General features: G+C 70.2%; 45 protein-coding genes (2 of these 45 running past the window's edge). 20 read left to right on the plus strand and 25 right to left on the minus strand.

The features are described from left to right. The 4 genes from OG381_RS48935 to OG381_RS48950 all read left to right on the plus strand — a co-directional run. Positions 1–292 carry the final stretch of a hydroxymethylglutaryl-CoA reductase gene (locus OG381_RS48935; protein WP_327722890.1) on the plus strand. Its footprint begins 770 nt before the window's first position, so only the last 292 of its 1,062 coding nucleotides appear in the window; its start codon lies beyond the left edge, outside the window; its stop codon occupies positions 290–292. A 3-nt stretch (positions 293–295) separates the two neighbouring features. Then, positions 296–1,465, plus strand: coding sequence for a hydroxymethylglutaryl-CoA synthase (locus OG381_RS48940; RefSeq protein WP_327722891.1), 1,170 nt, complete (start codon positions 296–298; stop codon positions 1,463–1,465). Positions 1,466–1,561: 96 nt separating this feature from the next. Further along, positions 1,562–2,578, plus strand: a complete 1,017-nt coding sequence (locus tag OG381_RS48945; protein ID WP_443062080.1) for a 3-oxoacyl-ACP synthase III family protein — start codon at positions 1,562–1,564, stop codon at positions 2,576–2,578. 91 nt (positions 2,579–2,669) lie between these two features. Continuing rightward, entirely contained in the window at positions 2,670–3,260 is a 591-nt protein-coding gene (locus OG381_RS48950) for a malonic semialdehyde reductase (RefSeq protein ID WP_327722892.1), read from the plus strand. An 84-nt stretch (positions 3,261–3,344) separates the two neighbouring features. Here OG381_RS48950 and OG381_RS48955 read toward each other — a convergent pair whose 3' ends face one another. The 15 genes from OG381_RS48955 to OG381_RS49025 all read right to left on the minus strand — a co-directional run bounded on the left by OG381_RS48955 (position 3,345) and on the right by OG381_RS49025 (position 23,989). After that, positions 3,345–3,671 (minus strand): DUF6059 family protein, encoded by a 327-nt coding sequence (locus OG381_RS48955; RefSeq protein WP_327722893.1) that lies wholly within the window; start codon positions 3,669–3,671, stop codon positions 3,345–3,347. A 219-nt stretch (positions 3,672–3,890) separates the two neighbouring features. After that, positions 3,891–4,019, minus strand: coding sequence for a hypothetical protein (locus OG381_RS48960; RefSeq protein ID WP_327722894.1), 129 nt, complete (start codon positions 4,017–4,019; stop codon positions 3,891–3,893). A 23-nt stretch (positions 4,020–4,042) separates the two neighbouring features. Continuing rightward, complete coding sequence (ahcY, locus tag OG381_RS48965; RefSeq protein ID WP_327722895.1) at positions 4,043–5,452, minus strand: adenosylhomocysteinase; 1,410 nt, start codon at positions 5,450–5,452, stop codon at positions 4,043–4,045. Continuing rightward, positions 5,430–6,335, minus strand: coding sequence for a methylenetetrahydrofolate reductase [NAD(P)H] (gene metF, locus OG381_RS48970; protein WP_327722896.1), 906 nt, complete (start codon positions 6,333–6,335; stop codon positions 5,430–5,432). The genes ahcY and metF overlap by 23 nt, the downstream gene beginning before the upstream one ends. Then, a complete protein-coding gene (metH, locus tag OG381_RS48975; protein WP_327722897.1) occupies positions 6,332–9,835 on the minus strand; it encodes a methionine synthase in 3,504 nt (1,167 codons plus the stop codon). Before metH ends, metF begins: the two co-directional genes overlap by 4 nt. Next, a complete protein-coding gene (locus tag OG381_RS48980) occupies positions 9,832–10,815 on the minus strand; it encodes a carbohydrate kinase family protein (RefSeq protein ID WP_327722898.1) in 984 nt (327 codons plus the stop codon). Before OG381_RS48980 ends, metH begins: the two co-directional genes overlap by 4 nt. Positions 10,816–10,903: 88 nt before the next feature. Continuing rightward, the gene (gene metK / locus OG381_RS48985) at positions 10,904–12,112 is read right to left on the minus strand and encodes a methionine adenosyltransferase (RefSeq protein ID WP_327722899.1); all 1,209 of its coding nucleotides are present in this window, start codon (positions 12,110–12,112) and stop codon (positions 10,904–10,906) included. 210 nt (positions 12,113–12,322) lie between these two features. Then, entirely contained in the window at positions 12,323–15,688 is a 3,366-nt protein-coding gene (locus OG381_RS48990; RefSeq protein WP_327722900.1) for a condensation domain-containing protein, read from the minus strand. Positions 15,689–16,197: 509 nt separating this feature from the next. Then, positions 16,198–17,151: an aromatase/cyclase gene (locus OG381_RS48995; protein WP_327722901.1), complete on the minus strand. Its 954-nt coding sequence runs from the start codon at positions 17,149–17,151 to the stop codon at positions 16,198–16,200. A 193-nt stretch (positions 17,152–17,344) separates the two neighbouring features. Next, complete coding sequence (locus tag OG381_RS49000) at positions 17,345–18,094, minus strand: thioesterase II family protein (RefSeq protein ID WP_327722902.1); 750 nt, start codon at positions 18,092–18,094, stop codon at positions 17,345–17,347. Between the two features lie 412 nt (positions 18,095–18,506). Further along, the gene (locus tag OG381_RS49005; RefSeq protein ID WP_307038255.1) at positions 18,507–19,328 is read right to left on the minus strand and encodes an AfsR/SARP family transcriptional regulator; all 822 of its coding nucleotides are present in this window, start codon (positions 19,326–19,328) and stop codon (positions 18,507–18,509) included. A gap of 557 nt (positions 19,329–19,885) precedes the next feature. After that, positions 19,886–20,731 carry an AfsR/SARP family transcriptional regulator gene (locus tag OG381_RS49010; protein WP_327722903.1) on the minus strand — a complete coding sequence of 282 codons (846 nt, stop codon included), beginning with the start codon at positions 20,729–20,731 and terminating at the stop codon, positions 19,886–19,888. Positions 20,732–21,021: 290 nt separating this feature from the next. Next, the gene (locus OG381_RS49015; RefSeq protein WP_327722904.1) at positions 21,022–21,675 is read right to left on the minus strand and encodes a ScbR family autoregulator-binding transcription factor; all 654 of its coding nucleotides are present in this window, start codon (positions 21,673–21,675) and stop codon (positions 21,022–21,024) included. 73 nt (positions 21,676–21,748) lie between these two features. Continuing rightward, positions 21,749–23,338: an acyl-CoA carboxylase subunit beta gene (locus tag OG381_RS49020; protein ID WP_443062081.1), complete on the minus strand. Its 1,590-nt coding sequence runs from the start codon at positions 23,336–23,338 to the stop codon at positions 21,749–21,751. Between the two features lie 123 nt (positions 23,339–23,461). Next, positions 23,462–23,989 carry an acyl-CoA carboxylase epsilon subunit gene (locus tag OG381_RS49025; RefSeq protein ID WP_327722905.1) on the minus strand — a complete coding sequence of 176 codons (528 nt, stop codon included), beginning with the start codon at positions 23,987–23,989 and terminating at the stop codon, positions 23,462–23,464. Here OG381_RS49025 and OG381_RS49030 point away from each other — a divergent pair. The 3 genes from OG381_RS49030 (at position 23,901) to OG381_RS49040 (ending at position 27,339) form a co-directional block, all read left to right on the plus strand. Next, entirely contained in the window at positions 23,901–25,013 is a 1,113-nt protein-coding gene (locus OG381_RS49030) for a ScbA/BarX family gamma-butyrolactone biosynthesis protein (protein ID WP_327722906.1), read from the plus strand. The genes OG381_RS49025 and OG381_RS49030 overlap by 89 nt on opposite strands. 658 nt (positions 25,014–25,671) lie before the next feature. Beyond that, positions 25,672–26,382: an HAD family hydrolase gene (locus OG381_RS49035; protein ID WP_327722907.1), complete on the plus strand. Its 711-nt coding sequence runs from the start codon at positions 25,672–25,674 to the stop codon at positions 26,380–26,382. Positions 26,383–26,688: 306 nt separating this feature from the next. Continuing rightward, the gene (locus OG381_RS49040) at positions 26,689–27,339 is read left to right on the plus strand and encodes a ScbR family autoregulator-binding transcription factor (RefSeq protein WP_327722909.1); all 651 of its coding nucleotides are present in this window, start codon (positions 26,689–26,691) and stop codon (positions 27,337–27,339) included. 226 nt (positions 27,340–27,565) lie between these two features. Here the strand turns inward: OG381_RS49040 and OG381_RS49045 are convergent, their stop codons facing one another. The 3 genes from OG381_RS49045 to OG381_RS49055 are packed head-to-tail and all read right to left on the minus strand — an operon-like array spanning position 27,566 to position 30,557. After that, positions 27,566–27,967, minus strand: a complete 402-nt coding sequence (locus OG381_RS49045) for a DUF6009 family protein (protein ID WP_327722910.1) — start codon at positions 27,965–27,967, stop codon at positions 27,566–27,568. Beyond that, complete coding sequence (locus OG381_RS49050) at positions 27,964–29,463, minus strand: DNA primase family protein (RefSeq protein WP_327722911.1); 1,500 nt, start codon at positions 29,461–29,463, stop codon at positions 27,964–27,966. Before OG381_RS49050 ends, OG381_RS49045 begins: the two co-directional genes overlap by 4 nt. Continuing rightward, positions 29,460–30,557: a bifunctional DNA primase/polymerase gene (locus tag OG381_RS49055; RefSeq protein WP_327722912.1), complete on the minus strand. Its 1,098-nt coding sequence runs from the start codon at positions 30,555–30,557 to the stop codon at positions 29,460–29,462. The genes OG381_RS49050 and OG381_RS49055 overlap by 4 nt, the downstream gene beginning before the upstream one ends. Positions 30,558–31,269: 712 nt before the next feature. On the opposite strand from OG381_RS49055, the gene OG381_RS49060 reads away from it, so the two are divergent. Beyond that, positions 31,270–31,842, plus strand: coding sequence for a transcriptional regulator (locus OG381_RS49060; RefSeq protein WP_327722913.1), 573 nt, complete (start codon positions 31,270–31,272; stop codon positions 31,840–31,842). A gap of 65 nt (positions 31,843–31,907) precedes the next feature. On the opposite strand, the gene OG381_RS49065 is transcribed toward OG381_RS49060, so the two are convergent. Together OG381_RS49065 and OG381_RS49070 are read right to left on the minus strand one after the other, a co-directional pair. Further along, positions 31,908–33,008, minus strand: coding sequence for a ParB/RepB/Spo0J family partition protein (locus OG381_RS49065; RefSeq protein ID WP_327722914.1), 1,101 nt, complete (start codon positions 33,006–33,008; stop codon positions 31,908–31,910). After that, positions 33,005–34,240, minus strand: a complete 1,236-nt coding sequence (locus OG381_RS49070; RefSeq protein ID WP_327722915.1) for a ParA family protein — start codon at positions 34,238–34,240, stop codon at positions 33,005–33,007. The genes OG381_RS49065 and OG381_RS49070 overlap by 4 nt, the downstream gene beginning before the upstream one ends. Before the next feature lie 694 nt (positions 34,241–34,934). Here OG381_RS49070 and OG381_RS49075 point away from each other — a divergent pair. The 3 genes from OG381_RS49075 to OG381_RS49085 all read left to right on the plus strand — a co-directional run bounded on the left by OG381_RS49075 (position 34,935) and on the right by OG381_RS49085 (position 38,087). Continuing rightward, complete coding sequence (locus tag OG381_RS49075; protein ID WP_443062082.1) at positions 34,935–36,011, plus strand: bifunctional DNA primase/polymerase; 1,077 nt, start codon at positions 34,935–34,937, stop codon at positions 36,009–36,011. Continuing rightward, complete coding sequence (locus tag OG381_RS49080; protein WP_327722916.1) at positions 36,008–37,543, plus strand: DNA primase family protein; 1,536 nt, start codon at positions 36,008–36,010, stop codon at positions 37,541–37,543. The genes OG381_RS49075 and OG381_RS49080 overlap by 4 nt, the downstream gene beginning before the upstream one ends. Positions 37,544–37,703: 160 nt before the next feature. Further along, on the plus strand, positions 37,704–38,087 hold the full coding sequence (locus tag OG381_RS49085; protein ID WP_327722917.1) for a DUF6009 family protein: 384 nt from the start codon (positions 37,704–37,706) through the stop codon (positions 38,085–38,087). A 549-nt stretch (positions 38,088–38,636) separates the two neighbouring features. Here the strand turns inward: OG381_RS49085 and OG381_RS49090 are convergent. After that, positions 38,637–41,438, minus strand: coding sequence for an AfsR/SARP family transcriptional regulator (locus tag OG381_RS49090; protein ID WP_327722918.1), 2,802 nt, complete (start codon positions 41,436–41,438; stop codon positions 38,637–38,639). A gap of 287 nt (positions 41,439–41,725) precedes the next feature. On the opposite strand from OG381_RS49090, the gene OG381_RS49095 reads away from it, so the two are divergent. Next, positions 41,726–43,507, plus strand: a complete 1,782-nt coding sequence (locus tag OG381_RS49095; protein ID WP_327722919.1) for an acyl-CoA dehydrogenase — start codon at positions 41,726–41,728, stop codon at positions 43,505–43,507. Positions 43,508–43,561: 54 nt separating this feature from the next. Next, positions 43,562–44,488, plus strand: a complete 927-nt coding sequence (locus OG381_RS49100) for a 4'-phosphopantetheinyl transferase family protein (RefSeq protein ID WP_327722920.1) — start codon at positions 43,562–43,564, stop codon at positions 44,486–44,488. A 20-nt stretch (positions 44,489–44,508) separates the two neighbouring features. On the opposite strand, the gene OG381_RS49105 is transcribed toward OG381_RS49100, so the two are convergent. The 4 genes from OG381_RS49105 to OG381_RS49120 all read right to left on the minus strand — a co-directional run bounded on the left by OG381_RS49105 (position 44,509) and on the right by OG381_RS49120 (position 48,963). Beyond that, positions 44,509–45,507, minus strand: a complete 999-nt coding sequence (locus tag OG381_RS49105) for an AfsA-related hotdog domain-containing protein (protein WP_327722922.1) — start codon at positions 45,505–45,507, stop codon at positions 44,509–44,511. Positions 45,508–45,707: 200 nt separating this feature from the next. Continuing rightward, entirely contained in the window at positions 45,708–46,745 is a 1,038-nt protein-coding gene (locus OG381_RS49110; RefSeq protein WP_327722924.1) for a helix-turn-helix transcriptional regulator, read from the minus strand. Positions 46,746–46,826: 81 nt separating this feature from the next. Then, positions 46,827–47,855 carry an AIR synthase-related protein gene (locus OG381_RS49115; RefSeq protein ID WP_327722926.1) on the minus strand — a complete coding sequence of 343 codons (1,029 nt, stop codon included), beginning with the start codon at positions 47,853–47,855 and terminating at the stop codon, positions 46,827–46,829. Between the two features lie 151 nt (positions 47,856–48,006). Next, complete coding sequence (locus OG381_RS49120; protein WP_327722927.1) at positions 48,007–48,963, minus strand: AfsA-related hotdog domain-containing protein; 957 nt, start codon at positions 48,961–48,963, stop codon at positions 48,007–48,009. 669 nt (positions 48,964–49,632) lie between these two features. Here OG381_RS49120 and OG381_RS49125 point away from each other — a divergent pair. The 7 genes in view from OG381_RS49125 to OG381_RS49155 are tightly spaced (at most 45 nt apart) and all read left to right on the plus strand, a layout consistent with a single transcriptional unit that may run on beyond the window. Next, positions 49,633–50,832 (plus strand): DegT/DnrJ/EryC1/StrS family aminotransferase, encoded by a 1,200-nt coding sequence (locus OG381_RS49125; RefSeq protein WP_327722929.1) that lies wholly within the window; start codon positions 49,633–49,635, stop codon positions 50,830–50,832. Further along, positions 50,829–51,947 carry a DegT/DnrJ/EryC1/StrS family aminotransferase gene (locus OG381_RS49130; protein WP_327722930.1) on the plus strand — a complete coding sequence of 373 codons (1,119 nt, stop codon included), beginning with the start codon at positions 50,829–50,831 and terminating at the stop codon, positions 51,945–51,947. The genes OG381_RS49125 and OG381_RS49130 overlap by 4 nt, the downstream gene beginning before the upstream one ends. Positions 51,948–51,968: 21 nt before the next feature. Continuing rightward, positions 51,969–52,787 (plus strand): class I SAM-dependent methyltransferase, encoded by an 819-nt coding sequence (locus tag OG381_RS49135; protein WP_307038302.1) that lies wholly within the window; start codon positions 51,969–51,971, stop codon positions 52,785–52,787. A gap of 36 nt (positions 52,788–52,823) precedes the next feature. Beyond that, a complete protein-coding gene (locus OG381_RS49140; RefSeq protein ID WP_327722932.1) occupies positions 52,824–53,762 on the plus strand; it encodes a UbiA family prenyltransferase in 939 nt (312 codons plus the stop codon). A gap of 25 nt (positions 53,763–53,787) precedes the next feature. Further along, the gene (locus tag OG381_RS49145; protein ID WP_327722933.1) at positions 53,788–55,407 is read left to right on the plus strand and encodes a class I adenylate-forming enzyme family protein; all 1,620 of its coding nucleotides are present in this window, start codon (positions 53,788–53,790) and stop codon (positions 55,405–55,407) included. A 45-nt stretch (positions 55,408–55,452) separates the two neighbouring features. Beyond that, complete coding sequence (locus OG381_RS49150; protein ID WP_327722934.1) at positions 55,453–56,721, plus strand: nucleotide sugar dehydrogenase; 1,269 nt, start codon at positions 55,453–55,455, stop codon at positions 56,719–56,721. Further along, positions 56,718–57,671, plus strand: the 5' portion of a protein-coding gene (locus OG381_RS49155; RefSeq protein WP_327722936.1) for an NAD-dependent epimerase/dehydratase family protein. The gene runs 15 nt beyond the window's last position; the window shows 954 of its 969 coding nt (coding positions 1–954); it begins with the start codon at positions 56,718–56,720; its stop codon lies beyond the right edge, outside the window. The genes OG381_RS49150 and OG381_RS49155 overlap by 4 nt, the downstream gene beginning before the upstream one ends.

Consider the following 57,671-nt stretch of genomic DNA (forward strand, 5'->3'; position numbering starts at 1 on the left):
GGCCGAGGACCGCGACGGCGACCTCTACTTCGCCTGCACCCTGCCCAACCTGATCGTCGGCACGGTCGGCAACGGCAAGGGCCTCGGCTTCGTCGAGACGAACCTGACCCGGCTCGGCTGCCGGGCCGAGGGCGCGCCCGGCGAGAACGCCCGCCGGCTCGCCGTCCTCGCCGCGGCGACCGTGTTGTGCGGTGAGCTCTCGCTGCTCGCGGCGCAGACGAACCCCGGCGAACTCATGCGCGCGCACATCCAGCTGGAACGCGACAACAAGACCGCAAAGGTTGGTGTATGAGGCATGTCCATATCCATCGGAATCCATGATCTGTCGTTCGCGACGAGCGAGTTCGTCCTGCCGCACACGGCCCTCGCGGACTACAACGGCACCGAGATCGGCAAGTACCACGTGGGCATCGGCCAGGAGTCGATGAGCGTGCCCGCCGCGGACGAGGACATCGTGACCATGGCCGCGACGGCGGCCGCGCCGATCATCGCCCGGCACGGCAAGGACCGTATCCGCACGGTGGTGTTCGCCACCGAGTCCTCGATCGACCAGGCGAAGTCGGCCGGTATCTACGTCCATTCGCTGATCGGTCTGCCCTCGGCGACCCGCGTCGTCGAGCTGAAGCAGGCCTGCTACGGGGCGACGGCGGCCCTGCAGTTCGCCATCGGCCTGGTGCAGCGCGACCCCGCCCAGCAGGTCCTGGTGATCGCGAGCGACGTCTCCAAGTACGAGCTGGACAGCCCGGGTGAGGCGACCCAGGGTGCGTCGGCGGTGGCCATGCTGGTCAGCGTGGACCCCGCGCTGGTGCGGATCGAGGACCCGTCCGGTCTGTTCACCGCCGACGTCATGGACTTCTGGCGGCCGAACTACCTCTCCACCGCGCTCGTCGACGGACAGGAGTCCATCGGCGCGTACCTCCAGGCCGTGGAGGGCACCTGGAAGGACTACTCGGAGCAGGGCGGCCGCGCGCTCGAGGAGTTCGCCGCGTTCTGCTACCACCAGCCGTTCACGAAGATGGCGTACAAGGCCCACCGCCATCTGCTGAACTACTGCGGCTACGACACCGACAAGGACGTCATCGCGGGCGCCCTCGGCCAGACCACGGCGTACAACACCGTGATCGGCAACAGCTACACGGCGTCGGTGTACCTGGGCCTGGCCGCGCTCCTGGACCAGGCGGACGACCTGACCGGCCGTCCGCTCGCCTTCCTCAGCTACGGCTCCGGCTCCGTCGCCGAGTTCTTCGCCGGGACCGTGGTCGCCGGCTACCAGGACCACCTGCGCACCGAGGCGAACCTCGAGGCGATCTCGCGGCGCAAGACGGTCGACTACGCCGGCTACCGCGAACTGCACGAGTGGACGTTCCCGACCGACGGCGGCGACCACGCCACCCCGGAGCAGACCACCGGACCGTTCCGGCTGGCCGGGATCAGCGGCCACAAGCGGATCTACCAGACGCGTTAGAGCGTCTCGCGGGCATGTGGGCGGCCATCGCGCGCCGCCCGCCCGTCGGCCCCTTCGTACAGCCATTCACCGACCACTTGAGGGGAGGGCAGCCGCATGACAGAGGCAACGTTCCCGGGCCCCGGCAGCCCTATGAAGGACATCAGGATCCTCGGCACGGGTGCTTATGTGCCGGAGCGGATCGTCTCCAACGACGAGGTCGGCGCGCCGGCCGGGGTCGACGACGCCTGGATCACCCGTAAGACCGCGATCCGGGAACGGCGCTGGGCCGCCCCCGGCCAGGCCACGTCCGACCTGGCGACGGCCGCGGCGCGTGCCGCGATGAAGTCGGCGGGCGTCACCGCCGAGCAGCTGTCCATGATCGTGGTCGCCACGTCCACGCCGGACCGGCCGCAGCCGCCGACGGCGGCCTATGTGCAGCGCAACCTCGGTGCCGCCAGCACCGCGGCGTTCGACGTCAACGCGGTGTGCTCCGGCACGGTGTTCGCGCTCTCCGCGGTCGGCAGCGTGGTGCTGCGGCGCGGCGGCTACGCGCTGGTGATCGGCGCGGACACGTACTCGCGCATCCTGGACCCGGCCGACCGCAGGACGGTCGTCCTGTTCGGCGACGGCGCGGGCGCCATGGTCCTCGGTCCGACCACGCAGGGCCCGGTCGTGCGGCATGTCGCCCTGCACACCTTCGGCGCCCTCTCAGACCTGATCCAGGTGCCCGCGGGCGGCAGCAGGCAGCCCCTGGACCACGCCGGCCTGGACGCCGGGCTGCAGTACTTCGCGATGGACGGGCGGGAGGTGCGCCGGTTCGTCATGGAGCAACTGCCGCAGCTGGTGAAGGGGTTCCTCCACGAGGCCGGTGTCGAGGCCGCGGACATCAGCCACTTCATCCCGCACCAGGCCAACGGTGCCATGCTCGACGACGTCTTCGCGGACCTGGCCCTCCCCCGCGCCACCATGCACCGCACGGTCACGCACTACGGCAACACGGGCGCCGCCTCCATCCCGATCACCCTCGACGCGGCCGTCCGCGAGGGCGCCTTCCGCCCCGGCGAGCTGGTCCTGCTGGCCGGGTTCGGCGGGGGCATGGCCGCGAGTTTCGCCCTGATCGAGTGGGGGTGAGGGGTCCTCGCGGACTCCGCCCCGATCCGACGCACGGTTCCTGACCCCCGTAGAGATCCCCTGCCGAAAGCCCTGTTGAAAGGTTGCATCCATGGCGCTCGTGCTCGACGCCGCCGCCCAGGACCTCCTCTTCCGTGAGGCCCGCACGGCCAACACCTTCACCGACGAGCCGGTGACCGACGAGCAGATCGAGGCGATCTACGACCTCGTCAAGTACGGTCCGACCTCCTCCAACCAGAGCCCGCTGCGCATCACCCTGGTCCGCTCCCCCGAGGCCCGTGAGCGCCTGGTGCGGCGCATGGCCGAACCCAACCGCGCGAAGACCGCCGGCGCCCCGCTGGTCGCGATCCTCTCCACGGACAACGAGTTCCACGAGGAGCTGCACAAGCTGGTCCCGCACTTCCCCCAGGTGAAGGATCTCCTCTACGCGGAGCGTCCGACCCGGGAGGCGTCCGCCGTCCTCAACGGCGCCCTGCAGGCCGCGTACTTCATCATCGGCATCCGTGCCGCCGGCCTCGCCGCGGGCCCGATGAGCGGCTTCGACGCCGCGGGCGTCCAGAAGGAGTTCCTGGACGACGACCACACCCCGCTGATGGTCGTCAACATCGGCAGGCCGGGCCCGGACGCCTGGTTCCCGCGCGCTCCGCGTCTGGACATCGACGAGGTCATCACGACCGTCTGAGTCCGGTCACGGCGAAAGGGCCGGGCGCGGCGAGCATCTGCTCGCCGCGCCCGGCCCTTTTCGGCCGTCCGGCGCCCGTGGCGGTCAGCCGCGTTCGCGGGCGCTGTGTTCGTATGCGGGCCATACGTCGCGCACGAGTTGTAGTTCCTGCGGGGTCAGTGGTATGTCCTCACGCAGCCGCTCGGGGTGCGCCGGCGGCGGCCCGCCGACCCCTGGCGGCAGCACCAGGAACCTGCCCTGCGCGTAGCGCACCAGGCGGTTCTGGGAGCGGGTGGCGGTACGGGGCGGGTCCATGGCCTGCAACGCCTCGGGGCCCACGTAGACGGCGCCGTAGGACGCCAGGCCCCGCCACAGAGGCCGCAGGCAGCGGTTGACCATCACCCGTAGAACACCACGCAGCATCCGAATCATGACTGCACCTCCACGCCTCCACTCGTCGTTTCCTAAAGAGATTCGCAAGGTTCACTCGTGGACCGGTGGAGAGAACTTGGTGCGCGCTTGTGCGGTTTTCGGCCACGCACGCCGTACCGCGACACGGCGTACGGACATGACGAACGGACATGACGAAGAGGCGCGCTGCGGTGTGCAGCGCGCCTCGTGGGTGGGGCGGACGGGAACGTCGGAGGTGGCTCAGTCGATGCCGCGTACGACGTGGGGCTCCCAGCTGTCGTCCTCGTCGATGCCGGCGAGCCGGAGCGGCGGGGCGAGGGCCGGGACGTCGTGGGACTGTCTGCTGTCCTCCTCCAGAATGTCGTACACCTGATCCTCCTTGCCGGGTCGGCTCAGTAGCGGTAGTGGTCCGGCTTGTACGGTCCGTCGACGTCGACGCCGATGTAGGAGGCCTGCTCCGGGCGCAGCGTCGTCAGCTTCACGCCGAGCGCGTCCAGGTGGAGGCGGGCGACCTTCTCGTCCAGGTGCTTGGGCAGCGTGTAGACGCCGATCGGGTACTCGGCCTGCTTGGTGTACAGCTCGATCTGGGCCAGCGTCTGGTCCGCGAACGAGTTGGACATCACGAACGAGGGGTGGCCGGTGGCGTTGCCCAGGTTCAGCAGGCGGCCCTCGGACAGGACGATCAGGACCTTGCCGTCGGGGAACTTCCAGGTGTGGACCTGGGGCTTGACCTCGTCCTTGACGATGCCCGGCACGCTCGCGAGGCCGGCCATGTCGATCTCGTTGTCGAAGTGGCCGATGTTCCCGACGATGGCCTGGTGCTTCATCCTGGCCATGTCGGCGGCCATGATGATGTCCTTGTTGCCGGTCGTGGTGATGAAGATGTCGGCGGTCTCGACGACCTCGTCCAGCGTGGTCACCTGGTAGCCGTCCATGGCCGCCTGAAGGGCGCAGATCGGGTCGACCTCGGTGACGATGACCCGGGCGCCCTGACCGCGCAGCGACTCCGCACTGCCCTTGCCGACGTCGCCGTAGCCGAACACGACCGCGGTCTTGCCTCCGATGAGGACGTCGGTGGCCCGGTTGATGCCGTCGATGAGGGAGTGGCGGCAGCCGTACTTGTTGTCGAACTTCGACTTCGTCACGGCGTCGTTCACGTTGATCGCCGGGAACAGCAGCACCCCGTCGCGCTGCATCTCGTACAGGCGGTGCACACCGGTGGTGGTCTCCTCGGACACCCCGCGGATCTCCGAGGCGATCCGCGTCCAGTCCAGCGGGCTCTTCTCCAACAGGGCGCGCACCACGGCCAGTTCCTCGTTCTCGGCGACCGGCAGCTCACCCGTCTTGCGGTACTCGACGCCCTTGTGGACGAGAAGGGTGGCGTCACCGCCGTCGTCGAGGATCATGTTCGGGCCGGCGTGCCCGGGCCAGGTGAGGGCCTGCTCGGTGCACCACCAGTACTCCTCCAGCGTCTCGCCCTTCCAGGCGAACACCGGGATACCGGCGGCGGCGATGGCGGCGGCCGCGTGGTCCTGGGTGGAGAAGATGTTGCAGGACACCCAGCGGACCTCGGCGCCCAGGGCGACCAGCGTCTCGATGAGGACGGCGGTCTGCACCGTCATGTGGAGCGAGCCGGTGATCCGGGCACCGGCGAGCGGCTGCGTCTCGGCGTACTCCCTGCGGATCGCCATCAGGCCGGGCATCTCGTGCTCGGCGAGGGTGATCTCCTTGCGGCCGAACTCGGCGAGGGAGAGGTCGGCGACCTTGAAGTCCGTGAAGTCAGCGCTGGGCTGCGAGGGCATGCTGGGCACTCCTTGAGTTCAGTACGTCGCGGTGGATTTCGAGCGTCGCCGTCGAGCGGTTCAGCGTGATGTAGTGCAGCCCCGGGGCGCCCTCGGCGAGGAGCCGCTCGGCCATCGCGGTGGCGTACTCGACGCCGATGCGGTGGCCGTCCGCGGGGTTGTCGCGCACCGCGTCCAGGCGGTGCGCCAGGTCCTCGGGGAAGGCGGCTCCGCTGAGCTCGGCGAAGCGGGTGATCTGGCGTACGTCGGTGGCCGGCATGATCTCCGGGATGATCGGGGTGTCGCAGCCCGCGGCAGCCACCCGGTCGCGCAGCCGCAGATAGTCCTCGACGTGGAAGAACATCTGGGTGATGGCGTAGTCGGCGCCCGCCCTGCACTTGGCGACGAAGTGCCGGATCTCGCTGTCCCAGTCCGCCGAGCGCGGATGCCGTTCCGGGAAGGCGGCCACACCGACGCTGAACTCCCCCGACTCCTTGACCAGACGCACCAGTTCGTCGGCGTGGGTGAAGCCGTCGGGGTGCGGGATCCAGGGGGCGTTCGGGTCGCCGGGCGGGTCCCCGCGCAGGACGAGGACGTCCCGGACGCCGGCGTCGGCGTACTGGCCGATGATGTGCCGCAGTTCGGCCACCGAGTGGCCGACCGCGGTCAGATGGGCGACGGGGCGCAGGGTCGTGTCGGTCGCGATCCGTTTGGTCACCTCGACGGTGCGGTCCCGGGAGGATCCGCCGGCCCCGTAGGTGACCGAGACGAAGCTCGGCGCGAGCGGCTCGATCCGGCGGATCGCCTCCCACAGGGTCCGCTCCCCCTTGGCCGTCTTCGGCGGGAAGAACTCGAAGGAGAACGACGGGGTCCCTCTGTCGAGGATGTCGCGCAGGGTGCTCATTCCCGGCCTCCGGCGTTGAAGTAGCTGGCCTCGGGGTGGTGCAGGACGATCGCGTCCGTGGACTGCTCGGGGTGCAGCTGGAACTCCTCGGACAGATGGACGCCGATGCGCTCCGGCTGGAGCAGGTCGGCGATCTTCGCGCGGTCCTCCAGGTCGGGGCAGGCCGGGTAGCCGAGGGAGTAGCGGCAACCCTGGTACTCGGTGCGGAACATGCCGTCCAGCGAGCCCGGGTCGCCCGCGGCGATACCGAGCTCGTCGCGCACGCGGGCGTGCCAGTACTCGGCGAGTGCCTCGGCCAACTGGACGGACAGGCCGTGCAGTTCGAGGTAGTCGCGGTAGGCGTTGGCCTCGAACAGCTTGGCTGTCTCCTCGCCGATGCGGGAGCCGACGGTGACGATCTGGAGGCCGACGACGTCCGTCTCCCCCGACTCCTCCGGGCGGAAGAAGTCGGCGAGGCACAGTCCGCGGCCGCGGCGCTGGCGCGGGAAGGAGAAGCGGGTCAGTTCGGATCGGTTCTCGTCGAGCAGGATCAGGTCGTCGCCTTTGGAGACGGCGCGGAAGTAGCCGTGCACGACGGCCGCTTCGAGCAGGTTCTCCGTCTGGAGCCGGTCGAGCCAGCCCCGCAGCCGGGGACGTCCCTCGGTCTCGACGAGTTCCTCGTACGTGGGCCCGTCGCCCTTGCGGGTCTGCTTGAGGCCCCACTGGCCCTTGAAGAGGGCGCCCTCGTCGAGCCAGGACGCGTACTCCTTGAGCTGGATGCCCTTGACGACGCGGGTTCCCCAGAACGGGGGCGTGGGCACGGGGTTGTCGACGGCGACATCGGAGCGCCCCCGTTCGGGGCTGTCCGCCACGACGGCGGCCGCGGTCGCGGTGCTCTTGACCCGCCGCTGCTTCAGCTCGGGCAGCTTGGCTCCGGGGACACCCCGCTTGACGGCGATGAGCGCGTCCATGAGGCGCAGGCCCTCGAAGGCGTCGCGGGCGTAGCGGACCTCGCCCTCGTAGATCTCGTGCAGGTCCTGCTCGACGTAGGCACGGGTGAGCGCGGCTCCGCCGAGGATCACCGGGAAGTCGGCCGCCAGCCCGCGCTGGTTGAGCTCCTCCAGGTTCTCCTTCATGATCACCGTGGACTTCACCAGCAGCCCCGACATGCCGATCACATCGGCCTTGTGCTCCACGGCCGCCTCGAGGATCGCGGAGACCGGCTGCTTGATACCGATGTTGACCACGTTGTAGCCGTTGTTGGTCAGGATGATGTCGACGAGGTTCTTGCCGATGTCGTGCACGTCGCCGCGGACCGTGGCCAGCACGATCGTGCCCTTGCCCTCGTCGTCCGTCTTCTCCATGTGCGGTTCGAGATGGGCGACGGCGGTCTTCATCACCTCGGCGGACTGGAGCACGAACGGCAGCTGCATCTGGCCGGAGCCGAACAGCTCACCGACGACCTTCATACCCTCCAGGAGGGTGTCGTTGACGATGTCCAGAGCGGGACGTTCCTGGAGAGCCGCGTCCAGATCCTGGTCGAGGCCGTTCTTCTCGCCGTCGATGATGCGGCGCTTGAGACGCTCCTCCAGCGGCAGGGCGGCCAGTTCCTCGGCCTTGCCCGCCTTCAGCGACTTCGCGGTGGCGCCCTCGAACAGCGCCATCAGCTTCTGCAGCGGATCATAACCCTCGGCGCGCCGGTCGTAGATCAGGTCGAGGGCGGTCTGCACCTCTTCCTCGCTGAACCGGGCGATCGGCAGGATCTTGGAGGCGTGCACGATCGCCGAGTCCAACCCGGCCTTCGTGCACTCGTCCAGGAACACCGAGTTGAGCAGGATCCGGGCGGCCGGGTTGAGGCCGAAGGAGATGTTCGACAGACCCAGAGTGGTCTGCACATCCGGGTGGCGGCGCTTGAGCTCGCGGATCGCCTCGATGGTGGCGATGCCGTCCTTGCGGGACTCCTCCTGACCGGTGCAGATGGTGAAGGTCAGGGTGTCGATGAGGATGTCCGACTCGTGGATGCCCCAGTTCCCGGTCAGGTCCTCGATGAGCCGCTCGGCGATGGCGACCTTGTGCTCCGGGGTGCGGGCCTGGCCCTCCTCGTCGATGGTCAGCGCGATCAGCGCGGCACCGTGCTCCTGGGCGAGCTTGGTGACCTTCGCGAAGCGGGACTCGGGGCCGTCGCCGTCCTCGTAGTTGACGGAGTTGATGACCGCACGCCCGCCGAGCTTCTCCAGCCCGGCCCGGATGACCGGCACCTCGGTGGAGTCCAGCACGATCGGCAGGGTGGAGGCGGTGGCGAACCGGCCGGCCAGCTCCTCCATGTCGGCGACACCGTCACGGCCGACGTAGTCCACGCACAGGTCCAGCATGTGCGCGCCCTCGCGGATCTGATCCCGGGCCATCTCCACACAGTCGTCCCAGCGGCCCTCCAGCATCGCCTCACGGAACTTCTTCGACCCGTTCGCGTTCGTCCGCTCACCGATCGCCATGTACGACGTGTCCTGCCGGAACGGCACCGTCTGATAGAGCGAAGCCGCACCGGGTTCCGGACGCGGATCCCGTGCCGCCGGGGCCAGTCCGCGTACCCGCTCGACGACCTGGCGCAGATGCTCCGGCGTCGTACCGCAGCAGCCGCCGACGAGCGAAAGGCCGTACTCGCGGACGAAGTTCTCCTGCGCGTCGGCCAACTCCGGGGCGCCCAACGGGTAGTGGGCGCCGTCCTTGCCGAGCACCGGCAGACCGGCGTTCGGCATGCAGGACAGCTGGATGCGGGAGTGGCGGGCGAGATAGCGCAGGTGCTCGCTCATCTCGGCGGGCCCGGTCGCGCAGTTCAGGCCGATCATGTCGATGCCGAGCGGTTCCAGCGCGGTCAGCGCGGCGCCGATCTCCGAACCCAGCAGCATCGTGCCGGTCGTCTCCACCGTCACCGACACGATGAGCGGCAGGTCCAGGCCGAGTGCCTCAAGGCCGCGGCGGGCGCCGAGAACGGCGGCCTTGGTCTGGAGGAGGTCCTGGGTGGTCTCGACGAGCAGGGCGTCGGCGCCGCCCGCGACCAGGCCCTCGGCGTTCTGCTGGAAGGCGTCGCGCAGGGTGGTGTACGGGGCGTGGCCGAGCGTGGGCAGCTTGGTGCCGGGGCCGATCGAGCCGAGGACCCAGCGCTGGCGTCCGTCCCGCGCGGTGTACTCGTCGGCCACCTCGCGGGCCACGCGGGCGCCGGCTTCGGAGAGTTCGTGGACGCGTTCGGGGATGTCGTACTCGGCGAGGGCCGCGTGGTTGGCGCCGAAGGTGTTGGTCTCGACGCAGTCGACGCCCGCGTCGAAGTACTCGGCGTGCACCGAGCGCACGATGTCGGGCCGGGTCACGTTGAGGATCTCGTTGCAGCCCTCGAGCTGCTGGAAGTCCTCCATCGTGGGGTCCTGGGCCTGGAGCATGGTGCCCATCGCCCCGTCGGCGACCACCACACGGGTGGCGAAGGCCTCGCGGAGCGCGGCGATGCGGGTGCGGTGGTCAGCGGTCATGAGTGTTCTCCGAGGACTGGCGCGAGCGGGGCGGCCGTACCGGGGCCGTAGGCTCGCTCGACGATGCGGGACAGCTGTGCCAGGTCGACCTCGTAGGACTGCGAGCCCACCGCGCCGAGGACCACGGAGGCCAGCGCGCAGCCCAGTCGGGCCGCGGGTTCGAGCGGTACGCCGTGGCTGACGGCGGCGAGGAATCCGGCGCGGAAGGCGTCGCCGACGCCGGTCGGGTCGGCCGTGTCGGTGTCGGGGATGGCGGGGACGTCGAGCGGGGGCTGTCCGGCGCTTTCGATGCGCACCCCCTTCTCGCCCAGGGTGGTGACCCAGGTGCCGACGACCGCGAGGATCTCGCTGCGGCTCCAGCCGGTGCGCTCCTTGAGCAGTGCGGCCTCGTACTCGTTGGTGAACAGCCAGGCGGCGCCGTCCACCAGGTCGCGGACCTGGTCGCCGTCCAGGCGGGCCAGTTGCTGCGAGGGGTCGGCCGCGAAGGGCAGGCCGAGGGTGCGGCAGTCGGCGGTGTGGCGGAGCATCGCCGCCGGGTCGTTGGGTGAGACCAGGACGAGGCCGGGGCGGTCGGGGCCGGTGACGAGGGCGCGCAGGTCGATGTCGTGGGCCTCGGTCATGGCGCCCGCGTAGAACGCGGCGATCTGGTTGGCGTCGTCGTCGGTGATGCACATGAAGCGGGCGGTCTGCCGTTCGGCGGAGATGTGCACTCCCCCGGTGTCGACGCCGTGCTCCTTCAGCCACACCGCGTACTCGGCGAAGTCGGTGCCGACCGCCCCGACCAGGAGGGGAGACAGGTCGAAGCCGCCGAGCCCGTAGGCGATGTTGGCGGCGACGCCGCCGCGGCGCACCTCGAGACGGTCGACGAGGAAGGAGAGCGAGATGTGGGCCAGCTGCTCGGGGAGCAGCTGGTCCGTGAACCGTCCGGGGAAGACCATCAGATGGTCGGTGGCAATGGATCCTGTCACCGCGATGCGCACGGGAACTCCTTCGGTCGCTTCGGTCGCTGATCGCCGGTGTGGCACGGCGTCGGCCGCGACCGTCGGGCCCGGCCGTCAGGTGTCGGGCTCAGATGCCCGCGGCTGCCTTGAGCTGCTGGGCGCGGTCGGTGCGCTCCCAGGTGAAGTCGGGCAGCTCACGGCCGAAGTGGCCGTAGGCGGCGGTCTGGGCGTAGATCGGGCGCAGCAGTTCCAGGTCGCGGATGATCGCGGCCGGGCGCAGGTCGAAGACCTCGCCGATGGCCTGCTGGATCTTCTCCACCGGGAGGGTGTGGGTGCCGAAGGTCTCGACGAACAGGCCGACGGGCTCGGCCTTGCCGATCGCGTACGCGACCTGCACCTCGCAGCGCGAGGCGAGGCCCGCGGCGACGACGTTCTTGGCGACCCAGCGCATCGCGTACGCGGCCGAACGGTCCACCTTGGACGGGTCCTTGCCGGAGAAGGCACCGCCGCCGTGGCGGGCCATGCCGCCGTACGTGTCGATGATGATCTTGCGGCCGGTCAGACCCGCGTCACCCATCGGGCCGCCGATCTCGAAGCGGCCGGTCGGGTTGACGAGCAGCCGGTAGCCCTCGGTCTCCAGCTTGATGCCCTCGTCGGCGAGCTGCGCCAGGACGTGCTCGACGACCTCGACGCGGATGTCGGGGGTCAGCAGCGACTCCAGGTCGATGTCGGAGGCGTGCTGCGAGGAGACCACGACCGTGTCGAGGCGGACGGCCTTGTCGCCGTCGTACTCGATGGTGACCTGCGTCTTGCCGTCGGGGCGCAGGTAGGGGACGGTGCCGTCCTTGCGGACCTGGGTCAGCCGGCGGGAGAGCCGGTGGGCCAGCTCGATGGGCAGCGGCATCAGGTTGGGCGTCTCGTCGGTGGCGTAGCCGAACATCAGGCCCTGGTCGCCGGCGCCCTGCTTGTCGAGCTCGTCCTCGTCGCCCTCGACGCGCTTCTCGTAGGCGGTGTCGACACCCTGCGCGATGTCCGGGGACTGCGCGCCGATGGACACCGAGACACCGCAGGAGGCGCCGTCGAAGCCCTTGGCCGAGGAGTCGTAGCCGATGTCGAGGATGGCGTCGCGCACGAGTTGGGCGATCGGGGCGTAGGCCGAGGTGGTGACCTCACCGGCGATGTGCACCTGGCCGGTGGTGATCAGGGTCTCCACCGCGACGCGCGAGGTGGGGTCCTGGCTCAGCAGCGCATCGAGAATGGTGTCGCTGATCCGATCGGCGATCTTGTCGGGGTGACCCTCGGTCACGGATTCCGAGGTGAACAGACGACGGGACATGGCTCTCCTGATGGTTGCGGCCCACAGCACGAAGGGCGTCAGAGACTGGGCGAGGTCACCCGTGACACAGCCCAAGATGTACGACCTCGAACGAGGAGCACTCGAAGAGCGGCGGAACCCCAGCGGAGAGGGCCGCCGCGACGGCGGTTCGGCCGTCTCGCCCGTGGTACGTCGGTGCCGTGGCCCCGGATCCGCTGCGGGGCCACGGCTTCAGGCGTCCGCTGCGGTGGCGTCCGCGAGGGCTCGGGCGAGATCGCGGGCCCGTTCCTCCTCGTCCGCGCTCGCGCCGGCGAGCACCACGCGGGGCGGGGGGCCGCCGTCCGCGCCGATCCGCCGGGCGAGGTCGCAGGCGAGGGCACCGGCACCGGAGAAGCCGCCGAGCAGCAGCCGGCCGGTGCCGCGCGCGGCCAGGGCGGGCCGGGCGCGGTCGGCGTCGCCGGTGAGCACCAGCAGTTCCTGGGGGCCCGCATAGGTGTGGGCGAGCAGGTCGTAGCAGGCCGCGGGGGCGCCCGGCGGCGGGACCAGACAGATGGTGCCCGCCTGCTCCTGTCCCGCCGTGCGCAGGGTGAGCAGCGGCTCGTCGCCCCCCTCCCCCGAGACCTCGGCCATCTGCGGTACGGCCCGGCCCTCCAGCAGCTTCACGGCGGCCGCGACGGTGGTGGACTCGCCTGCCCACAAGGGGAGTTCGCGCAGCAGCAGGGCGCTTTGCATCAGCAGTTCGGCTGCCGCCTCGTCGTCGAGGACATCACGGTCGTGGACCCCTGTCAGGACCAGTCCGCCCGCGCTGTCGTGGTGGGCGAGCAGTCCGATGGGCAGGACCGAGCGGGCGGGTACGGTGCCCTGGAACTCGGCCCGGATGCCCTGTGCGGCGAGTTCGCCCTCCAGCCCTTCCACCGGGTGCGGCGGATCCTCGAAGACGATGACGGTGGCGGCGGGGTCGGTGTCCGCGCCGCTCTGGCCCGGGGTCCGGATCCAGTCGGCCGGCACCCATTCGTAGGCGGCCATGTCCAGGGCGTGGTCGCGCAGTTGCCGCATCAGGTTCGGCAGGGTCCCGGCCGGGTCCACCTCGACGGACATCGGCAGCGCGTTGCGCAGCGGTCCCAGCATCCGGGCGACGCCGTCGAGGGGGATGCCACGGCCCGGGGCGGTGACCGCGAAACAGACGGGGGCCGGTCCCGCGGCGCCGGAGGCACGGTGGATGAGCATCGCCCAGACGGCCTGGAGCACGCTGCTCTCGGCGATGCCCCACATGCCGGCCCAGCGCGCGAGACGGATGGTTTCTGCAGAGTCGAGGCGCAGCCGGGAGCGGCCCACCCCGGTCAGACCGGTGGCCCCGCCGGGCCGGGCCGGCCGGGAGGCCGCGTCGGCGGGCGGTACGGAACGCCCCCAGAACCCCCGTACCGGCTCCAGGTCCTGGGCGGCGATCCAGGCGGTGTAGTCCCGCAGGTCGGGCCGGCGTTCGCCGCCGGGCAGGGAGCCGCCCGCGAGATAGGCCCGGTGGAACTCGCGCAGCATGATGTGCGCGCTCCAGGTGTCGAGCAGGGCCCGGTGATAGGTGAGCACGATCCGGGTGGGTGAGCCGGCGCCCTCGAGGGGGCTGCCCTCCGACCCCAGCAGGGTCAGGCGCAGCGGTCCGGGGCAGCGCAGGTCGAAGCCGCGCAGCCGGTCGCGCTCCAGCAGGGCGGACAGCTCGGTGTCTTCGCCGCGCCGGACCCGGACGGTGATCTCCGGAGTGACCCGGCTGTGCACCATGAGCTGCGGTTCGGGGCCGCCGGTGAAGGCGGTGCGCAGCACCGTCTCGCAGTCGAAGACCGACTGCCATGCGGAGGTGAAGCGTTCGACGTCGAGCGGGCCGTGCCAGACCCACACGAGCTGCTCGACGTGCCGGCCGGTGCCGGGCTGTGCGTCACTGGCCTTGTACAGCGCCGACTGCTGAGGGGTGGCCCGGAAGACGGACGGGATGGGGGCGGTGGCCGCGCCGGCCAGTTCCCCGAGCACCTCGCGCAGCAGGTCGGCGAGGGCGGCCACGGAGGTGTCGGTGATGCCTTGGGCCGGGTCGGGCACCCAGTCGAGGCCGAGGCGCAGGCTGCCGCCGACGGTCTGGACGCGCACGTCGAGACGGTGCGTGGGCCGGCTGGGCGCGCTGCCGGGCACGGGCCGGGCGGAGCCGGGCAGCAGCTCGTCCGGGCCGTGCAGGGTCAGACAGGCCGGGGCGGGCGTCAGTTCGCGCAGAGCGTCGCGCAGCAGCGGGTCGGGACTCCACTCCCGGCAGGCCCCGAATCCGGCGCCGCCCGCGGCCTGCCCGGCGCCCGCCGCCAACGGGCCTGCCACAGCGGCCAGTTGCCCGAGAGGGTCCAGGCCGGGGTCGAGGGTGAGATGGACCGGGTGCACATCGGTGAGCCGGCCCACGTGGCGCCGTAGGCCCGGATGGCCCGCCCTGGGGTCGCTGCGCACGTCGAAGCCGACCTCGTCGACGCGCTGCCAGCGGGCCAGGGCAAGGGCGAAGGCGCCGGTCAGCACCTGCCCGGCGGTCAGCGCGAGACGTCGGGCCAGGCCCTTGGTGATCCGCTCGGTCAGGTCCTCGTCCACGGCGATGTCGATGTGCCGTTCCTGTCGCGGCCCGCTGCCCCACCCCGTCGCCGGGGCGGTGTCGGTGGTGTCGCCGGACCGGGGCACCGCGGCGGAGCTGCGCGCGCCGAGCGTGCGGGCCCGTCGGTCGGCGACGAGGGCCCAGTGGCGGACCTCGTCGGGGTCGCCGGCCAGTTCCCGCAGTTCGCCGGCCCAGTCGGTCAGCGGGTCGGGCACGCGCCGCGGGCGTACGGGGACCCGGGCCGTGGCCGTCCCGAGGGCGGCGGTCAGGTCGTCCAGCAGGATCCGCCAGGACGCGGCGTCCACGGCGAGCTGATGGACGATCACGGCGAGCCGGTCGGCGCGCGCTCCTGCCGTACGGCGGTCCCGGGCGAGCAGGGCCCGCAGCTGGACGCCGGTGTCCGCGTCGAGGGTGCGGCCGATCGAGGCGACGTCCGCGGCGAAGCCGGCCTCGTCGGTGAACTCCCCTTCCGTCAACGGGTCCTGGCCGTCCGAGGCCGCCGCCGGCCCGGTCAGCCGGCCGCCCGTCGTGTCGAGGCGGGAGCGCAGTGAGGGGTGGGCGGCCAGGACGCTGCGCAGCGCCGCCCGCACCGTGCCCGCGTCCAGCGAGGCGGCGGGCTCGATGAACACCGCCTCATAGCGGTGCCGTGCGGGACGGGTGAGGACCGCGCACTGGGCGGGCACCAGCGGTCGGTCGACCACGAGCGGCTCGGTGAGGAGATCGGCGATACGGCCCACCACGGACGCCGCGATCGCGCCGTCCCGCTGGATGAAGCGGAGCGTGTGATGGTCGGGGCCGTGCCGCAGCAGCCGGTGCTGCCACCCTGGCCGGCCCGGGTCACCGGAGGCGAGCTCGCCCAGGACGTCTTCCAGTACGGCGGGGTCCAGCGGACCGCGCAGTTCGAGGTCCCACGGGGCCGTGTGCGGAGGGGGCCCGGGGTCGACGACCACGGAGATCGCCGCGTCGGAGGAACGGGAAACAGTCATGCGTGTCCGGGGACGTGCGGTCCGCTGCGACCGGCGCGGTCCCCTCCCTCCTCTCCTCTGTAGGCGCTGGTTGAGCTGCGACGCCCGGCCCCTGCGGGGATCGTGCCGCTGGTCCGATGGGCAAGGTGCCCAGTCCGGCCCTGAAGGCGTGGTGGACGGTACGCGCCCGGTTGCGCCGTACTGGGCCGTGGCGAAGACAGGGGAGCGCCTGAGGACGGGTGGTCGACAGTGCGGACGGCCCGCGCGCGGGCCCGGTGGGGCCCAGGCCAAAAGGGTGGCTGCGGCGCAGGCGACGGGAGGCGGGGCACACGGGGACGTTGCCGCGCTGCCTCACTTCCATGACGCCTCCTGGTCAGCAGATATCCACCACACTCCGACTCTGCACGCTAACGGCAGCACCAGGTCCCCGTCCGATTTCCCAAGCGGGTGTGCAGCGGTGCCCAAGCCCGCCAGGGGCCATCCATGAGCGGCCCGTCCGCCTGCCTCGTCCGCCCCGGACGGTGCCGCCGTCACAGCATGCGGACGGCGGTCTCCGCATGCTGCTTGGCATGGGCAAGCAGTACCCGGCTGTTGCGGCCGATCGCCTCGCGCACATGCCGGCGGGCGTGTTCCAGGTTCGCGTGCTCGCCCAGTTCGGCGGCGATGTTCTCCTCGCGCAGGACGACGGTGTGCTGCGCGATGACGGTCACGCCCCGCTCCTCGGGGACGACGGACCATTCGCCGGTGTGCGCCTGAAGCAGGGCGGGGGTCGTGGTCTGCTTGTGGATGATGCGCTCGGCGTGCGGGAAGCAGATCCGCACCGAGTCGGTGGTGTGGGTGCCGTACTCGGTCAGCGTCTCCATGGTCACGCGCTGCACGCCGGGCTCGTCCTCGGTGAGGTCGACCCGGGTGACGTGCGGCACCATGTCCGGCCAGTCCCCGGCCCGGTACAGGAAGTCGTAGACCAGTTCGGCCGGGCCGTTGACGTGTACCGACTCCTCGAAGGTCAGGACCAGTTCGTCCAGGCGCTCCCAGCGCTCGGCGACCGCCTTCAGGCCGGCGAGCTGGCTGCGGCTGTGCCCGTCGGCGGCCCGCTCGGCCCAGGCCAGGTCGGCGGGCAGGTCGTCGACGACACTGAAGTCGTACAGCAGCTCGAGCTCACTGCTGTGCGGTCCTTCGGGGCGCACGTTCACGATGCCGCCCAGCGCGCTCAACGGAGACGCGGGCAGCTCCTGGCGGAACTCCACCCGGCGGTTCACCGGGTCCAGGTGCCGCCATGAGGTCCATGACTTCAGCTGGCCGTCCATGAAACACCAGGTGCGCAGCCGCTCCCGTTCGCCGTCGAACTCCAGGCGTTCCACATGAACGCTGGGGGAGAAATAGAGCGGCCAGTTCACCGCGTCGGCGAAGAGGGCGTAGACCACACCGGCGGGTGCGGACACATGGACCTTGTGCGTCGTTTTCTCCGCAAGCTCAACAGACATCTGAACACCTCTCCTACATTGCGCCGACGGCTACGCGAACAGAATTCAGACGGTCGGATGAAAACCGCTGAAGAACGAGCGGAAAGCAGATCGAATAACGCTGGTCCCGTCAGCCGTCGACTACCGCGTCGCACAAGGATTCAGGGGCGTGGGGGCACTCGCGTGCCCGCACCGGGTGAGCGAGGGTGCGGATTCATCCGACGGGCACGCTCTCCCGGGCGAGGCGGCCGGTGACGCGGCCGGCCCGGCCCAGGAGTCTGGGCAGTTCACGGCCTCGTCCGAAGAAGTGGTGGCCGGGGACGGTACGCAGCCAGGTGGGCCCTTGGGTCCACTGCCGCCAGCCGTCGGCGATCGTGGGCGGCGCCAGCGGGTTCTCCCGCGACGCGACCACGAGTACGGGGGTGGTGAGCGGCCCCGCGGCCGAGGGCTTGCGGGCCGCCTCCTCCAGGGCCTGGGCGAGTTCCAGGTCGGCGCGGAGCACCGGCAGCATGGCCCGCAGCCAGATCCCTTCGTCGCTCTGCGCCGGCACGGCGCCCTTGCCGCCCAGGACATGCAGCAGTTCGGCGTCCGTCGCCCCACGGGCGTCCGGCAGTTCGGAGGGGGTGTCGGGTGGCGGGCAGGCGCCGACGGCGAGAAGTGCGGGGCCGGGCAGACCGGCCTCGTGCAGGGCGCGCGTCACGGTGAAGGCGACCATGGCACCGAGACCGTGCCCGTAGAGGACGTACGGCTCGGGGTGCGGGTCGGCGAACAAGGGCAGCACATCGGCGAGCAGCGCCTCATGGGTGGTCACCCGCGGTTCGGAGCGCCGCCGTTCGCCGCCCGGCAGGGGGACCGGGAGCACCTCGACCCCGGGGCCGGTGCTGGCGGCCCAGTGATCGAAGACCGAGAGGCCCCCCTCGGAGTGCGCGAAACAGTGCAGTCGCACCGACGGTCCGTCCGACATGGCATCCTCCTCTCCCGCCGCCCCTGGACACACGGGGGCGGGGTTCGAGAATCGCCGGACGACCTCAAAGACCGCTTGAGAGCGGGCGGAGGATTGCTTCCACCGGCTCGGCCGTACGGCCGAAGGGTGTGATCATGGAGAAGACTTCCCGTGCGGTGAGTTCGCGGAGCGGTCCGCCAGACGCGTTGCCGCAACCGCGTACGGTCCAGCGAACTCGGGCCCGCCCGCTGCACTCCCCACACCGCGTCGAGGCCGCGTTCCACCCGGCCACGGCCGATCCGACGGCCCGCCGATCCGACGGCGGGGCCTCTTCCGGCACCACCCGGCACCGCGGGGTCAGGCGCGGTCCCGGGACGGGACAGTGGTGGAAAACGACCTCTGAGTACGACTCGAGCCCCCGCTCCGGCCGGCCTCAGGCGGCGTAGAGATCGAAGGTCGAGCTGCGCCGGATACCGGCGGACACGTCCAGTTGCGGGTCGACGGCCAGCATCGCCTGGTGCAGCCGCTGCACCTGCGGTGAAGGCTCGACGCCCAGCTCCTCGATGAGCCGGATGCGCAGCTTGCGGTAGACGGACAGGGCCGATGCCTGCCGCCCCGACCGGTACAGCGCCACCATGGCCTGCGAGTGCAGACCCTCGTGCTGCGGGTAGCGCGCCGTCAGTTCGGCGAGCTCCGCGATGAGTTCGGAGTGCCTGCCGAGCCGCAGATCGGCGTCGATACGCCGCTCGACGGTGCCGAGTCGGCTCTCCTCCAGGCGCATGACCTCGATGCCGAGAATCGGCCCGACCCGTACGTCGACCAGTGCGGGACCGCGCCACAGTTCCAGCGCCTTGCGGAAACAATTGGCCGAAGTCTCGTCGTCCCCGGACTCGAACGCCGCCCGCCCTTCGGTGACCATGCGTTCGTACTCGTGGACGTCGACGCTCTCGGGCGATATCTGCAGCAGATACCCCCCGTGCCGGGTGGCCAGCACCTCCTTGGCCGCGCCGGGGACATCGGGTCCCATCGCGGTGCCCAGGCGCCGGCGCAGCTGCAGGATGTAGGTCTGCAGGGTGGTGAGCGCGCTCTGCGGTGGTTCGGTCCCCCATATCTCTTCCATGAGCATGGGGACAGGCATCACCCGTCCGGGGTAGAGAGCGAGCAGGGAAAGAATCTGCCGCGGCTTACCGGCCGTCGGGACAATCGACCCCCCGTTGACCTCGGCACTCAACGGACCCAGAACTTGAATCTTCACTGCTTTCCTCCGTACCTCGTCGAGTTCCTCTCGTGGCTGAATTCCGTCACCGTCAGCACACTAGCCGGATTCGCGCCACACCCGACTTTCCTCAACCGGAGCTTGAGGGTGTTTCAACTGAAGGCCACGGTCCGGAAATTGATCCACTCAAGGGCATGTAAACGACGACTGGAAGTAGGCGTGCCCGCATTATCACGGAACGGTCCGCCGGGTTACCTTTTCCATTGAATTCCGTTGCCGAGAACCCGAATTGCGGAACGCACGGCACCGTTTCGACGAAGGGGCCGTTTCGGCCCGATGCCGCCCCTCCCCCGGCATGGGGCCGCAGGCGTTCGGGCGAGGAAGCCGCGTCTCAGCGGCACGGGGACGTCCGCGCGCGGACGAGAGGTGCGACGGACCCGGTGGGCGTCACGGGCGTCAGGAGAACATGCGTCGCGGCATCAGCCGGACAAGGGGGCAGGCCTGGCCCGGCGTTCGGGCCCGCACATGCCGCTTCCCAAGGCGTCGGCGAACCGGACGGACCGGCCGCGCGAAGACCCTGGGAAGAGGGATGGCACTCAACTCGTGGGAACGAGACGCTCCTTGCCGGTCTTGGGCGCCGGCACCGTGGTCTCGGGGTTGGCCGTGAGGATGGACCGCTGCAGGCGCCGCAGCCCTGCCGACGGCTCCAGGCCGAGGTCCCGGACCAGCGTGGCGCGGAGCCGCTGGTAGACCTCCAGGGCCTCTCCGCGCCGCCCGGAGCGGTACAGCGCGAGCATGAACTGGCCGTGCAGGCTCTCATGAGTGCGGTAACGATTCACCAGAACGGTCAGCTCGGCCAGCAGCTCACGGTGACGTCCCAGTCGCAGATCGGCCTCGATGCGCTGGTCCAGCGCACACAGCCGGCTCTCCTCAAGACGCTTGATCTCCATGTCCAACTGCGCCCCGGCCTGGACGTCCGCGAAGGCGGTCCCCGACCACAGCATCAGCGCTTCCCGCAACTGCCGCGCGGCACCGGGGAAGTCACCCGCGTCCATGGCCCGGTATCCCACGCCCGCAAGGCGCTCGAAGGTGCGCACGTCGCTCTCGCCGTCACCGCTGACCAGCATGTAGCCACTGGGCATCGTCACCAGCACGTCCTTGGCGGTACGCCGCCTGCTCTCCCCCTCCATGCCGTCCTGCTCGTCCTTCTCCACGGCCACGGCGATGAGTTCACGCAGCTGGAGGACGTATGTCTGCAAGGTGGTGCGGGCGCTGCGCGGCGGCGTGGTGCCCCACAGTTCCTCGATCAGTGCGGAGACGGGCACCACCCGGTCGGCGTGCAGCGCCAGCAGTGCCAGCACCTGCCGCGGCTTGGGAGCCGTCGGGGTGATGGAGATTCCGTTCTCCTGTACGGCCAATGCGCCGAGTACCTCGATGTCCACGCGATCTCCCCTGTCTTATGCCCGAGTGCTCCGGTCGGTTCGCGGCCGTCAACAGATGTCGGTCCGGCGCCATGGCAAGACTAAAAACAGCACGAGCGGTCTGTCAATACCAAACCGCATATCCTGTATTTTCTTAGCGGAGACGTAGGGGTAACAGGCCTCTGACCAGCATCTATTCGAGATCTCCAGCGGGAACCAAGGGGGCCTCAAGTCGGCCTCCAGGGAACAACCGCGAGGTGGAGGCAGAAATCGATCTTAAAACAGACCTTGCGGTCTGCTAAGGCTCGAGGTCAGCCCGAGGTGCGCTCCGCCGAGGGGACGACGGCAGTCGGCCGCGAGCCGGAGCTCACCAGCCGGTCCAGGTCCTGCCGGCCGGCGAGCCGCGGCAGGATCACCTCCCAGAAGCGGGTGACGTTCTGCCGCGACAGCCAGGAGGTGTCATCGCCGCCCAGGACCTCGAAGCCGACGGTCGCGGCGACGATGACGCGGGCGCTGTCCGACCAGGACACGCCTTCTGCCAGAGCACCGTTGCGATCGGCCCGGCGGAGGCTGTCCTCGACCCAGTGCCGCCACTGCGTGCGAAGGGAGGGCTCCCCCCGGCGGGTGGTGTCGCCCGCGAGTTCGAAGCCGCCGCGGACGACGGTGTCGTGGGTGAGACTGCGTGTCAGCTCGTGGGTGGCGTCCACCACCGCCTGGAGCGATTCCCCCTGCCAGGCCCGCGCCGCCTCGGTGATCAGGCGGACGGCCTTGGCGGCCTCCGCCTCCACCGCGTCGGCGAGCATGCCCTTGTTGGCGAAGTGGAAGTGCAGCGCGCCGTTGCTGACACCGGCGCGCTTGCTGATGGTGCTCAACGACGCGGTGACAAAGCCCTCCTCGGCGAACACCTCGGCCGCGGCCTGGATCAGTGCCTGCCGGGTGCGGGCCGCTCGCTCCTGTTTGACCATGTGCTGTCTCCTGAGAACAGGGACGTCGAAGGCCGGCACCGCACCGACATCCCAAGTCCCTCGGAACGTACTGCTACTGCGGGGGGTTGCCGTGTTTGCGCGACGGCAGGTCTGCGTGTTTCCTTCGGAGCATGGCCAGGGAGCGGATGAGGACCTCGCGGGTCCGGGCCGGATCGATCACGTCGTCCACCAGGCCGCGCTCGGCGGCGTAGTACGGGTGCATGAGCTCGGCCTTGTACTCCTTGACCATCTTCTGCCGCATGGCCTCGGGGTCCTCAGCCTCGGCGATCTGCCGGCGGAAGATGACGTTGGCGGCGCCCTCGGCGCCCATCACGGCGATCTCGTTCGTCGGCCACGCGTAGGTCAGGTCGGCGCCGATGGACTGGGAGTCCATGACGATGTACGCGCCGCCGTAGGCCTTGCGCAGGACCAGCGAGACCCGCGGCACGGTCGCGTTGCAGTAGGCGTACAGCAGCTTCGCGCCGTGCCGGATGATCCCGCCGTGCTCCTGGTCGACGCCTGGGAGGAACCCGGGGACGTCCAGGAAGGTCATGATCGGGATGTTGAACGCGTCGCACATCTGCACAAAGCGCGCGGCCTTCTCGCTGGCTTCGATGTCCAGTACGCCGGCCAGGGTCTGAGGCTGGTTCGCGACAAACCCTACGGTCTGTCCGTCGAGTCGGGCCAGTGCGCAGATGATGTTCCGCGCCCAGCCCTCGTGGACCTCGAGGTATTCGCCGTCGTCGACGACCTCCTCGATGACCTTGGCCATGTCGTAGGGACGGTTGCCGTCGGCGGGCACCAGGTCGAGGAGCGCGTCCGAGCGCCGGTCGATGTAGTCGCCGCCGCGCACCCTCGGCGGGGCTTCCCGGTTGTTCTGCGGCAGCAACGACAGGAGGTAGCGCACCTCGGCGATGCAGGTCTCCTCGTCGTCGTACGCGAAGTGACACACACCCGACGTCTCGGCGTGCACGTCCGCGCCGCCCAGCCCGTTCTGCGAAATCTCCTCGCCCGTCACGGCCTTGACCACGTCCGGGCCGGTGATGAACATCTGCGAGGTCTCACGGACCATGAAGACGAAGTCGGTCAGGGCGGGGCTGTAGGCCGCACCGCCCGCGCACGGTCCCAGCATCACGCTGATCTGCGGGATGACACCGGACGCCTTCGTGTTGCGCTGGAAGATGCCGCCGTAACCGGCGAGCGCCGACACACCCTCCTGAATACGGGCTCCGGCGCCGTCGTTCAGCGACACCAGCGGAGCTCCCGTAGCGATGGCCATGTCCATGATCTTGTGGATCTTCGTGGCGTGGGCCTCGCCCAGCGCACCGCCGAAGATCCGGAAGTCGTGCGCGTACACGAAGACGGTACGGCCCTCGACGGTGCCCCAGCCGGTGACCACACCGTCCGTGTACGGCTTTTTCACCTCCAGGCCGAAACCGCTTGCCCGATGCCGACGCAGCTGCTCGACCTCCTGGAACGAACCTGGATCCAGCAGCAGTTCGATGCGCTCCCGTGCGGTCAGCTTGCCCTTGGCGTGCTGCGCCTCGGTCGCCTGCTGACTGGGGCCGGCCAGCGCCTGTTCGCGGATGCTGTCCAGTTCCGCCACGCGCCCGCGTATATCGACGGGCCCTGGTTCCGTCGAGGCCCGGCTCGTCATAGCCATGTCAGGTGCCTTCCTGGGACAAGGCCGAGGAGGTCCTGCCCCGGGTCCGTGAAGCCATCATAACAAACCGCACAAGCGGTCTCTAATTGAGCGATGAAGAAAATATGGAGGTCTCTGCCGCCGTCAGCGCCAGCTTTCGGGTGCCGTGTAGGCCGGCGGTTCGCGCCACTGTCGGGCGCCCGCCTCGGGTGGCTCTTCGCTTGAACGCCGTGCGGATGCACGCAAGGCGAACACCACCGCGGCAAGCGCGGCCAGTTCGGCACCGCTGGGGTTGCCGCGCTCCACTCGGAGCAATGCCTGTCCACTCACCATCCGACCGTTTCCCCTCTTCTCGGGCTCTTGGACACCATCGAGCAGGCCCCTCAAGGACCGCTTTGAGGCCGCTTGAGAACCTGTGGCCCAGAGGGCATCTCCGGCGCCGCGCGACGGTGAAATCCTCACCTCGGGCGACGACTCACTCCCTCCCACCGACAGCTGCCGAGCCTGCAAAGACCCACGCCGGAGCGGATATGGAGCGGGAGTCGGATCTGCCTCAAGAGGGTTGGAACAGGATGCTCCATTTATGGCAGGCCAGGAGCCTTTCGTTCCGCTAGAAATTAAACCGGTTGGTATGTATCTTTGTCGGCCCGGGGAGAGCGAACTCCTCGTCATCAGGCCTAGCGGCTCAGGGGGAACTATGTCTGCGATCACGTTCCGCATAGACCGCACCACACCAAGCACGGCTCGCTCCGAGGACCGCCCTGCGGTATCCACCGGAACCAGCAGTGCCGACCGCTACGCGTCGCTCACCACCACGGTGCCCAAGGAACTCGTTCATCGCGCCAGCGTCGCAGAGGTCATGCTCACCGATTGGAAGCGCCTGGCCGACGACCACTTCGCGCTCACCGCGCAATGGCCGCGCCGGCACGGCTTCTTCCTCACCACGGACGACTGCCACGACCCGCTCATCGTCGCCGAAACGATTAGGCAGGCAGGAATCCTCATCGGGCACGCGGAGTACGACGTCCCCCTCGACTACTCCTTCCTCATGTGGGATCTCGCCATCGAGGTCAGGCCCCAGCAGATCTTCGTCGGCACCGCCCCGGCCTCGCTCGACATAGAAGTCACCTGCAAGGACATCAAACGACGTCGCGGCGACCTGTCCGGGTGCCGTTACGAGGTGCTGATCCTGCGCAACGGACAGGTGGCTGCCACGGGCAGTGCCCGCTTCACCTGTGTTTCCCCCACGGTGTACCGGCGACTGCGCACTCCCCGAGCGGAGTCAGGCATCCGGTGCCCGATCCCTCTCACAGCTCCACTGGCACCTCAGAACGTCGGCCGTCTGTCCCCCACGGACGTGGTCCTCTCGCCTCATGGCCTAACGGACCAGTGGCAGCTGAGGGTCGACACCCGGCATCCCGTCCTCTTCGACCACCCCGTCGACCATGCTCCTGGCATGCTGCTGCTCGAAGCCGCACGCCAGGCCACGACCGCACACCTGGGGCGCGCCTGCCTTCCCCTCAGTGTCACCGGGGAGTTCATTCGGTACAGCGAGCTGGACGCAGCCTGCACAATCAGCGCCCGCTCGGTGCCCGATCCCGACCGCCCGCACGAAGAACGCGTCCTCATCACCGGCGAGCAGGAAGACGAGCTCATCTTCCGGGCCATCGTGACGGTGGCATCATCCACCGTCTGATCCGGCCCCGGGCGCTGCGCACCGCTTCGGAGCCGAAGCGGTGCGATGCCGCCGGCTACAGGAACGAACCGCCGGACGCATCAACGCACTGTCCCGTGCCCCAGCGGTAGTCGTCCGCGGCAAGGAATGCCACGACATCGGCGATGTCGCCGCGGTCGCCCATCCGACCGAACACCGAGAACGCCGCGTGACCCAAGTTCCTTGGCGAGCGCCTGGGGCAAGGCCTCAAGTGCGGCCGGCCATCAGCTGGTCGAAATCCTGCGGTCGCACCTCGGCGACCCGTCCCGGAACGTTGAAGCCCGCGCAGTTCACCAGAAGGTTCAGCCTCAGGGGCTAGCCCTGTTCCTTCAGACCGCAGTCCAGCCGGTCATAGCAGGTCTCGACGCCACAGGGCTCCCCCAGCTGGGCACTCACCGCGAAGGCGCGGCCGCCGTCCGGGGCGAGACTCCGCGCGATGCCCGACCGATCCCTCGCCCACGGACGCATACGCGCGTTCGACAAATACCAGGCCGCAGTCTCGCCCGCCCCTTGGCGAAGGCAAACCACTAAGTAGCTATAAAAAACCGCTCCTCCGGTTTATTATGGATCCAGTGCCTGCTCCAATCTTTCAGCAGCATGGCCGCGACCGTTCGGTGCGGCCCGATCCGGAGGCAGTCTCATGGCTCCTGTAGCCCTACGGCATCTGCGTCTCATTGCGGTCAACATCGACGGAGTGCTACTGAACGACACATTCAGCCCCGTGATCCACCGCTTCGTCGTCAAGAACGGCGGCGTCTACACAGCCGAACTGGAGCGTGCCGTGTTCTCGCAGCCCCGACTCAGAGCCGCCGCCGCCATCGGCGTCGCGGGCTCCCCCCAGGAGGTGGCAGAGGCGTACTTCCGCGAGCGGGAGCTGTATCTGCAGGAACATCCGATACACCCACTCGACGGTGCCAAGCGGCTACTGGGGCGGCTCCACCGTCTTGGAGTGCCGCTGATCTGTTACGGAGGATTGGAACGACCGCATTTCGACCGCCATCTGGCCAGGTACGCCCACTACTTCGATCAGCCTCAGTACGTGTGCACCAACGATTTTCGTCCCGGGGTCCGCGAGATCGCCACGGACATGTTCGGTCTCCGCTGCGACCAGGTGCTGTTCATCGACGACGTGGCACGCGTCGCTGAGACGGCACAGACTCTGGGGGCGGCTTTCATCGGGCACCCGAGCTCTTACGAGCACAGCTTCCAGGAGCAGTTGATGCGTAAGGCCGGCGTACGACACCTGGTTCGGTCACTCGACGAGATAGACGAGTCCCTGCTGTCCACCCTTGATTCCGAAGCTGCCGACGGCCTCGTGTGGCGGGACAGTCGAGTGAGGGTGCCTGCCTGAGGGCTCCTACGGGGAGAAAATCCGACTCCAATGGCTGTTTTCAGCCGTCTGCGCACAACCGTTGCGAGTACTGGATTCGGCTACGCTAAGTGAAATGTTGGCGCTTCAAGCACCCGCACAAGGCCCTGACCAGCAACATCTCCGCCTTGGGCCTCCCATATGACCAGTTTTGACGCGTGGAGGGAATGCGAAAGTTCGCCTTGCTCAGTACTGGGCGAGGCGAACTGGCCGTAAGCTACCTACTAAGCGGTTTCTTTCGAAGCTCGCTGCGGGGGTAAGAGGACGGCTAGCTGAAGGAGAGGTCTAGTGGTACAGCAAGAACGTGCGATCCAGACTCGTCGTGTGATCCTGGAAGCAGCTGCGCAGGTGTTCGCAGACCATGGGTATGTCGCTGCGACGATCGCCGACATCCTCAAGACCGCGGGGGTAACCAAGGGCGCACTGTACTTCCACTTCGACTCGAAGGAACTCCTGGCCAAGGGGGTTCTGGAACTCCAGACGGAACTACCTCTTCCGCCCCAGGAGATCAAGCTGCAGGAAGTGGCGGACATCGCCATGACTGTCGCCCACCGCCTGCCCATGGACGCTGTCCTGCGGGCGGGGGCTCGGCTCTCCTCGGATCCCACCGGGCGACAACACTACGGCACCGCCTGGACATCGTGGATCGAAGTGCTGACCGACCTCTTGGCCAAGGCCCAGCAGTGCGGCGAGGTTCTGCCCCATGTGGAACCGCGCGAAATCGCAGAGCTGATCGTCAGCACATTCCACGGGGTGCAGCTCTACTCACAGCTGGAAAACAACCTGACGGACGTGGAGTACCGGGTCTCGGTCCTGCTGAACCACCTCATGCCCTCCATCGCAGCCCCTGCAGTGCTGCTGCGCCTGGACGTGACCCCGGACCGCGGAGCCCGGGTGTTCAACGAGGCAAACCACATGCAAGCCACAGAGGTGGCCTAGCCACTCGTCCTCCCGACACCCCCGTCGTACAGGCACAGCCCACGGCCGTGGCGCCAAGAGCGCCACGGCAACCTTGCTTGCGGCGGTGCTGTGGGGCCCTGTCGGCAGTTGTCACGCAGGGCCTTCGACTGCTCCAGGAAACACCCCACAGCGTGAAGCGGCAGGCCGCAGAGGCCAACTGCCAACTCGTGGTCCGCAATTAGGCCCCTGAAACCCTTCGGACGCCCTACAGCGGCAGCGTGATCCCCAGCTCCCGCATCGCCGAAGACGGCGGCCCGCCCTCTGACCGCTCGGTCTTGCACCCCTTGCTGCCGGGCGCCAGCGTGCGCGGGTCCACCGCCTCGGCAGGCGCGCCGGTCGCGTAGAGACCTTCGGGGTCGGTGTCCCGGTCGTGCGGAAGCAGCCAGAACACCCGGCGCCGGAAAGTACCCGAGGAACGGGACGGCTTGGCCCCGGGACCCAGCAGTGCGTAGCCGACCATGCGGCCGTCGCGGTGGTAGGGGGGCTTGCCACGGCGCGTCGTCAGCCGGTCCAGGCTCTGACGCACGTAGTCGAGCGTGTCGATGTCCTCGAGCCAGACGAAGTCGTCCTCATGAACGAGCTCGTCCTCAGCAATGAGGGCGCTCATGCTGTCTCCTCGTCGGCGACCACTCCGATGCCCGGGTAGTACTTGCGCTGGTTGGACAGGATCATCTCCTTGGGCGACGCCAGTCCCACCACTTCTCGCACTCGTGCCGCGAAGGCCCGGGACGAGATCGCTGGGGCACCCTCATTCTGACACCAGGTCTTATAAACCGCGTAGAGCTGTGCCTGTTCCGCCCTCAGCGCCGGTGCGACCCGGCAGGACTCGGAGAGGAATCGCCCGGTATGGTCCTCGGTCTCCGCGTACGCCGTGGTGGCGATCCGCACCCGTTCGGGCCCGGTGAGGTTCTTCTCGCCGCTCAGGTAGCGACGGGCCCCCAGGATCAGCCAGTTGAGGATTCCGGGACCCTCCTCGGTGACGAGGATGTCGGCCAGGTTGTCGATCTTCCGGTCGTCGGGCACGACCCGCTCGAACGGGATCAGCCGCATCCGCCGCCAGAACGCGAAGCCACCGGTGCCCACTTCGGGCCGGTGATTGCCCAGCAGCCAGAGTTTGTGGGTGGGTTCGAAGCTGAAGAAGTCCTGCCTCATGCGGCGCGCCTTGATCCGGTCGCCGCCCGTCAGCAGCTTCACCCGGGCCTCGTCGAACCGGTCCCCCGGCTTGACCTCGCTGCACACGATGACCCGGCGGCCGTGCAGCTCCGCCAGGTCGGTGGGGTGCCCCTCGTAGGGCCGGGCCATCAGGAAGCCGGGCGGGGCCGCGTCGGCGTAGTCCCCCACCAGCTTCATCAGGACGTCCAGCAGCACCGACTTGCCGTTCTTGCCGGACCCGAACAGGAACGGCATGACCTGCCCGCCGACGTCCCCGGTGATGGAGTACCCCAGCAGCAGATGCAGGAAGTCGATCATCTCCGCGCCCTCGGTCCCGTCGCCGAAGGTGTCGACGAGGAACCGGTCCCAGCGCGGGGTGGGCATCGGCTGGGGGGCCGCGGTGGTGGAGCGGGAGTGGAAGTCCTTGTCGGGGTCGGGCGTACGGATCAGTCCGGTGCGCAGGTCGACGATGCCGGCTGGGGTGCACAGCGCGTACGGGTCGGCGTCCAGCCGGGCCGCGTTGAGCACCATGCCGGGCGCGGACCGGGCCTGCGCGAGCATGGCGTTCATGCCGCTGGTGCTGAGCGCACGACGGCGGTGCTGCTGCAGCGCGGTGGAGGTGAACACGCCTCGCGGGTCGTTGCTCGCCAGGGACTCCGCGAGGTCTCCCGCGGCCCACATGACGGTGTCGTCCTCGTCGATCTGCCACCGGGTGCTGTCCCAGCGGAACCAGCCGAGGCCGGGCACATGCCGGTAGTCGTTGGAGTAGAGCTTGACGAACAGTTTGGCGTTGCCCCGGTCGCTGAGGGTGTCGGGCAGCAGTCCGTCGGCCGTGGCCTCTCCCTGCGCGGGGGCGTCCTCGGAGCGGCGGGCATGCGGTACGGGCTGGGCGAGGATCTGCGCGGCGACGGCCTGGGCGTCGAAGAGTGTGTCGTCCTGGCGGGACGTCATGCGCGTCCTCCTGGGGACAGCGGGCGCGTACGGCCGGCGTTCAGACCGCTACGGATGATGGCCGTGTAACGGCGCTCCTGCCCCGGCCTGGCATGCTCGGCGGCCTCGCTGAGGACCCGCTCTGCCTCCGTCGCCTCCAGCTGTCCCCCGGCCACGAGCCCTCCTGCGGTATATGCGGCACGGTTCAACTTCTCGGAGAACGCGGCGCCTTCGGCTACGGCGGCACAGGCGGCCACCTCTTCGAGTAGTGCGCCCAGCACCCGGCTCACCGCTCCGCGGCCGCCGCCCGCGGCCAGGACGGCCTGCCGGGCCCGCGGTGGGACCGGCCTCGGCGCGGGCACGTACGCGGGCGGCAGGTGTCCGGTGCGCTCCAGCTCGCGGGCCAGCCAGTCGGGCAGTGGTGCGGGCTCCCGTACCTCTCCCACCACTTCGTACACACCGGCTTCGGTCACGGTGCCGGGGGCGACGATGTACCCGCCGTGCGCCCGTACGTCGACCTGCCAGGCGAGCGCGCGGCCACCGGATCCCGTGGAGCACTGCCAGCGACGCCCGCCATGCGCCCGGTACCAGACGTGCAGCCCGCCCGAGGGGGTGCGCACGCGAAGGGTCGTCTCGTCGTCGGCGGGGCTGTCGAAGCCGCGCAGGGCGGCCAGCAGACCGATCGTGTGGAAGCCGTTGGCGAGCCCGGTCAGGTCGATCCCCTCGGAGATGGTGATGCCGGGTAACAGCCGGTCCCGTCCGGGGAGTTCGCGCTCATGAGCATCGATGTCGACGACCAGCAGGTTGGCGGGTCCACAGGCGATCCCGACACCGAAGCCCGGGTGGGCGCCCCACCACTGCTCGATGCGGGCGAAGTCGAGGGTGGCGGCGTGAAAGCCATGACACCAGCGACCGGCCGCCGGACAGCCGCAGCCCTTGTGATGGTGCCCGGGCAGCCGGCAGGTCTCGCAGTTGCCCGCAGGCGTCTTGCGTCCCGGTGCCAGCGGATGGACGGGCCAGCCTCGGCTGGCACACCACCGGGCCGTCGCCAACGGGCCTGCCACCGGAGCGGACGACCGTGAGTAGCTACGTGAGTTGTGCAGCTCAGAGGCCATTCGCACCCCCCACCAGCGACCGAAGCGACTGAGCGACCGGCACAGCATAGCTAAGGAGGTGGGGCCCGAACGTCCCTTGGGAAAACAGATATTCGAGCCAGTTCAGTGGCCAGCGACTCACGTGGTTTCGGTAGCTGCTCAGCCGTCCGAGCGAAGCCGCAGGTCAGAGAAGTAAGAGTGATCAAACAGCGACTGAAGCGACTCAAGCTCGCTATATATGACGCCAACGCGCACGCACACGCACACACACGAATGTCTCCATATACCCAGACCTTCGGTCGCTTCAGTCGCTGTTCAACCGGGGAGAAGCCTCTGACCTGGCCTTTTCCAGCAGCGACCGAAAGCTACCGAAGGGGCACTCGGTAGCTTCTCTTCAGTCGCTCCCCCGTAGGCCCTATTCGGCCACAGCGACTCAAGCCCCCTCCCCTCCCCCACCCAAGTCCCAGAGCGACTCAAGCGACTGTGAAGCGAGAACGCCCTCCCGGCCGGGAAGCGGCTACCAGGCTCCACACGGCTGAGTCGCTTGGGTCGCTATTACGACGTAATAGCCGCGCCCCCGCTCCCCTCCTCTCCCCTCCCCTCCCCTCCCCCACCCCCGGGGTTGAGGAACTTCGCCCCTGGCCTGCCCCATACTGATCTCCCGTAATGACATCGCGCCCCACCCCTGTCCGGGCAGCGGGCCATGAGAACCGGAGCCGAGGGAGGAGACGGGATGCCGGATCGCACCCATGAGTTCGGCAAGTACGGTGCCCGAGGCGTCAAGGGGTACGAAGCAGTCGCCCACCGGCTGGATGCCCTCGCCGGCTACATCGCCACCCCGGTCACCGCCCGGCGTGGTCTGCTGGCCCGCCTGCACTACCTGACCCGCAGCGAGCACGCCCTGGCGGCCGCACGCTCCGCAGGCCTGACGGTCACCGACCGCACCCTCAAGGCGTGGCTGGACGGCAGACGCAGTCCGTCGAAGAAGAACCTCGAACGCATCGAGACGGCGTACCGAACCGTCCGCCGTCACAACGTGGCCCGCTATCTCCTGGCCCGCCTCAACCGCGAAGGCCGCGGCACCCGCGTCGAGATCCACCCGCTCAACCAGTCCCAGGTCTCCCGCCCGCGTCAGCGCGTCGTGGAGTTCCGCACCCTCAACATCCGGCACTGGGACCGCATCGTCGAAGCCTGGGCCAACGACAACATCCAGGCCCTCGACGACGCCTGGATCGACCAGATCGTCGACCTCGGCTCCCAGTGGGGCCAGTACGAGTACGTCACCAACGTGGGCTTCGCAGCCTGAGCTATTACGTCGTAATAGCTCGGCCCCCTATTACGACGTAATAGGGGGCCGACTCATCAGACAGCTCAGACAGCCTGGCCGTCACTCTCCACCAGATCGGCTCGCTGCTCTTGATGCTCGTTGAGGATCCGCAGCATCTTGTCGAACTCGGTGTCGCTCATCTTCCGGATGAGGTGCATCGCGAGGAAGGCACCATCGTCGTAGGGAAGCTTCGGCGGCATCCGCAGATCGGCCTCAGCAGTCTCAGCAGTCTCAGCGGCCTCGACTGGTGAGACTTCCTGAGCCGCCTTGCTCGCCGAGGACGAGGCGTTGCCGCGAGGCTCAGGGACCGTCTCCGCACGCTGCACCGGTGCTTCGACAGCCAGCGCCTTCTCCTGGCGGGCACCATCCTCTATTACGCCGTAATAGCCCTCGACCCCATCCTCCGGCTTCTGCGCCCGGCGCTCCTGCTTCAGGACCTCCTTGCGGACCCGCTCGGCCTTCAGCTCCTCCAGTACCTCTTCCTGCTGCTCGGCCGGCTTGTTGCCGACGGCCCGCAGCAGATCGATGGGCTCCTGACCGACCCGCTGCTGGAGTTCGGGCGTCAGGTTGAGCAGAGCGAGCCTCTGCGACACCCATCCCTGCGAACGGTGCAGCCGCTTCGCCAGGGCCGTCTGGCTCCCGTGGATCACAAGCAGCCGTTGCAGCGCGCGGGCCTCGTCGAGCTCCTCGAGGTCCTGCCGGTGGATGTTGGCGACCAGCGCCGACTCCAGGAGCTCTTCGGAGGTGGCGCCCTGCTCGTCACTGACCATCACCTTGACGGAGCCCAGACCCGCCTCACGGGCGGCCGCGAGGCGGCTGCTGCCGTCGATGACGACATAGGTCGTCTCCGGCTCCAGAGCGGCCTCGTGCGCAGGGTTGGCCTTCACATAGGCGTCGCGGTTCATGACCGTGATCGCCTGCTTCTGTCCGTGCGTCTTCAGGCTCCCTGCCAGATCGGTCAGGTCGCCGAGGCTGGAGCGCGGGTTGTCCGGGTTGAGGCTCACACGGTCGGTGGGCAGTTCCGAGGGCGGGGCGACCCCTTCGGTCGGCACCCCGGTCGCCGCGGCCACGGCCTGCCGGCGCGCGCTGATGCCTCGGGTGGCCCCGCCGAAGCGGCCGGCGCCCAGCTGATCGGCCTTGCTCATGAGATCTCCCGCGCGAGGGCCCGCATACCGACCGCCTGCTGGGACTTGGGGGCGTAGGACAGCAGCGGCTGCTTCACCCGCACAGCCTCCTTCTGCTCCTTGAGGTCCCCGATGAGTCCGACGACCTTCGGATCCTTTATGTCGACCCACCCTTGGAGGGAGGAGGTGGCGATGTATCCGCGTCGGGAGTCGTAGAGGTTGACGACGATCCCGAGGTAGTCGATGTCGATCTGCAGGTCGCCGCGCAGGTCGTCGATCTGAGTGGTGAGCAGCTCGTAGGCGTCGGCGGAACTGTCCTCGGCCTGGACGACGATGAGCGCGCCTGACTGGCCGGGCTTCTCGCCGTCGCGTCGCCTGCCGTAGTAGGCCGCGGCGTCCATGCTGAGCCCGAGGCTGGGCGGGCAGTCGACGAGGATGACGTCGTAGTGCGCCTCCAGGGGGGCCAGGGCCCGCTCCAGGGCGGCTTCCCGGGCCCGGACGGCTGACAGGCGTACGTCGAGGAGGAAGGCGTCGTTGCACGCGGGCAGCAGGTGCAGGCGGCCGGCGAAGTGTTCGTCGTCGACGGAGATGATGAGGTCGCGCAGGTCTCCCTTGGGGTCGCCCGCCATGTGGTTGGTGAGGCTGTCGCCGTTCATCGGCAGGGGAGTGCCACCCAGTTGGTTGGTGAGGTGGCACTGTGGGTCGAAGTCGACGAGCAGGACCCGCAGTCCGAGCCCGGGCAGGTCCTCGGTGTCGAGCGGGCTGTCGAGCGCGTCGCTGGCGGCCGCGAGCTGCTTGGCGATACGGACGGGGTAGAGGCGGCTGGGATTCTCCGCGAGCGCCTCACCGGTGCCGGCGGTGATGGCCGTCTTGCCGACGCCGCCCTTCTGGTTGCAGACGACGATCCGGCGGGTGATGGCCGGCCTCTCGACGTCCGGTGCGGGATGCGTGTCCAGCCACAACTGCACGGACTGGGCCAGACCCTGGATGAGAGAGACTCGACGGTCGCTCGCGATCCGCTTGAACTCGTCCCACTGTCCTTCCGGCAGGAAGGTGGAGAACGAGTCGGCGCCGGAGGTGTCGACCCCGGCTGTCGCCGATGCGAGGTTGCACCAGTCCTGGATGCCCTGCTCTACGGCGGCCTGGATCTCGATGCCCTTCTGGGCCGCTCTGACCTTGAGGTCCTGCCGGAGCCATCCCGGCAGCTTGGAGACGACCTTTTCACGGTCGTTCGGGGAGGCTGGAGAAGTCATGGGGTCACCTTACTAACGCAGGTGATCAAAAACGCGAACGACGCGTTAGCTAGGCCAGGTTTTATTACGACGTAATAGAGCGAGGGACCGAGCAGAGGGACGGAGAGGGCCTGAGGGACTGTTCGGTCCCTGGGCTTCAGTCCCTGGTATCTGTGCAGGTCAGAGCGTTTTGGGGGGTCAGATCAGGGACCGTAGGGACTCAACTTCCTAATTATGAGCTGGAGTAGAGCTTTTTTCGTACGCGCGTGCGCATCTGTCTCTACATGTGCTAGTTCAGCTCATAATTAGAGAGTTGAGTCCCTACAGTCCCTGTTGAAGAGGGGGAAAACGCGCTGACCTGCGGTTTTGTGCAGGGACTGAAGGAAGGGACGGTCCCTCCAGGGACTCTAGGTTCAGTCCCTGGAGGCTCTCTCGAGGGTTCAGTCCCTCCAGCCACTCTCAAGTGACCCAAAACGGCACCGACCGATGGGGGAGTGGCACCCCGCCGGAGGCCGAAGGGACTCAAGGGACCGAAGGAACTGATAGAACGCCACGCGGTGGGAGTTGCCTCACTCCCAGTTGACATGCCTCTACACTCTTCCCGAAACACAGTCCCTTCGGTCCCTGATAGAACATCACCCACACCCGTGGCCTGGTGTTTTCTCAGGGACTGAGCCATAGAACCGAACCACGAGACCCGACAAGGACGATCAGCGTGCCGCGCCCCGGTGACATCCGCCTGCCTGCCGCCCCGGCCAGGTCCGCGACACCGCATGCCGTCGCCCGCTGGTGCGCCGCTCAGGGCTGGCCGGTCCATCCGCTGGCTCCCGGCCGCAAGACCCCGGCCGCCAACTGCCCCGAGTGCAGGGACCGAAGCCACGACCCGAAGACATGCCCCTGCCTGCCCGCAGGACGCCCCTGCCACGGCTTCCACGCCGCCACCACCAACACGCGGTACATCGACGCCTGGTGGGGGAGCAGCCCCTCCGCAGGCGTAGGCGTCGCCTGCGGTCCGGCCGAGCTCGTCGTCCTCGACGTGGACGCCCACAGCGCCCAGGTCCCCGACCGTGGCCGCCTCCTGCCGGGCATCCCCATCCCCGATGCCGTGAACCTCACCGGCCTCGCCTCGGGCTTCGACACCCTTGCCCTTCTCGCGGCCTTCCGGGGCCAGCCCGACCCGACCCACGACGAGACGACCCTGCGCGTGCGCACCCCCTCAGGGGGCCTGCACATCTGGTACCGCAACCCGCACCCGGCAACCCGGCTGCGCTGCTCGACCGGCTCCAGCCCCAAGGTCGCGCTGGCCTGGCAGGTCGATGTGAGGGCCGAGGGCGGGTACATCATCGCCCCCACCACCCGCACCGCCCAGGGCACTTACGCGCCCGAGGGCACCGCACGCCTGCCCGCACCACTGCCCGGCTGGCTGCACGCCGAACTCGTCCGCACCGGTCACGTCATCGCCCCACCGGTCCCCAGGCAGCCTGTCGTACGGACCCGTCGTACCCGCAGACCCGCCGCGGCCCACCGTGTCCTCACACCGCTTGTCGACGAGATCGCCCAGTGCGCGACCGCGTCCGAAGGAACCGGGTTCACGGAGAAGCTCAACCGAGCCGCCTACACCGCAGGAGGCCTCGTGGCAGCCGGCCACCTGGAGGAGACCGCAGTCCGCGACCAACTCCGCGCCACGGCCGCCGAGGCCAGGCCCTGGCAGACCGCCCGCAACGAAAAGATCATCGACGACGGCCTTGCCGCTGGGGCCGCCCACCCGTTCCGTCTCGAAGGACGTTCATGAGCAGCGCCGAGAGCATGCCGCGGTTCGACGCACAGGCCGCGGCTCAGCAGATGCTCGACCTCCAGGCGGCCGAGCAGCCACCCGCACTGCTCCCCGCGCAGGCCTCCGGAGTCCCCGGCAGCCTGCCCTTCGCATCCCTGCAGTCCGGCATGCTGCCCCCGCACCTCAGCGACCGCGGCAACGCCCGCCTCTTCGTCCAGCTCTACCGCGACCAGTTCCGCCACGTTGAAGGCCTCGGCTGGTTCTCCTGGGACGGCTACCGCTGGAAGCGCACCGGCGGTGAGAAGGCCGCCCTGTGGGCAGCGGGGGAGATGGCCGAGGACATGCCCGAAACCGACCCCCGCGGGGTCTTCAGCAACCGGGAACTGTCCTCGCACAAGAGGAAGACGCTCTCCACCACGGGCATGAAGGCCCTGCTCACCCAGGCCAAGGCGTCCCCGGACCTCTCCGTCGACCCCGACACTCTCGACGGCGACCCCTACGCCCTGTGCACCCCCGGCGGAGTCGTCGATCTGCACACCGGCCACCTCCGCAAAGCGGACCCCACCCTGGACTTCCACTCCCGCGCCACCAGCGTCGCCCCCCAGCCGATGGAGACCCCGCGCTGGCACCGCTTCCTCGCCGACACCTTCGGCGACGACGCGGAGGGCCAGGAGATGATCAACTTCTTCCACCTGCTGCTCGGCTACTCCATCACCGGCGATGTCGGCGCCCAGGTGCTGCCGTTCCTCCACGGAGAGGGCAAGAACGGCAAGAGCGTCCTGCTCGACACGATGATCCAGATCCTCGGCGACTACGCCGACGCGGCCCCGCCCGGCTTCCTCATGGACCGCGGTGCGTTCTCCGAGCACTCCACCGAGCTCACCGAACTGCACGGCCGCCGCCTGATCGTGTGCAGCGAGCTCAAGCCCAACGACAAGTTCGACGAGGCCAGAGTCCGCCTCCTGACCGGCGGCGACAAGATCAAAGCCCGCCGCATGCGGCAGGACTACTTCTCCTTCACCCCCACCCACCACCTCTGGCTGCTGGGCAACCACCGCCCCGAGGTCTCCACCGGCGGCTACGCCTTCTGGCGCCGCATCCGGCTGCTGCCCTTCACCCGCACCGTTCCCGCCGCCCGCCGGATCGACAACCTCGCCTTCGAACTCGTACGGGACGAGGGCCCCGGCATCCTTCACTGGCTCATCGAAGGCGCCCGGCGCTACCTCATCACCAGGGACCCCCTGGAGGGCCCCGACCGGGTGCGGATCGCCACCACCGCCTACGCCAACACCGAAGACCACATCGGCCGCTTCCTCAACGAATGCTGCACCCGTGCCGTCGACAACGGCAGCGAACTGCGCGTCGAGCAGGGCCTGTTGTTCGCGGAGTACAGCTCCTGGTGCAATGCAGGCGAAGGCATCCGCCCCGCCTCGCCCCGCGCCTTCGCCACCCGAGTCCGGCAGGAAGTCGGCCTCGCCTCACCCACCGACATGATCAAGTCCAACGGCCGCAAGTACTACCCGGGCATCGCCCTCCTGGGGACCGAATGACGCACCGCACACCACCCCCGACAACCCCCCACGCTCTATATCTCGCCCAGCGGCCGAACTACGATGTCCCTCTGGCCCCGCTAGCGGCGGCCTCCAGAACACGCACGAACCAGTCCGGCCCCCGCATTGCGCACAGGCCGGCGAAGGAAGGGCTGCGGCCATGAGCTCGCTGTTGACCGAGAGCGACCTCACCCACGAGGCGGACGTGGTGTGGCTGGAGGACCCAGACAACCTCGACTACGTCCGCCAGGCCCTGGACAAGACCAAGCGCCGCAACAACAAGCCTCCCTACGCCCGGGACGGCCGGATGGTCGGCTACGCCCTCCTCGATGACGAGGCCGAACCCGACCCCGACAGCGGGCTCTACAAGCGGCGGGTCTTCTTCCTCCTCCCGCACGACCGGGACACCCTGCCCGACGGCCTCTACCGCGAGGGAGCCCCCGGCGAGGCCGTGGACCCCCGCACGATCGAACCCAGGAAGCCCGGCGCGAAGACCCCTCGCTCGCAACGGGGACCGGCCGCCATAGCGTCCGTGACGCCGTAATCAGCGGTCGCAAATCACCCAAAAGGTATTCAAACATACTGAACTCCCCACCCTGGCAAGCTATTACGTCGTAATAGCCGAGGGCTCGGAGCGCAGCGCCGGGCGAACTCTCCCCGCCCGAACGCCTATTACGACGTAATAGCCGGGGGCGAACCTCCCGCCGGAACCCGCCTCCTCCGCCGTGCTCTCGAGAGGACGTACAGAGCGGGTCCTGGGCAGATTGAAGTTTCGGGGGCACCCCGGTTCGCGGGTGTTAGATGAACTTCGTACCCGACTTCCCTCACGCCGAAAGGTGGGCACGCGATGACCGCAAAGGCTGCTGTTGACATGGTCACCTCGACGTCGGTCGTAGCGGACGGAGGCAGCACCGTGCTCTCTTTCACGGATGAGAAGTGGCAGTAGGGACCGCCTGACTCCGAAACGCCGAGGCCACAGCCCGCCGTTGGAGGAGTCGGCCCACGACACGACCGACGCCGTACGGGACATCCCGTACGGCGTCCTGCGTTGGCTGCTCACCGCGGCGACGGGGGAGCGGTACCCCACCCGCGCCTACCGCAGACTCGGCAGCTCCCGGCGCGGCGAACTCCCCTGGGACCTGCGGGGCGACCTCACCCCGGCACCGGCACCGGCACCCGCCTGAACCCTGGGCTCACGCCTTCCCCGCCAGACGCCGGGCCGGACCTCTGTCCAGGCCGGGTGGACCGCCCCGTCCCGCAGGCGGCCCAGCCAGCGGCGTGCGTAGGTCTCCAGGCGGCGGTCGCCCAGGGTGCCGGCGAGGGCGAGACACTCTCGGAAGTGACTCTCGGCCGCGGAAGGGCCCTCGTCGGCCAGCGTGTGCAGACCGAGCACCCGGTGGGCCTCGAAGCAGCCGCGGGTGTCGGCGGGCGTCCGGAGCAGGGTCGGCGTGACGAGACCGGCCGCGACGGTGCCGGCTCCTTCGCCCAGGTGCACATCGGCGAGCCCGGCCAGGGCACGGCTGCGTTCGGTGCTGACGGCGTCCGGGCTGGCCAGTACCTGCTCGTACAGTTCGCGTGCCTCGTCGGGCCGTTGGCGCTGCCAGGCCAGGTCGCCCAGTGAGCGCAGCAGACGCGCCCGAGCCGCCTCGTCCGTCAGCTGTCCGGCGGCGTCCAGGGCCAGGGTATGGGTGTGTCCCCAGACGTCCCAGGCGGCCAGTGCCTCCAGGAAGGCGGTCATGGCGTCGGCCAGCCGCACGGTCTGCGCCCACAGGCCCGCGTCGTGGACCCGGTCGAGCAGAGCGACCAGATCCTGCCGCCGCCGTGCGAACCAGTCCAGAGGATGCAGACCCTCCACGCGGGCCGTGTGCTGCGCGGTCTCGACCTGGTCGGCCGCCGCTTCGCTGAGCCGGGTGAGGGCGGCCCGCACCAGGGCCGGCTGTTCCTCGCCGAAGGCCTCGCCGGCCACCAGCCGTTGCAGTTCGGGGAAACGGTGAGCGCTGCCGTCGGGGGAGGAGACCACCAGGCCTGCTGTGACCAGCGATTGCACGGAGAGCCGGGCGGTCTTCTCGGGTACGCCCAGAGCGACAGCCGCTGCGGTGGTGGTGAACGGTCCCGAGGGCAGAAGGCTCAGCAACCGGGCCGCCTGGCGTGCTTCCTCGGGTGCCGCTGCGTACGCGGCGTACAGCGACCGTCCGTACTCCTCGTCGAGCGCGCGCAGCGCGGCCGGGCGGCTCTCGGCGGCCGTCAGCCGGGTCGCGATGTCGGCGGGGGAGTGGTGCGGGTGGAATGTCAGATGCTGGGCCACGACGCGCAGTGCCCCCGGGAACCGACCGCACTGATCGGCCAGCCGGTCCCAGACGTCCCTCGTGTCGCTCTCTCCCGGCGCGGTCCCCGGCTCGTCCGTGGCGTCGCCGTGCCCCTCGTCGGCGTATCCGTCGTATTCGTTGTGCCCGGCGTTCCCGAGCCGGTCGCCGGAGCTGTTCTCGGAGAGTGTGTCGAGGCCGGGGTACGGGGCGGTTCGGCGGCTGTACGACGTCAGCAGCAGCTCGCGGGCATCAGCCGGCGACAGCTCCCCGATCGGCAGGACAGGGCCGTCGAGGCCGGTCAGTACGGGGCGGCAGGTGACCAGGGCCGTGCAGCCCGCCGGCAGCGGCAGCAGCGGGTTCAGCTGGCCGGCGTCGACCGCGTCGTCCAGGACCAGCAGCAGGCGGCGTCCCTCGGTCAGCCGGTGCACGGTGTCGCGCAGGGCGGCCACAGAGCGCGGCTGCTGGCCGACGGCGCCGAGGGCGCGCAGCACCGCGTGCAGGACCCGCGCTCCGGGCAGTGGATGCCCCGTCTCGTCGCGCAGCCCGACCAGGACCCGCCCGTCGGGGAACAGCTCCGCCACACGGTGCGCCGCGCTCACGGCGAGCGCGGTCTTGCCCATGCCCGCCGGGCCGGTCACCTGGACGCAGCCGCCGGGCCGGTCGCGCAGCCACCTGGTGAGCTGCTCCAGTTGGTTGCTCCGGCCAGTGAACAACGGGTCGGCGGACGGGAACCGAGCGGGCTTCAGAGGTGCGGTGCGGGCCGGATCGGCGATGGCCGCGGCGGGCTGCCGATCGGCGATGAGCCGCTGCTGTGCCGCGGGCTCGAGCAGCGCCGGGTCGCCGGTCAGGATACGGCTGTGCAACTGCTGGAGCCGCCGGCCCGGCTCGATGGCCAGTTCCCGCACCAGCGTGCGCCGCAACTCGCCGAAGGTGCGCAGCGCGTCCGCCTGCCTGCCGGTGCGGTACAGCGCCACCATCAGGTGCGCGTGGAAGTCCTCGTGCAGGGGCAGCTCGGTGGTCAACGCCTGGAGTTCGCCGAGGACTTCCTGGTGCCGTCCCAGCTGGAGTTCGGCGCGCACCCGCTGTTCGAGAGCGGCGAGGCGGGCCTCGGTGAGCCGGACGGACATGCTCTTCAGCAGGCTGCCGTGCGGAGTGTCCGACAGCAGCGGCCCGCGCCACAGGGCGAGCGCCTGCCGCTGGAGATCGGCGGCGGTCGCGTGGTCGCCCTCCGTGAGCGCCTCGCGGCCCTGGCGGTGCAGGTCCTCGAAGACGGCCAGGTCCAATTGGCCGGCGTCCACGCGCAGCAGATAGCCGGGAGCGCGGGTGAGCAGGGCATCGCGGCCCAGATCCGGCTGCACGTCCTGGAGCAGCTTGCGCAGCTGGGAGATGTACACCTGGAGCGTGGTCATCGCGGTACGCGGCGGTTGTTCGCTCCACAGCTCGTCGATCAACGCGTCGACGGAGACGACCTCGTTGGGACGCACCAGCAGCGTCGAGAGGACCACCCGCACCTTGGCGGCGCGCGGTGTCACCGTCCGGGCGTCGGCCGCGGTGGTCACCTCCAGAGGTCCCAGCACCTTGAATCGCATACGAGAACCCCCGCTCTCTGCCGTCGGTACGGGACGTGCCGGACCCTTGGCCGTGCGATCAGCCGCTCAAGGGCATGAGGCATGTGCACTGTAGGGACAAGGCATCCCCGGTGACTCGGACAGGCACACCCCAGTCTTCCGGATCGAGGGCCTTTTCCTGCGGAAACGGCTATGAGGGTGCGGTGTTCACAAGCGTCTCTTTAGCCGGTCTCGACACGATCCGGACTGAGAGCGCAGCGCCGTGCGGCGCGGCGTGCGGTGCCGGGGCGCATCCGAGGGGGGTCGACTTGAGTTCGCTGTCCACGATCACAGGGCCGGTCCGCCGCTCGCAGGGCGGGGCGCCGGCTCAGGCTGCGACGGCGCGCGAGCGGGTGCGGCGGATCGAGGCGCTGCTGGGCGATCCGGCCGAGGACGCCAACCCCTCGGGTTACCGGACGCTGCTCGACGCCGACCGGGCCGCGGTGATCTGCGATCCGGCTGAGGCGGTGCTGGACTCCTTCGGGATGAACGAGGAGTTCGTGCCCACCGCCCTGGGTGGCCGCTTCGACTCGCCCGAGACGCTGCTCCAGGTGATGCGGGCGGTCTTCCGCCGTGACGTCGGCCTCGGCATGGGGTACGGCATGACCAGCTTCGTGGCCGCCAACTATGTGTGGATGCGGGGGACCGCCGTCCAGCGGCGGACCTTGGCCGGGCAGCTGCTGAACGGCTCCAAGGCGGCCATCGCCCAGCACGAGACCGCCCACACCAACGACTTCGTGCGCAGCCAGGTACGTGGCACTCCCGGGCCCGGGGGACTGTCGGTGACCGGGGGCAAGCCCGTCGTCAACAACCTTCAACGGGCCGACACGCTCGTCCTGGTGCTGCGTACCGCCGAGGGACACGACAGCGGCTGTCTGTCGGCGCTGATGCTGAACCCGGACGAGCTGCCGCCCGGTCGTTTCGAGGTCACCCGCCGGCCGAGCGCCGATGTGGTGGGACTGCGGGGCTACTTCAGCACCGGGGCCCGTTTCACCGACTGCCCGGTGCCCGAAACCGCCCTGCTCGGACCGGTGGGCAGCGGGGTGGCCACCTCGCTGCTCTCCTTCCAGATGAGCCGCACGCTGGTGGCGTCCTTGGCGGCCGCCGCCGTCGACACCGGTCTGCGCACCGCCCTCCTCGCCGGCCGCGGCCAGAACCCAGGACCCGGGGCCGACAAGGCTCCGGACCCGCACAGTACGGCGGCGACGCTCGCCCGCGCGTTCATCGACCTCCTGCTCTACGACAGCCTGGCGGTGGTCGCCACCCGCGCGCTGCACCTGCGGCCCGCCGAGACCAGCCTGTACTCGGCGGCCGTCAGGTCGCTGCTGCCGAAGGTCCTCAGGGACACCCTCCACGACCTGGCCGGCGTGCTCGGCTCGCAGATCTACACCCGCGAGGGCCCGGTCGGTGTCTTCCAGAAACATCTGCGCGACCTGCCGATCGTCAGCCTCGGGCACGCGGGCACCGCAGCCTGCCAGGCCACGATCATGCCGCAACTGCCGCGGCTGGCCCGCCGCTCGTGGTTCGTGGACGAGGAGGCACCGGCGGCGATGTTCCGGCCGGGTGCTCCCTTACCGCCGTTCGCCTACGACAGGCTCGCGCTGACCGACGGACGCGACAGCCTGAGCGCCTCCTTGCCGGCCGCCGTGGCCGGGCTGCCCGCCGCCGATCCGGTACAGCGCGTCCTGCGCACCCTGGGCGAGCGGATGGTCGACGAACTACGGGACCTGCGCCGCCGCGTGCTCGCGCTGGAGGCGCCCGGCCCGCAGGGCACCGTCAGCCCGGCGTGGTTCGCGCTCACCGACCGGTACGTCCTGGTCCTGGCCGCGGCCGCGGTGCTGGGGGTGTGGCGCCACAGCGACGCGCTCAGCGACCCGTTCCTGGCCGATCCCGCCTGGGCGGCGGCGGCGCTGCACCGCATCGCCGGGCGCCTGGGCATCAGGGACGTCGACCTGCCCGAGGAGTGCCTTTCCCGGGTCCACCGGGAGGTGCTGACCAGGTTCCGTGATCCGCACGGCTTCGACCTCTACAACATGCCGCTGGCCGGCTGACGGCCTGCCCGGACAGGCGGTGTCACGAGCCGGGCGGAAGTGAGGAGTTGACCGATGAACCTGGCCACGCCCTGGTGCGCCGCGGTCCGCGAGAGCGGCGCCGCGGCGGACTGCGCGCGCCCTGGAACAGGCCCGGCCGGCCCTTCGGCGCATCCGTTGCCGAGCGAGCCGATCGCCGTGACGTCCGACGGCGCCGACTGGTCGCTGCTCCGTGCCGACCTGCGCCGCCACGGCACCGCGCTGGTGCACGGCGGCCTCGCCGACTGGCGCCTGGAGCCCGGCGAGGAGAGCCTGCTGCGCGAGGTGCTGGGCCGTGACCTGCCGCGCTATCTCTCGCTCGGAGACGGGGAACTGCGCGCCCGCTACGCCGCCTCGCGCCGGCTGCTCAAGGGCGCGGCGGCCGCCGCGCTCGGGGTCGGCTCCGCCGACCTGGAGCTGACGTACGGGCCGACGGGCCGTCCTTCGCTGCGCGGCTTCGACCAGATCGACATCAGCCTCAGCCACACCGGCGACCGGCTGCTGGTCGGCCTGACCACCAGGGGGCTGATCGGGGTGGATGTCGAGCCTGCCGCCCGGCAGCTGTACCGCGAAAGTCTGAAGCGGCGCATCTGCACACCGCAGGAGAGCAGGGACCTGGAGCGGCTGCCGCAGGAGGACCGCAACGTCGGCCTGGTGCGGCTGTGGACGCTGAAGGAGGCCTACAGCAAGGCGATCGGGCAGGGCATGGCGTTCCGTTTCACGGAGTTCGGCTTCGGCCCCGAAACGATGCCGGTACGGGTCCACCGGCCGGACGGCAGCGCGGGCACCGGCGCCCAGTGGTCTTTTCGTACCTACGCCGTCGACGCGGGCGGAGCCGCCTTCGTGATGAGCGCGGCCGTGCACGACACCGGGCTGGGCCGCACCCTGGACACCGATGTCGCCACGATGCTCGACGCGGAGACGGTCACGGCCATCACCGGGGCGCTGGCCGCGGTCGGCTGACGGGGTGGGGGAGTGGCCGCTCACAGGTCCTCGACCACCGTGACGACCGCCTCCAGCACGGCCCGTCCCCCCTGGGCCAGGGTCAGGGTGACGGGGCTGAGTCTGCGGCCCTCGGCGTCCCGTCCGCACAGCCCGACCACCGCCGCGCACCGCATCGCCACGTCCGGCTCCGCGTACCCGCGGAAGTGGACCTTCAGCGAGCCCAAGGTGCACCGGTCGGTGGCCAGTTGGTGCATGCGCCCGGCGGCGAGCAATGCGGTCTGGCGCAACGCCTCGAGCTGGACGAGGGCCGGCACATGGCCCTCGGCCGCGCCGTCGGGCAGCGGCCAGCTGTCGGGGATGCGCACGGTGGCCGACAGTCGGCCGTGCGTGAGGTCGAAGGGGCCGTGCACCAGGACGGTTTCCGGGTGGCTGCGCCCCACCTCGGCGGGGTCGGCCGGCTGGCCGGCGGCGGACTCGCCGGTGGGCGCGGTCAGTGCGGTCGCGAGGCTGAGCACGCGGTGGTTGCGGTGCACCACCGGCGGCAGGAACACCACGTCGGCGCTGCCCGAGCCGCACGGCACGTCATCGATGCTCAGCACGGTGCTGAACCGAAGGGAGCGCGGCACCCCGTCGATGACCTTGTCGGGACGCACCCGCAGCTCGCTGGTGAGCAGCGCGGGGCGTTCGCGGGCGTCCGCGGTGGCGCGCCAGGCGGAGATGTCCCGGGTGGCGACGGCGACCCGGTAGAAGACGGCGGTGCGGTTGGCGGGCACCGAGAAGTGGGTCTGCCCGATGAACTCGCCGGTTTCCCGGACCATCTCGACGGCCGTCTGCAGGTCGTGGAAGCGGTGGGGGCCGGCGGCGACGAGCGGGTGGCCGGTGGTGAGCTCCCCGGTCAGCACGAACTCCTGGCGGTGGTCCGCGGTCGCGTCGGACAGGCCGAACGGCTCCCAGGAGCGCTGGCGGTGGACCAGGCTGCGGGTGCCGCCGCCGGGTGCCGGCGGGTCGGCCAGCGCGGAGTGACTCATGCCGTCCATGCCGTCACCGCCTTTTGTCGCGTTGCGCCGCGATCCGGCCCCGGAAGTGGGCCCTGAGGCCGGACCGCGGCCTTATGCCGCCTGTTTCAGGGTGGCGGTGACGCGGGGTGGGCACCAGTGCGGACCGGCGGCAGCAAGCTGCGCGGCAGCAACTTCCGCGCCGGGAGCCGCCGTTGGAGCCCTCGCGGGCGGCCCTCCGGTCAGGGCGGCGGCGCGGGGGCGGAGCCGGGGAACAGGCCGGAGATCACCGCGTTCACCCCGGCCTGGAAGCGGCTGGTGGCGTCCAGCTCCTCCATGATCTCCGAGATGTGGCGGCGGCAGGTGCGCACCGACATGCCGAGCCTGCGGGCCACCATCTCGTCCTTGTAGCCCTGGGCCATCAGCTTGACGATGGCCCACTTCACATCGTCGGAGATGTCGGTGTGCTCCTCGGCGTCGGGCTCGAACGGGGTGGCCTGCAACCACAGATGGTCGTAGAGCTTGCACAGGAACGCGACCAGGGTCGGTTCGCGCACCACGATGGCTCCCGGTGGGCGCCCCTCGACGCCCTGTTCGGGCAGGAACACGATCTCCCGGTCGTAGATGATCATGCGGTCGACCAGTTGGTCCGTGGTGCGTACCTCGGCGCCGAGCGCGGTGACATCGCGTATGTACGCGGTGTTGGCGAGGTCTCCGCGCACGGTGTGCTGGTAGATGTGCTGGACCCGGATGCCACGGGCGAGGCGCTCGGCGGTGATGCTGCGTGCGCTCTCCAGCAGGTGGTTGGGGCGCGGGCCGCCGGGCTGGACGGTGAGGACCTCGGTGCGGCAGCGGTCCCCGCAGTCCTTCAGGAGGGCTTCGACGACGAGGTAGTCGCTGATGATGTCGAAGGACTCCATCGGGTTGCGCTGCCGGCGGCTCTCGAAGTAGGCCGGCAGCAGGGCGAGCAGGCCGTCGCGGGTCCGCGAGACGGACTGCTGCAGTTCGCGGATCTGCTCCTCGGCGGGCCCGACCAGGTTCGCGGCCGCCGCGTCGGGGCTCACCGGCACGAGGACGTCGGGTGAGCCGGGCATCGGACGCAACAGGCACAGGCGCACCAGCTGTTGACCGATGGTGTCCGCCTGCTCGAGCGGGATGCCGACCGCCTGTGCGATGTGCTCGGGCGCGTAGCGACCGGCGTGGACGGCTTCCCGGTACGCCGCTATCCCCCTTTCGTCCAGCTCATCGAAAGCGGCGTCAGAAAGGGATATTTCCGGCATCCTGCGTTTACCCCCCGCGGAATGGAAATCAGTCGCCAGGCAACCTTACGGGCCCGGGAACCGGTCCCGGGCCTGCTCGGGTCAGGCCAGCCGGGCGGGCGGCTCGGGCGCGGACCCGAGGGGGATCGTGTGTCCGTCGGCGAGTGCCAGCTCGACCCGGTGGCGGCCGGGCGGCGTCACCTCGCCGACGACGGCGGCATCACGGCCGTACGGGTGGGCGCGCAGCGCGGCCAGGACGTCGTCCGAGGCCTCGGCGGCGACGACGAGACACACACAACTCGCGGTCGCCGCGTGCACGGGGTCGACGCCGAGCTCGTCGAGGGCCACACGCACCTCGTAGTGCACCGGCAGCGCCACCTCCTCGACGCGCAGGCCCAGGCCCGTACCGGCCGCGTACGCGTGCAGGGCGCCGACCAGCCCGGCCCGGCCCACGACGCGCACCGCGCGCAACGCACCGCCGGCTCCCGTGCCGCGCACCTGCTCCAGCAGCCCGGCAAGCGGTACGCACTCGGCGGAGACCACACCCTCGTGCCCGAGCCCTGCCCGGGCCGACAACAGATGGGCGCCGAAACCGCCGAGCGGGGCGCTGACCAGGAGGCGGTCGCCCGCCCGTGGCGGTGTCTCCTGCCCGGCACCGGCCGGCAGGACTCCCAGTCCGGCGGTGTGCAGATAGATCTGGTCGGCCTCACCCGCACGCACCACACGGGCGTCCACGTCGAGGACCACCACCCCGGCCGCCTCGGCGATGTCGCGGACCGAGTCGGCCACGCGGCGCACCTGACGCAGCGGCAGGCCCGCCTCGACCACCGCCGACACCGACAGACCGAGGGGACGCGCGCCCGCGGCCGCCAGTTCGTTGACCGCGCCGCACGCCGCGACCTGGCCTATGTCGCCGTCGCCGTAGAACGGCGGATCGGTCACGTACGTCCCCGACAGCAGCAGGGGCCGGCCCTCACCCAGCGGCGGGCACGGTCCGCGTGCGCCGTCGAGCGCGTCCCGCAGGAACGCCCGCAGCCCGCCGCCGGCCCTGCCGTCGAGGTCGTCCGGCAGCGCTACGTGCCCGGCCAGGGCCAGGGCGGACCCGGGGGAGAAGGCAGTACCGGCAGTCATGAGGGCTTGGCACCTCTTCGTACGGTCGGCGGACAGGGGCGGGCCGGGGCCCGGGGTGCGGGGCCGAGCCGCAGGCGGGCGGCCGGACGGTAGCCGTCGGGCCCGTGGTCGCCGCCCGCGCCACCGTGCGCGGCGCGGCGCGGAAACCGGCTCACCCGGCCTCCGCCGTCACCGCCTCCGCCTGCGCGGTGGTCCGTCCTGCCTGGCGCAGGGTGAGCAGGACCCGGGTCAGGCGGCGGCCCAGGGCATCGATCCCGCCGGGCGCGCTGCGGGCGGTGCAGGTGAGGGGCAGGTCCAGTTCGGCGTGGCCGCGCAGGTGGACCGACAGCCACGTCAGGGCCGTCGCGCACGGCGCGGCCCCGTCGGAGGCGACGGCCAGCAACGTGCTCTGGCGCAGGGCCTCCACGAGCAGCAGGCCGGGTACCGAGTCGGTGGCCTCCGTGAAGAAGACCGGGTGGGACGGGTCCACCAGGACGGTCGTGGTGAGCGTCGACGCCTGACGCACCGGCTCCGAGACGACCACGTTGTCCGGGGTGCACCGGCCGACCAGCGAGGGGGCGGCGGGCCGGGTGCCGGGGCGTGGACCGCCGGCGTCGGGCGTGCGGACCAGGGCCCCGAGGCGACTGGTGGCGCGGTGGTTGCGGGCCACCGTCGGGGTGACGAAGACGAGTTCGGCCGAGCCGGTGCAGGCTTCGGCGCCCTCCAGCCGCAACGTCCCGCCCAGCCGCAGGCTGCGCGGCACACCGGCCACCGTCCGGGTCGGCTCGGCCCGCATCTCCAGAGCCAGCCGGGCGCCCTCGGCGCAGTCCTGCCAGACGGCGGGATCGGACACGCGCAGTGCGAACCGGTAGAACAGCGCGGGCCGTTCGACCGGCACCCCGAAGTGACGGTGCCCGACGTGCAGGCCGGCCCGGCGGACCAGCTCCACGAAGACCAGGGGGTCGTGCAGGCCCGGGGTGTCGTTGAACAGCGGGTGCCCGAGCGGCATGTCGTCGCGCAGGACGAAGCGCTGTTCACCGGCCGGGGCGCTGTGCGGGTGCTCGCTGTGGACCAGGCGCCGGGCGACAGCGGTGGTGTCCAGAGCGCCGAGGACTGCGTGCTGGGACATGGTCGGCTCCTCGGTAAGGGCGGGCCGATGGTGCCCGGCGTCACGGGTCCGGTGGTGCTTCGGGAGGCGGGCGGCCCACCGGACTGCGCACCAGCCTCGCCACTTCGCGGGCCCGGGCCAAGTAGATGGCGATGGCAGCAAGTTGCGTCGCAGGCATTCCTTGTCCCTGCCGCTGCCGGCGGGGCCCGCCCCACGTCCCGCCGCCCGGGGCTTTCCCCGACCGGTGAAACGGCCGCTCGCTCGCGGCTTTAGCCATACGCAGGTCGCGCTGCCCAGACTCACCGGCGCAGGGTCCGTTCCCTGCACCACGGTTCTGCACCCCTCAACCCGAGCGGCGCACCACTCAGGCGTCCCTGCCCATCGTCAGGAAGGTCATGTTCATGATCGAGCCTTTGGACGTACGCCCGTGAGCGTCACCGTCCGGGCACCGGCCAAGGCCGACCTCCCTCTCGCCATGCGCCCGCAGCGGGGGAGCGGCCCTCGCCTCCCCCTGCGCAGCGACCGGCCGAGCCCGGTCCTTTGGGACATGGCCGACGGCAGTGCGGACGCCGCTGCCCTCCCGCGGTCGTCCCGTCGGACGGTGCACACCGCCCAGGCCCCGGCACCGGGCGTGACCGTGCCGATGGACACCGCGCACCGCGGCGGTCCCTCTATCCGTGAAGGAGCAGCGTGAACAGTGTGGCGACGCCGGCCCCGGCCGGCGCACAGACCGCGGCCGGGGTGCCGTTCTTCTCCCAGGCGGCCACCTTCGAACGGCTGTGGCCGCAGATCGCGGCCCACACCTCGGACGTGCTGGAACGCGGCAAGTACTCGCACGGCCGCAAGGTCCTGGAACTGGAACGCGCGATCGCCGAGTACACCGGGGCCCGGCACGCCATCGCCGTGAACAACGGCACCGACGCCCTGGTGCTCCTGCTGCGGGCGGCCGGCGTGCAGCGCGGCGACGAGGTGGTGGTGCCCGCCTTCACCTTCGCGGCGACCGCCACATCGGTGGCCCTGGCCGGAGCCACGCCGGTCTTCGCCGACGTCGACCCGGTGACGTACGCGATGGACCCGGCGTCCTTCGCCCGTGCGGTGACCGAGCGCACGAAGGCCGTCATGCCGGCCCATCTGTTCACCCAGCTCGCCGACATGGACGCGATCGGCGAGATCGCCGCCGCGCACGGCGTGACCGTCCTGGAGGACAGCGCCGAGTCGATCGGCATGCGCTGGAACGGCAAGCACGCCGGCCTCCTCGGGCGCGGTGGCGTCCTGTCGTTCTTCCCCACCAAGACCCTCGGCGCCATCGGCGACGCGGGCATGATCCTCACCGACGACGAGGAAGTCGCCGAGCGGGCCGGGATCCTGCGCCACCACGGTCGTATGGGCAAGACCATCGACCACATCGCCGGCATCTCCAACCTGTCCGGCGCCTCCGGCACCAACTCCAAGATGGACGACATCCAGGCGGCCGTCCTCCTGGCGAAACTGACGGACCTGGACCGCGACATCGCCCGCCGCGCCCAGCTCGCCGAGGCCTACACCGAGCGCCTCAAGGACATCCCGGGCGTCCTGCGCGTGCCCACCGTCGTGGAGCGCGCGGTCCCCACCACCCCGGTCTTCTACGTCTACGAGATCGAGGTCGAGCGGCGCGACGAACTCGTCGCCCACCTGACCGCGCGCGGCATCGGCACCGAGACGTACTACCCGATCCCGCTGCACGTACAGCCCTGCTTCGCCGAACTCGGCTACAGCGAGGGCGACTTCCCGGTCGCGGAGGCCGCCTGCCGCAACGCCGTGGCGCTGCCGTTCTATCCGGACCTGACCGAGGCACAGCTCGACCTCGTCGCCGACGCCGTCCGGGATTTCTTCCAGGGGAGCCAGCTGTGAGGACACTGCCCTTCTTCCCGCCCGACCTCTTCGAGGCGGACCGCGACGCGTTGCTCAAGGCGATGTTCGACGTGGGCACCGACCCCGAGCAGCGCTTCATCCTCGGCCGCCGCACCGCCGAGTTCGAGCAGGAGATCAAGAAGGCCACCGGCGCCCACGACGTCGTGGCGTGCGGCAGCGGCACCGGCGGCCTGGAACTGGCCGTCGGCGCCCTGGACATCGGGCCCGGCGACGAGGTCATCGTCCCCGCGTTCTGCTGCCAGCCGGTCGCATCGTCCGTCATCAACGCGGGCGCCACACCCGTCTTCGCCGACGTCGACCCGTGGACGATGGTCATCGACCCCGACTCGGTGGAGTCCCTCATCACCGAGCGCACCCGCGCGGTGCTGCCGGCCCACCTGTTCAACATCATGGCGGACATGCCGCGGATCAACGAGATCGCGCGGCACCACGACATCGCGGTGATCGAGGACGCGGCCGTCGTCCAGGGCGCGGAACTCGACGGGGTCCCGGCCGGCCGCTGGGGCACCCTCGGCGTCTTCTCCTTCTTCCAGGTCAAGGCGTTCGGCACGGCCGGCGAGGGCGGCGTCGTCCTCACCGACGACCCCGAACTGGCCCGCGCCGTGCGGATGCTGCGCAACCACGGTCAGGACGGCGTGAACCGCTTCCTGCACCACCGCGTCGGCCGCAACAGCCGCTTCGACGAGGTCATCGCGGCCTTCCAGATGCACCGGCTGCCCACCCTCGCCGACCGCCTGGAACGCCGCGCCACCATCGCGGACTACTACACCGAGCGGTTCGCCCCGCTGGCCGAGCGAGGCGTCAAAGCGCCGCCCGCCGGCCGCAACGGCCGCTGCTTCTACGTCTATTCGATCCAGGTGTCCCGCCGCGAGGACCTTCGCGCCTACCTGACCGAGCACGGCATCGGCTCGCACGTCTACTACCCCACGCCGCTGCCGCTGCAGCCCGCCTTCAACGCCTGGGCCCCCGAGGGTGCCGACTGGCCGAACGCGCGCTGGGCCAGCCGGTCGAACCTGGCCATCCCGATCTGGCCGCACCTGACCGACGCCGACGTCGAGCGCATCGCCGACACCATCTGCGACTTCTTCGCCTAAGGACCCGGAGGGCCACCTGTCATGACGACAACCGTCCAGAGCGCCGACGCCTCACAGGAGTACGTCTTCGACTCCTCGTGGGACAAGGAGACCGAGCGGCTGATCACCAACGAGGCCATCTGGGACCCGGGCACCTTCGAGCGCTTCGAGAAACTCGGCGTGAGCGAGGGCTGGCATGTCCTGGAGGTCGGCGCCGGCTCCGGCGCGGCCGCCCGCCGCCTCGCCCAGCTGGTCGGACCCACCGGCCGGGCGGTCGCCGCCGACCTGAAGACCGTGCGCCTGCTCGAGGACCAGAAAAAGGGCACCCTCGACGTCTGGGAGATCGACATCCGCGAGGACGAACTCCCCGAGAACTCCTTCGACCTGGTGCACGCGCGGATGCTGGTGCAGCACCTGCCCGGCCGCCAGGCCGTCATCGACAAGTTCGTGCGCGCCCTGCGCCCCGGCGGCCTGCTGTTCCTGGAGGACACCGACTCCTCCACCCTGTTCCGCTCCGCGTCCGGCGAGGACTTCCTCCAGGACGTACGCGCTGCCGGCTACGGACTGATGCGCGAAGCCGGCCACGACCCGCGCGGCGGCCACGTCGACCTGGAACTGGCGCTCGCCTCCGGCCTCGAGGACGTCACCGCCGAGGGCCGCGTGGTCATGGTGCGCGGTGGCTCCGAACAGGCCCGCCACTACCAGCTGTGGCTGGAGTTCATGGCCCCCCAGATCGTCGCCGCCGGCCTGGTCACCCAGGAACGCATCACCGAGGCGATCACCGAGATGGGCGACCCGTCCCACAACTGGCTCAGCCAGGTCCAGATATCCACCGTCGGCCGCAAGCCCCGCACGGCCTGACGGCCACTCAAGACGACGAAGAGAGGAGGAGCGGACATGAGCCAGGCCATCGCGGTCAAGCCGACCGGGCGGCTGCGCGCCTACGCGCGGCTGGCGAAGCTGTCGTTCTTCGACTACTACCTGGCCGCGCCGGTCGTATGGGCGCTGCTGCCCTCCGATCTGCGAAACGACCCGAAGGTGCTCTGGACGCTGGTCGTCACCACGCTCGGCTGGGTGGCGATGACCGCGGCGACGGTCGCCTTCGACGACGTGCACGGCTTCAGGGACGGCAGCGACGACGTCAACTACGACCCGAAAGCCGCGCTGCGCAACCGTGAGCGCAAGCCGCTGCTCAACGGTGACCTGACGGAACACCAGGCGCTGCGGTTCGGATATCTGGCCCTGCTGGCCAGCCTGCTCTGGATGGGCGTCGCGGTGGCCATCGCCCCGCACACCCCGGCCTGGGTGCTCCTGCTGATCCCGTTCCAGGTGGCGATCAGCGTCCAGTACTCGCACGGAATGCGGCTCAGCTACCGCGGCGGTCAGGAACTGGTGCTGCTGCTGAGCCCCGGCCTGATGGCGCTGATCCCCTACGGCCTGGTCGACGGCCACTTCACCGGCGTCATCGCGCTGGAGACGTATCTGATCGGCGTCTGGTCGCTGCTGGTGTCGGTGTACTCCAACGTCAACGACCGCGAAGGCGACCGTGCGGCCGGCCGCAAGAACCTCGCCACCGTGCTGACGCCGTCCGCCTACTCCGTGGCCATCGCCCTGATCTCGCTGACCGAGACCGCGGCGCTGCTGATCGCCTGGGCGGCCGACGCCGTCCCCGGCTGGTTCCTGCTGTGCATGGTCCCGGTCCTGGTGATGCGGGCCCGGCAACTGCGAGCGGGCCTGGGCCAGAACAACGCGCTGCTGGCCCGCAAGCTCGGCGTCGACACCCACCGACTCGGGGTGGCGGCACTGCTGATCGCCAACCTGCTCGTCATCCGCTGAACCCCCAGGAAGGCAAGGCAGAGCAATGAAGAAGACCCCACGCCCCAAGAACCTGGGTGCGTTGTTCGAGTACTACGCCGACGCGAACACGCCCACCTGGCACCTGGACCGGCCCTACGACATCGCCCCCGAGGGCGGCCGGGAGTACGACGTCGCCGCACTGGCCCGGCTGGTCGCCGACATGTCGGGACGCCTGCACGCGGCCGGTCTGCGCCGCGGCGACCACCTGGCCATCATCAAGGAGAACCACCACGACGTGGTGCTGCTCGCCGCGGCCGCCGCCCGGATCGGCGCGCTGCCCGCGATGATCTCCTCCTCCAACGCCCCCGACGTGCACGCCAAGATCATGGAGCGGTTCCAGCCGAAGGTGCTCATCGCCTCCGGCTCGGTGCTCGGCGCGGCGGCCACCCAGGGCGTACGGCTGACCGGCCCGGGCTGCCAGGTCATCGCCATCGACGGCGACCCCGCGCTCGCCGACGGCGGGATCAGCCTCGCCTCGCTCGCCGGCGCCGAGATCCCGCCGATGAACCTGCGCCCGGACCACGAGCCGATGATCTGCACCCACACCTCCGGCACCACCGGTGTGCCGAAGCTGGTCGTGCACTCCCCGAACACCCTCCTCGGCGTGCTCACCAAGCTGGAGACGATGCCGCTGCCGGGCCTGTCCATCCGGCCCGACGACGTCTTCGCGTCCTGCATCGCCTTCGTCCACGGCCGCGCCATCACCTGGACCTTCGCCCAGCTGGCCCGTCCGCCGAAGAAGGTCGTCATCCTCGGCGGCAACGAGCCGGACCTGGTCGCCGAGATGCTCAGCGAGCACCGGCCGACCGTGCTGGAGGCCTGCCCGAACATCTTCCAGCGCTGGGAGCACCTCACCGAGACGCACCGCCCCGCGTTCAGCCGGGTCCGGTTCTTCGTCAACACCTTCGACGCGATCCACCCGCCCACCGTGCGGGCGTTCATGGACGCCTCCGACCAGCGCCGCCCGGTGTGGGGACAGGTGTGGGGGCAGAGCGAGACGGGACCGGTCGCCATGGCCGTCTACTCCCGCAAGCAGATCCGCAAGAACGAGGGCGCGCTCGACCCGGTCACCAACGTCGTCGGCCGCCCGATCCCCTTCATCACCCAGGTCAAGATCGTCGACCCCGACACCCGCAAGCGGGTCAAGGCCGGCGAGGCCGGCGTGGTCCTCGTCAAGACCAAGGGACGCTGCCTCACCTACCTCGGTGAGGACGACCGCGCCCAGGAGAAGGACTGGGACGGCTGGTGGAACACCGGCGACCTCGGGGTGAAGTCGCGCACCGGTGCACTGCGCCTCCAGGACCGCGAGGTCGACCTGATCCCCGGCACCAGCTCCATCGCCCTGGAGTCGATCCTGCTGGAGCGCATCCGGCGGGCCACCGAGGTGATCGTCCTGGGCGACCCCGAGGGCGGCAGGCCGGTCCCGGTGCTCAGCCTGTCCGAGGGCGAGCTGAGCGAGGAGGAGTGGCAGCAGGCCACCCGCGACCTGCCTGAGCTGGCCCCGCCGCACGTCATCGCGTGGGAGGACTTCCCGCGCACCGGCACCTGGAAGGTGCGCCGCTTCAACCTGCGCCAGCAGGTGCTCGACTCCCAGGCCACCTTCGGCACCGGCCGCTGGACCTGAGCCGACGACCGCCACCACACGACTTCATCAGAAACGGACGGGTCGATGCCAAAGATCGTCATCATGGGCCAGGGGTACGTCGGCCTGCCGCTCGCGGTACGCGCCGTGGAGGCCGGCGAGGACACCACGGTCGTCGGTTTCGACGTCGACGAGGACCGCGTCAAGCGGCTTGCCGCGGGCGAGTCCTTCGTCGAGGACGTCGCGCCGCAGCGGCTGTCGGCCGCACTGGCCACCGGGCGCTATCTGCCCACCACCGAGGAACGCGCGGTCGGCGGCTTCGACGTGGCCGTCATCAGCGTGCCGACGCCGCTGCGCGAGGGCGTCCCCGACCTCAGGGCCATCGAATCGGCCGCCCGGATCCTGGGCCGGTTCCTGCGCCAGGGCTCCACGGTCGTCCTGGAGTCCACCACCTACCCCGGAACCACCGAGGAACTGGTCGCCCCGATCCTGGAGGAGTACTCCGGACTGACCGTGGGCGTCGACTTCCACCTGGGTTACAGCCCGGAGCGGATCGACCCGGGCAACCGGGTGTGGACCCTGGAGACCACCCCCAAGGTCGTCTCCGGTGTCGACGAGGCCTCGCTCGAAGCCGTCGATGCCTTCTACCGCACGGTCGTCGACACGACCGTGCCGGTGAAGTCGCCGAAGGTGGCGGAGCTGACCAAGCTGGTCGAGAACACCTTCCGGCACGTCAACATCGCTCTGGTCAACGAACTCGCCGTCTACGCACGCGAGTTGGGCATCGACGTGTGGGAAGCGGTGGACGCCGCCTCCTCCAAGCCGTTCGGCTTCATGCGCTTCACGCCCGGCCCCGGCGTCGGCGGGCACTGCCTGCCCGTGGACCCGGTCTACCTGTCCTGGCGGGTCAACCGGGCCCTCGGCCACCGCTTCCGCTTCGTCGAGCTCGCCAACGACGTCAACGACCACATGCCCGCCTACGTCGTCCAGCGGCTGCTGACCGCGTTCAACGAGCGCGGCCGCGCCCTGTCCGGCTCCCGCGTGCTGGTGCTCGGTCTGGCCTACAAGCCGGACACCGGCGACGCCCGTGAGTCGCCCGCCGTCCGGGTCGTGGACGGGCTGCTGCGGCTGGGCGCCGAAGTGCGGGCCGTCGACCCGCACGTCGTGGAGAGCTCCCCGGTCGACCCGCGGGTCATCCGCACCGAACTGGACGAGCAGGAACTCGCCGCGGCCGACGCGGTCGTCCTGCTGACCGACCACAGCGCCTTCGACCTCGACCTCATCACCCAGCACGCCCGGTTCATCCTGGACACCCGCCACCGGCTGCCCGCCGGACCGACGGTGGAGTACCTGTGACCAGCGCCGCCCGGCACGTCCTGGTCACCGGCGCGAGCGGGTACATCGGCGGCGCCGTCGCCCATGCCCTGCTGGCCGCCGGGCACCGGGTGACGGGCCTGGTGCGCGACCCGTCCCGGGCGGCCGCGCTGGCCGCCGCCGGGGCCGACCTGCGCACCGGCGACATGCTGCGCCCCCAGACGTACGTACCGCTCGTCCAGGACGCCGACGCGGTCGTGCACGCCGCGCAGCTGCGCTTCACCGGCCGGCTCACCAAGGCCCGCATCCGGCGCATCCGCCAGGCCGACGCGGTCATGGCGGGGGCCCTGGCCGACGCCTGCCGCACCCACGGCCGACGGCTGCTGTACGCGAGCGGTGCCTGGGTCTACGGCGACCACGGCGAGCGGTGGATCGACGAGTCGCTGCCGCACCGCCCCGCCCCGCTCGGGGTGTGGCACGCCGCGGCGACGGCCCGGCTGCGCGCCATGGCGGCCGACGGCCTGGACTCGGTGGTGCTGCACGCCGGATTCGTCTACGGACCGGGCGGCAACTTCCGGGCCGCCTTCGCCGACCAGGCGAGCCGGAGCGGGCGCATCCGTCACCCCGGCGACGGCTCCAACCACTGGAGCTGCGTCCACCTCGACGACCTGGCGGCCGCCTATGTGGCCGCCCTGGAACGGGCACCGGCCGGCGCCGAGTACAACATCGCCGACGACGAGCCGCTGCCGCTGGCGCAGTTCGCCCGCGAGGCCGCCCGCGCACTGGGCGCCGACCTGGCCGCACCGGTGCCCCGGGCGGTGGCCGCGCTCGCCCTCGGCCGCCCCGTCACCACCTCGCTGACCACCTCCTACCGGCTGAGCAACGCCCTGGCACGGGACGAACTGGGCTGGCGCCCGGCGTATCCGACCGTCGCCGACGGCCTGCCCTCGGCCGTGGCCGCCCTGCGCGGCACCCCCACCCCGACCCCCACC

The sequence above is a fragment of the Streptomyces sp. NBC_00490 genome (genome assembly GCF_036013645.1).
In the GTDB taxonomy this organism is placed as follows: Bacteria; Actinomycetota; Actinomycetes; order Streptomycetales; family Streptomycetaceae; genus Streptomyces; species Streptomyces canus_F.

Excerpts from the sequence above, each read along its gene's own strand:
- OG381_RS49120 (WP_327722927.1), bottom strand. The coding sequence starts at position 48,963 with ATGTCCCAGCACGCAGTCCTCGGCGCTCTGGACACCACCGCTGTCGCC.
- OG381_RS49065 (WP_327722914.1), bottom strand. The coding sequence starts at position 33,008 with ATGAGCAAGGCCGATCAGCTGGGCGCCGGCCGCTTCGGCGGGGCCACC.
- OG381_RS49015 (WP_327722904.1), bottom strand. The coding sequence starts at position 21,675 with ATGGTCAAACAGGAGCGAGCGGCCCGCACCCGGCAGGCACTGATCCAG.
- OG381_RS48950 (WP_327722892.1), top strand. The coding sequence starts at position 2,670 with ATGGCGCTCGTGCTCGACGCCGCCGCCCAGGACCTCCTCTTCCGTGAG.
- OG381_RS49030 (WP_327722906.1), top strand. The coding sequence starts at position 23,901 with ATGGCAGGCCAGGAGCCTTTCGTTCCGCTAGAAATTAAACCGGTTGGT.
- OG381_RS49105 (WP_327722922.1), bottom strand. The coding sequence starts at position 45,507 with ATGGACGGCATGAGTCACTCCGCGCTGGCCGACCCGCCGGCACCCGGC.
- metK (WP_327722899.1), bottom strand. The coding sequence starts at position 12,112 with ATGTCCCGTCGTCTGTTCACCTCGGAATCCGTGACCGAGGGTCACCCC.
- OG381_RS49150 (WP_327722934.1), top strand. The coding sequence starts at position 55,453 with ATGCCAAAGATCGTCATCATGGGCCAGGGGTACGTCGGCCTGCCGCTC.
- OG381_RS49085 (WP_327722917.1), top strand. The coding sequence starts at position 37,704 with ATGAGCTCGCTGTTGACCGAGAGCGACCTCACCCACGAGGCGGACGTG.
- OG381_RS49000 (WP_327722902.1), bottom strand. The coding sequence starts at position 18,094 with ATGTCGGACGGACCGTCGGTGCGACTGCACTGTTTCGCGCACTCCGAG.
- OG381_RS49050 (WP_327722911.1), bottom strand. The coding sequence starts at position 29,463 with ATGACGTCCCGCCAGGACGACACACTCTTCGACGCCCAGGCCGTCGCC.
- OG381_RS48955 (WP_327722893.1), bottom strand. The coding sequence starts at position 3,671 with ATGATTCGGATGCTGCGTGGTGTTCTACGGGTGATGGTCAACCGCTGC.
- OG381_RS49070 (WP_327722915.1), bottom strand. The coding sequence starts at position 34,240 with ATGACTTCTCCAGCCTCCCCGAACGACCGTGAAAAGGTCGTCTCCAAG.
- OG381_RS48940 (WP_327722891.1), top strand. The coding sequence starts at position 296 with ATGTCCATATCCATCGGAATCCATGATCTGTCGTTCGCGACGAGCGAG.
- metF (WP_327722896.1), bottom strand. The coding sequence starts at position 6,335 with ATGAGCACCCTGCGCGACATCCTCGACAGAGGGACCCCGTCGTTCTCC.
- OG381_RS48995 (WP_327722901.1), bottom strand. The coding sequence starts at position 17,151 with ATGTCTGTTGAGCTTGCGGAGAAAACGACGCACAAGGTCCATGTGTCC.
- OG381_RS49080 (WP_327722916.1), top strand. The coding sequence starts at position 36,008 with ATGAGCAGCGCCGAGAGCATGCCGCGGTTCGACGCACAGGCCGCGGCT.
- OG381_RS49090 (WP_327722918.1), bottom strand. The coding sequence starts at position 41,438 with ATGCGATTCAAGGTGCTGGGACCTCTGGAGGTGACCACCGCGGCCGAC.
- OG381_RS49025 (WP_327722905.1), bottom strand. The coding sequence starts at position 23,989 with ATGACGAGGAGTTCGCTCTCCCCGGGCCGACAAAGATACATACCAACC.
- OG381_RS49110 (WP_327722924.1), bottom strand. The coding sequence starts at position 46,745 with ATGCCGGAAATATCCCTTTCTGACGCCGCTTTCGATGAGCTGGACGAA.
- OG381_RS49035 (WP_327722907.1), top strand. The coding sequence starts at position 25,672 with ATGGCTCCTGTAGCCCTACGGCATCTGCGTCTCATTGCGGTCAACATC.
- OG381_RS49055 (WP_327722912.1), bottom strand. The coding sequence starts at position 30,557 with ATGGCCTCTGAGCTGCACAACTCACGTAGCTACTCACGGTCGTCCGCT.
- OG381_RS49100 (WP_327722920.1), top strand. The coding sequence starts at position 43,562 with ATGAACCTGGCCACGCCCTGGTGCGCCGCGGTCCGCGAGAGCGGCGCC.
- OG381_RS49045 (WP_327722910.1), bottom strand. The coding sequence starts at position 27,967 with ATGAGCGCCCTCATTGCTGAGGACGAGCTCGTTCATGAGGACGACTTC.
- ahcY (WP_327722895.1), bottom strand. The coding sequence starts at position 5,452 with ATGCCCTCGCAGCCCAGCGCTGACTTCACGGACTTCAAGGTCGCCGAC.
- OG381_RS49140 (WP_327722932.1), top strand. The coding sequence starts at position 52,824 with ATGAGCCAGGCCATCGCGGTCAAGCCGACCGGGCGGCTGCGCGCCTAC.
- OG381_RS49135 (WP_307038302.1), top strand. The coding sequence starts at position 51,969 with ATGACGACAACCGTCCAGAGCGCCGACGCCTCACAGGAGTACGTCTTC.
- OG381_RS48990 (WP_327722900.1), bottom strand. The coding sequence starts at position 15,688 with ATGACTGTTTCCCGTTCCTCCGACGCGGCGATCTCCGTGGTCGTCGAC.
- metH (WP_327722897.1), bottom strand. The coding sequence starts at position 9,835 with ATGACCGCTGACCACCGCACCCGCATCGCCGCGCTCCGCGAGGCCTTC.
- OG381_RS49145 (WP_327722933.1), top strand. The coding sequence starts at position 53,788 with ATGAAGAAGACCCCACGCCCCAAGAACCTGGGTGCGTTGTTCGAGTAC.
- OG381_RS49020 (WP_443062081.1), bottom strand. The coding sequence starts at position 23,338 with ATGGCTATGACGAGCCGGGCCTCGACGGAACCAGGGCCCGTCGATATA.
- OG381_RS49115 (WP_327722926.1), bottom strand. The coding sequence starts at position 47,855 with ATGACTGCCGGTACTGCCTTCTCCCCCGGGTCCGCCCTGGCCCTGGCC.
- OG381_RS48945 (WP_443062080.1), top strand. The coding sequence starts at position 1,562 with ATGACAGAGGCAACGTTCCCGGGCCCCGGCAGCCCTATGAAGGACATC.
- OG381_RS49060 (WP_327722913.1), top strand. The coding sequence starts at position 31,270 with ATGCCGGATCGCACCCATGAGTTCGGCAAGTACGGTGCCCGAGGCGTC.